Below are 57,671 nucleotides of genomic sequence, written 5' to 3'. Positions count from 1 at the left end.
TCGCCGTTGGCACAGGCCAGCGTGGTGGTGACGATGTCACCCAGCTTGAACTTGACCTGGGTGCTCGGGTGCGTGGTGCCGCCACTCTTGGCGACGGTGTACTCGTGCAGGCCGCGCGCCTTGCTGGCGAACGCATTGATGTGGGTGAAGCGATTGCCGCGGTTGATGCCGGTGTACATCGCGCACGGGCCGATGCCGTGACTGGGATACAGCTCGCCGTTGCGGTTGACCGAATGCTCGGTGCGCCAGCGCGCTTCCGACCAACCCTTGTCACCGAACTCGACGCCGCTGTCGTAGGGCTGGGTCGGATCACCGGAATTGAACTTCACCCCGCGCAGGTCGTGCTGGTAGCCACCTTGCAGGTGCACCAGTTCGCCGAACAAACCTTCGCGCACCATCTGCAGGGTCGCCATCACGTCGCGGCGATAGCACACGTTCTCCAGCAGCATGTACGGCGTGCCGGTGGCGAGCTGCGTGTTGAGCACGTCCCAGTGGTCCTGCAGGGTGATGCCGGCCACCACTTCGCAACCGACGGCGACCTTGGCCTGCATCGCGGCGATGGCCATCGGTGCGTGCCATTCCCACGGCGTGGCGATGATCACGCCATCCAGCCCGCGCTGTTCGAGCATGCGCTTCCACGCATTTTCATCACGGTCCTGGCCATACGCGCGCGGCGCCGGCTTGCCGGCCTTGGCCACCATGTCCATCGCGCGACCGAGCATGATCGGTTCGATATCGCACAGCGCGACCACTTCCACGTCGTCGCGGCGTACCAGTTCCTTCAGCAGCACCTGACCGCGCATGCCGGTGCCGATCACGCCCAACCGCATGGTGCGGCCGCGCGCCCAGGCCGGGGTTTCCGGCAACAAGCTGGTTGCGGCCAGGGCCGCACTGGCCATGATGAATTCCCTGCGTTTCATTGCATATCCTCTTTCATGAAATCGCGCCGTTGATGGCACGCGTATCGAAACCACACAAACGGTGCCACCGTCCCTCCCCTCATGCAATGCATGAAAGGAGGCGGCGGTGGCCCGACAGCATCAGAACTTGTAGGTTGCGGTCACGCTGTAGATGCGACCGAAGTTGTTGGCATAGCCGGCGAAGTTCATCCAGTCATTCGGGTCGTAGAACGGCAGGCGGTTGAACAGGTTCTTCACCGTCACGCCGACGCTCAACTTCTCGATCGGACGCCAGTTCACGCTGAGGTTGGCCGTCCACCACGCCGGTGCGCCACCGCAATGGCCGGGAGCCAGGTCGAGGTAGCTGCCGGTGCAGGTCTGCGCATTGTTGTCCTGCGCGTCGATGCGGTCGTAGGCCCACTTGGTGCCACCGACATAGTTGACGTAGAAGCCGGTATCCCAGTTGCCGTAGGTCCAATTGGTGTTGAACGTGGCCCGCACCTTCGGGTTGTTGTAGTAGCCCACCACGTTGCCGTAGTACCAACCGTCACCGTCGTCGGAGTTGTACATGCTGCGGTTGGCAATGGTCGCGGCCACGCCGATGTTCAGGCGGCCCCATTTACCGATATCGAAACGGCTGCGCAGATCCACGTCGAAGCCGTCGATCAGGGTGCGGCCACGGTTGCTGTACTGGCCGATCACACTGGCCACGTTGCCGGTGCTGTAGCCGGGCAAGGTGCCGGGACAGGCCACGCCGCTGGCCGGATCGCTGCACATCGCCGCCAACGCCGCCAGGTTGGACAGGTCGGTTTCGGTGATCGGGAAGCGGGTCATCGAGTCGATGTCTTCTTCCTTGCTGTAATCCGGCGCGACGATTTCATCGCGGCGGTACACGAACCAATAGTCAGCCGACAGCGACAGCCAGTCGGTCGGTTCCAGCACGACACCGAAGGTCGCGATCTTCGCCTTCTCCGGCTTCAGGTCCTGGTTGGGCTGGGTCATGCGCGCCACGTTGCGGCTGCAATCGCTGTTCCACAGGCTGTTGCCCAGATCCTGGTCGACGCCGCGATTGGACTGCTGCAGCAGGCCGGCAATCGCATTGGTTTCGGCACAGCGAATTTCATCGCGATAGCCACCAATCTGCGCATACACGCCGCCGCTGCCGGCTTCAGCCAGGCTCGGTGCGCGGAAGCCTTCCGAGTAGGTACCACGCACCATCAGCTGCGGCAGTGCCTGGTACTTCAGGCCGATCTTCGGTGCAGCGTTGGCGCTGAAGCCCGGATACTTGTCCAGGCGCAGCGCCAGGTCCATTTCCAGCTTCTCGGTGAGCGGTGCCACGGCTTCGGCAAAGACCGCGTAGGTGTTGCGCTTGCCGTCGAACCACGAGCCACCCTGCTGGGTGATCAGGCCGTTTGCCGCATCCGGATTGCCCGGCGTGTAGAAGGTCTCGCGGGTGGCGTTGAAGCCAAACGCCGCACGCACTTCACCGGCAGGCATATTGAACAGCGGGCCTTCGATCTTGCCGTCCAGGGTATGCAGGCGCGTCCACGACTCGATGTCGAAGGTCGGGAAGGCTTCGCGGATCAGTGCCGCATTGGCTTCGCTGATCTCGCCGAACTTGTAGGCCGGGTGATCGGAAATGATGACGCGGCCAGTGCCGGGATCGATGGTGTACGGACCGAAGGCTTTCTCGAAGCCCTTCAGGTTGACGTTGGTGGTCTGGTAGGTGACCGAGTGCGAGCCGGCGGTGGCGAACGCGGTCTCCCAGTTCCAGTCCCCGGCACTGCCGCGCAGGCCAGTCACCGCGCGATAGCTCTTGTCGGTATTGCGCTGGCCGAAGTGGCCGCCGCCCACATCCTGCAGCAGGTAACCCAAGCCGACCACGCCACCCATCAGCGCCTTCAATTCGGGGCTGGCGTGGTTGTACTCGTTGTTCGGGCCAAGCCACGGAGTCAGGAATTGATTGACCGTGTTGCCGGTGTTGCGCGAGAACCAGCTCTGCGGGTTGCCGGTAGTGGTGCCGTAGGCGCGCGGCGTACCGCCGTTGGCGTGCAGGTCGATGTCGGTATAGGTGACTTCGGCAAACGCCTCGATCGCATCATTCACCTGGAAGTGGCCATTGACGTAAGCCGTCACGCGCTTGGAATCAGCGCCGCCATTGATCTGGCTGGTCATCCAGTCCTGCCAGATGCAGCGCGTACCGGTCGCTACCTGCAGCACGTTGTTGCAGCCCGGTGCTGCTTCATCCACGCGCGCTCCGGTGGCCGGATCGATGGCGTAGTAATAGCCGGGATTGAACACGCCCGGTGCGCTGCCAGTGTCCAGCCGCAGATTCTTGATGTAGTCCGGATTGTTGACGTAGAACTGATTCGGATGCTTCAGGTACCACTCGCTGTTGGGGATACCGTTGCGCTCGTACAAGTTGACGCTGCCGTAGACGTTGTAGCCGTCCTCGGCCATGTCGCCGAAGCCGCCGGTCACGCTGGCCTGCTTCTCGCCAAAGGAATCAAAGCGCGAGGCGGTGTCCCAGGTGCCGCTGACTTCCAGCCCCTGGTAGCTGCTCTTGGTGATGACGTTGATGACGCCGGCCACCGCATCGGTGCCGTACACCGCCGACGCGCCATCGGTCAGCACTTCCATGCGTTCGATGACAGCGGCGGGGATGGCATCGATGTTGACGAACTGGGTCTGGAAGCCGGCTGGGGCGCCGTAATACGACAGGCGACGGCCGTTCAACAGCACCAGCGTGCCCTGTGCACCGAGGCCACGCAGGTTGGCCTGCGATGCGCCGTCGGAGCCGGTGAACAACGACTTGGAATCCACCTGACCTGGACGCGCAGCCGGCAGGTTGTCGAGCACCTGCAGCAGCGTGCGCGCGCCCATGTTCTCGATGTCCTGCTTGCTGATGATCTGCACCGGCGAGGCGGTCTCCACATCGCTGCGGCGGATGTTGGAACCGGTGACTTCGACACGGGCCAGCTCGGTGGCCTTGTCTTTGCTCTTCTCTGCATTGTCCTGCGCAAACGCAGGCGCGGCGATGGCGAACAGGGCGCTGGCAACAGCCAGCGACAGCGGGGCGAACGTGTAGCGATGGGGTGTGCGGCGGGCGGGCAACATGGGTTCTCTCCTGGCAAGGTCACGCAAAAGGAAGCAATTGGCGGGGCAAAGCGATCCCGGCCCGCGCTCCCTGAGAGCGCAGTCGGTGTGTTGTCACGGAGCAGCGGTGTTACGAGGTGGCGGTCATGGGGCGACGAGTTCGGCGCTGTCGCCCTCCTCGCCGATCAGCACGGCGTTGGCCCAGTTGCCACAAACCTGGGACGGTTGTTTGCCCTGTGCACCCAATGTGCGCAGGCTCAAATGGCTAAGGCCACGGATGTCCAGTTCCGGCTTGACCACGCCGGGCGCCTTCACCAAGCCGCTGTCGTACAGCAGACGATCGTCGCCCCACACCTGGAACTGCATGCCACCAGCGTCACGGCATTGGTCGTCGATACCGAGGTCGGCACGCAGCAGTTTCCATTGGCCCTTGATGCGCAGATCAATGCGGCTCTCTGCACCCACACCGAGTCCGCGCCGGAACTGCAGGCCGTTCATGCGCATTGGCACATCGGCACGGAACGCGCGATCGGCGTGAACCGATGCGGCCAGCGCGGCCGGCAGCGGCAGTTGGGAGAGGAACTGCTGCTGCGCCGGCCGCTCGGCCGCTTGCTGCTCAAGAATGTGGAAGGTGGACAGCGCAATCGGGCCGACATCACGCGGCTGCAATGCATCCACGGCACGTGCCGTGTTGCCCTGCGCGGCCGTCACCATCGGATCGTTCGCAGCTTCGCCATCGCCATCCGGGTTCTGCACGCTGAGCACGCGGAAGCGCAGCAGGCGGCCGGCGTGCGCGGCGAAGTCGATGCGCTGCAAGCCTTCCTTCAACTGCAGGCGACCGTGCGCGATGGGCTGGCCCCACTCGCCGTTGCTGTCGCCCATGTAGATTTCGTAGTCGCGTACCTGGCCGTGCTTCCAGTGCTTGTCATTGCGCGGCGCCAGTTCGATGCCATCGATCAACTTGCGCTCGCCGAAGCCGACCACCCATTCGTGCGCGCCGGTGCGGATGGCTTGATTGCGCACGCTGCGGAACCACGTCGCCGGATCATCGTCGAGTGCATTTTCCAGCGGATGGCCGGGCTCTTCTGCCGGGCGGCTGACCAGCAACAGGCTGTCCGCCGGCAATGCGCGGCCAAGCTCCGGTGCAGCCGGGAAAACGTCATCGGCCAGCGCGGCGGCCACCGGGAAATCCAGCTGCAGTTGCAGCGGCTGGCGGATGTCCTGCGTGGCGGTGCGTACGTGCAGCGTGCCCTGACGCTCCTTCGCATCGAAGTACCAGCCTTCCGCCGCGCCCTGCAAGGCAGCAGCGTCGGCCAGTTGCGTCAGGGCACGCCCACTTACCTGCACCGCGTGCGGCGCCTGCCGGCTCAACACCCGCAGGCCGTAACGGCGCTGCGACAGTTGCCCCTGGTACTGGCCCTGCACCGGATCAATCCGCACTTGCACCGGGCCACTGCCCTGCGCCGGCGCCTGCACGCGGATCTGCTGCGTGCTGGATTCACCCTTCTGATAACGGCGCGTGCTGCCGTCGTCTTCGTACAAGGTGTAGCTGGACTCGCCCTGCGGGTACAGATCAAAAGTCACTTCATCCAGCGGCTTTTCGCCGTCGAACAGCATCTCCGTATACATCGGCAGGATCGCACCGGCGCGCACGAACACCGGCAACGTCGCCAGTTCCACTTCGCGATCCAGTTGCTTGCCTGCGCTGCCCGCCTGCACATGGCGGCCATCCCAATAGTCGAACCAGCCGCCGGCCGGCAGGTGGATGTCACGGCGCCAGCCACGGCTCGCTGCCTGGCTGCGGTAGACCGGCGCGACCAGCAGGTCGCGGCCGAGCAGGAATTGGTACTTGTAGGTTTCGTCCTGTGCGTGCGGATCCTGCGGGTAGTCCCACATCAGCCCGCGCACCGGCGGCGCGCCGCTCTGCGCGGCGTCATGCACCAAGCCATACATGTACGGCGTCAGGCGCATTTTCAGCTTGAGGTAATCGCGGTTGATCGAGCGATACGGTTCGTCGAACGCCCACGGATGCTTGCGTGCATTCGACGACCAGCCGGACATGCCCATCAGCACCGGCGTAAAGGTTTTCCACTGCAGATCGCGGGTGAAGGTTTCCGCGCTGCCGCCGAAGATCGCGTCCACGTCGCCACTGGCATACGCCATGCCCGACAGCCCCGAACCCACCAGCGTCGGCACATGCCAACGGATGTAATCCCAACTGCTGCTCTGGTCGCCGGTCCACGCCACCGCGTAGCGCTGGATGCCGGCCCAGCCCATCACCGTCCACAGGAACGGGCGCGAGTCGGAGTTGTTCAAGATGCCGTTGAACGCCTGTTGATTCGCGTCCATGGCGAACTGATAGCCCTGCCCGGTCCAGGCCACGTCCAGCTTCTGCACGCGGCTGCCGGCCTTGCCCACTTCCCAGGCAATTTTGTCGACGCCGTTTTCGGTCCACAGGCCGGTCTTGAAGCCATATTTGGCCAGACCCTGCGCGGTTTCCGGCAGCTGCTTGTAGCCGCAGCCATAGCCATCGTTGGGCAGAATCCAACCGCCGGGCATATCGTTTTCGCGGTACTTGGCGGCCACGCTATTGACCACATCCGGCGTGGTGCCGGTCGGGCCGTCGCTCCAGCCTTCCGGCACAGTGCCGGGCTTCTTGCTGTTGTCGCCGTCGTTGTAGCAATCGGCATCGCCGTAGGACAGCGCCCAGCGCGCGACCATGTTCGGCCGGCCGGTCAGCTGCGTGTAGCGCTCCAGCAAATGCTGCAGATCGGCGCCCACAAAGTAATAGGCATCAAAGCGGTCTTCGCGATGCAGCAAGGTGGCTTGGTCGGACTGACGCAGGTCGTAGCTGCCGTCGCTCCAGGTGTTGCGCAACATGCCCCAGCCGCGCGAACTGAGCAGCATCGGCGCCGGGCTCGGTCGGTCGCCCTCTTCCCAGCCGCCGGAATAGGAAACTTCCAACTCACGGCCCTTGAACTGGAACTTGCCGTTCTGCTGTCCGCCGCCGTAGAACGCTTCATCGGCCTGCGAGGACAGCACCTGCACGCTTTGTTCGGCGGCCATATCCAGCGGCTGCAGTTCCTGCCACATCGGCACGCTGCGCTCGCCGTCCAAACGCTCCAGGCGCAGCTGCAGCGGCTGCCGCTGCACATGCAGCACCAGCGACGGCGTGCGTACGCGGATTTCGTTGGTGTCTTCTTCCAACTGCGCCTGCACCGGCTGCGTGGGCTGCGGCAGCACGATCGGCGCGGCCTTGTTGCCGGGGCCGGTGAGCTTGCCCTTGCGACCGGCCTGCACATGCACGATGTCGTTGGCCAGCACGTCGATGCGCAGCGTGGTGCCGGCATCGGTGAGCAGTTCCCAACCGCGTACTCCGTCACGACCCTCGCTGGCCGCCACCGAACGCAGATTGCCTACCGGTTCCGCATTCGCAGACAAGGCCGGCAGCAACAGCGCGGATAGCAGGGCCAGCAGCAGCGGCGAACGACGATTGTGGTTATGCACCTTGTCCCCTGGCCCGTTCATCGGACGTTGCGATTTCAGTTGTGGCCGACTCTGGGGAGTAAATCGAAAGATGTCAACAAAATGAAAGCAAAAAGTAAGTTGAATTTCTTGCAATCGAAAGATGCTGCAGAGCACCACTTTCCATTGGCCCGAAAAGTGGCTATTCACCTGTAACGAAAGGGGTTTTACGCGCAACCTTTCGTTCGTGATGACGCACTCACTGCGAAAGTGAGCTGCATTGGTTTCTTTTCTTTTACTTTCGGTATTTGACATTCCGAAAGAAAACGAACAAGGTTCCCCCGCACAACAGGAATCAAGAATGGATCTCACCCTGCTTTCCGACCTGACCACCTGGCAGCAGCTGGGCGGCACCGACACCGCTACCGAAATCGCCCAGCAGCCAACGCTGTGGGAAACCCTGGCCAGCACCCTCGCCGATGACTGCACGCGCTTGCAGGCCTTCCTTGGTGAGCGCCTGAACGACCCGCGCCAGCGCGTGTTGTTCACCGGTGCCGGCAGCTCGGGCTTCATCGCCGAAATGGTGGCTGACACCATCAATGCGCAGTGGCCGGCCGAGGTGCGCGTGGTGCACACCACCAGCCTGCTCACGCATCCGGCGCTGTACCTGCAGCGCGACCGCCCGACCCTGCTGGTGTCGTTTGGCCGCAGCGGTTCCAGCCCTGAAAGTGTGGCGGCGGTGGAGCGCGTGCGCGCCGATGTGGACGACGCCCGCTTCCTCGACATCACCTGCAATGCCGATGGTGAGCTTGCGCGACGTGGCGCCGGCCGCGACGACACCTGCACCCTGCTGATGCCGGCAGCCAGCTGTGACCGCGCCTTCGCCATGACCAGCAGCCTCACCTGCATGCTGCTGGCCGCGCTGAGTGTGTTCGACCGTGCACCGTGGAGCGAGCGCATCGCCCGCCTGCAACAGGTTGCCGCGCTGGCACGCAACGGCATCCAGCAATGGGATTCGGCCGTGGCGGCATTGGCACGCGAACCCTTCAGCCGCGTGATCTACCTGGGCAGTGGCCCGCACGAAGCGCTGGCGCGCGAAGCCGCGTTGAAGGTGCTGGAACTCACCGCCGGCCGCGTATTGGCCATTGCCAACACCCCGCTGGGGTTCCGTCACGGGCCCAAGTCCACACTCAACAGCCAGACCCTGGTCATCGTGTTCCGCAGCGCACAGCCGCTCGCGCGTCGCTACGAACAGGATCTGCTGGAAGAACTGCGCGGTGATGGTGTCGCCGGCAAGGTGTTGTCGATTGGTCCGCAATCGGACATCGGTGCCGATGACGACTACACGCTGCCGGTGCCGGCCATCGCCGACAGCTGGCTTGCGCCGGTGTGGCTGCCGTTCGCGCAGCTGTATGCGCTGCAGCGTTCGGCCTCGATGGGCCTGACCCCGGACAACCCGTTCCCCGACGGCACCGTCAACCGCGTTGTCAAAGGCGTGACCATCCACCATGACTGAGCCCACGCCACACGCCTGTTACGGCATCGACATCGGCGGCACCAAGATCGAACTGGTGGCCTGCGATGCCGCCATGCAGGTGACGTGGCGCAAGCGCATCGCAACGCCGCAGGACAGCTACGACGCGTTTCTGCAGGCGGTGATGACCTTGGTGGAAAGTGCCGATGCCGAACTGGGCAATGCCGCCGCGTCCATCGGCATCGCCCTGCCCGGCGTGCGCGACCGCCGCACTGGCCGCCAGCTCAGTGCCAATGTGCCCGCGCTCACCGGCCAATGTGTCGCGCAGGATCTGCAGGCGCGTCTGCAGCGCCCACTGCGCTTCGGCAACGACCTGCAATGCTTTGCCTTGTCTGAAGCACACGGCGGCGCGGCCGATGGTTACGCCAGCATGTTCGGCGCCATCCTCGGCACCGGCGCCGGTGGCGGTTACTGCGTGCAGGGCCGGCTGATCAGCGGCTTCAACGGCTTGGCCGGCGAATGGGGCCACTGGAGCGTGCCGGCCAATCTGCTGCAGCGTCACGGCTTGCCACTGCTGGATTGCGGCTGCGGCCTGCGCGGCTGCGTGGAGCGTTATGTGTCCGGCAGCGGCGTGGCCATGATCGAACGCCACCTCGGCGGCAGCGCCAACAATGCCAGCGATGTCATTGCCCTGGCCGAAGCCGGCGATGCGCGCGCGCAACAGGCGCTGGACATCCACCGCGACCTGCTCGGCCACAGCTTCGCCGAGTTGATCCTGGCATTGGACCCGCATGTGATCGTGCTCGGTGGTGGCCTGTCGCAATACGCGCCGCTGTACCAGCAACTGCCAGCAGCCATCGCCGCCCATCTTTTTGCAGGCGTGGAAGTACCGCCCATCGTGCCGCCGCGTTTCGGCGACGCCGGTGGCGCACGCGGTGCCGCCCTGCTCGCCTGCCAACCTGCTTTTTCCTGACCCCCGGGAGTTCGTCATGTCCTCGCTGCAATCCCTGCTCACCGCCCACCGCCAGGGCCAGAATGTCGGCCTGTACAGCGTCTGCTGCAGCAATGAGCAGGTGCTGCGCGCCGCCATGCAGGTGGCCACGCGCTACGGCACGGTGCTGCTGATTGAGGCCACGTCCAACCAGGTGGATCAGTTCGGCGGCTACACCGGCATGACCCCGCCGCAGTACCGCGACTATGTGCAGGCACTGGCCGACGAAGAAGGCTTCCCGCACGAACAGCTGTTCCTTGGCGGCGACCACCTCGGCCCCAATGCCTGGCAGAAACAGCCGGCCGCCGAGGCAATGGCCAACGCGCGCGTGCTGATCGAAGCCTACGTCGCGGCCGGCTTCAACAAGATTCACCTGGACTGCAGCATGTCCTGCGCCGACGACCCGACGCCGCTGCCCGACGCCATCGTCGCCGCACGCTCGGCCGAACTGGCGGTCATCGCCGAGCGCACTGCTGCGGCGAACAACCTGCCGCTGCCGCTGTATGTGATCGGCACCGAAGTCCCCATCCCCGGTGGCGAAGCCTCGCTCGAAGGCGGTCTGGCCGTCACCACGCCGGCCGCCGCCGCGCAGACGCTGGCCATCCATCAGCAGGCATTCGACACACCGGAACTGCGCGATGCGTGGCAACGCGTGATTGCGATGGTGGTGCAACCCGGCGTGGATTTCGACCACAGCAGCGTGCACGACTACGATGCCGCCGCCGCTGCCACGCTGGCCGATTTCCTGGAGCAGCAGCCGCGCATCGTGTTTGAAGCGCACTCCACCGATTACCAGCGCGAATCCGGCCTGCATGCATTGGTGCGCGATCACTTCGCCATTCTCAAGGTCGGCCCGGCGGCGACGTTTGCCTACCGCGAAGCGCTGTTTGCCTTGGCCGCCATCGAAGCCGAACTGTTGCCGGCCGCGCAGTGCTCGCAGCTGCCGCAGGTGCTGGAACAGGTGATGACCACGCAGCCGAAGTACTGGCAGGCGCATTACCACGGCGACGAAGCCAGCCTGCGCCTGTTGCGCGCCTATGCCTTCAGCGACCGCTGCCGCTACTACTGGGGCGAACCGGCGCTGCTGCAAGCCGTGCAGACCCTGTTCGCCAACCTTGAGCAACACGCACCGTCGCTGGTGCTGCTCAGCCAATACCTGCCCGAGCAATTCCGCGCGGTGCGTGCCGGACAGTTGGCCAACACACCGGCCGCCTTGGTCCAACATCACATCGGCCTCTGCCTGGGCGAGTACGCCCGCGCCTGCAGCGCCAACTTGGCTGGCGCTCGCAAGAAAACCGAAAGCTCCCACGCTTCGATTCTTGCGAACGGTTAATCTTCCGCTTTCACTCCACAAGGAAGAGATGCTCATGCGCAATACACGCTCCCGGCGCCAGCAGATTCTGCAGCTCCTGATCGAACAGGGCACGGTGCAGGTATCGGAGCTGGTTGACCGGTTCGACGTGTCGGCGGTGACCATCCGCACCGACCTGGGTCAGATCGAAATCCAAGGCCTGGCCACCCGCACCCACGGCGGCGCGACGCTGGTGCGGATGCCGCCGCTGGAGCAGGACATCCACGAAAAGGATGCGCTGAACCTGTCGCTGAAAGAATCCATTGGCAGGCGCGCCGCGCTGCAGGTGCATGCCGGTGACAACATCATCATCGACTCCGGCTCCACCACCATGACGCTGGCCCGGCATCTGCACGGGCACCGCGACGTCACGGTGATGACCAACGGCCTGAACATCGCCTGGGAGCTGGCCAACGCACCGGGCGTGAACGTGCTGCTCACCGGTGGCCTGCTGCGCAAGCAGTCGCTGTCGCTGCAAGGCAACCAGGCCGAATCCAGCCTCACCTCCTATAGCTTCGACACCTTGTTTCTGGGCGTGGATGGACTGGACCTGCAGTTCGGCCTCACCACCCACGACGAGAGCGAAGCCCGCCTCAACCACCGCATGGTCGAGCGCGCGCGGCGCATTGTGGTGCTGACCGATGCCTCCAAGTTTGGCCGGGTCAGCCTGCACCGCATCGCCCGTCTGGACCAGATCCAAGCCATCATCACCGACCCCGGCATCGACGATGCCACCCGCGAGGGCCTGCAGCAGCAGGGGATCGAGGTGATCATCGCCGAGCCACCACCGCCATGACCAATACCCGCTCCCTGCTCGGCCGCATCCTCACCCCGCTGGGGTGGCGTCGCGGCCACGTTCACTTCGACCAGCAGCAGATCCTGTCGCTTGAAGTCGAAGATCACGCCGGCGATGCCGCACAACTGCCGGTGATCCTGCCGGGCTTCATCGACCTGCATGTCCACGGCGGCGCCGGTGTCGATCTGATGCAGGGCGGCGATGTCGCCCGCACCATCGCCCGCACCCACGCCCGCCACGGCACCACCACCCTGCTCGGCACCACCATGACCGCCGCGTTCGAGGAAATCGAGAACGCATTGCGTGGTTTGGCTCAGGTGATCGCCACGCCGGATACGAACGCCGCGCAGATCATCGGCGTGCATCTGGAAGGCCCATTCATCAGCCCGCAGCGGCTCGGCGCGCAACCGCCGCGCACATTGGAGGCCACACTGGAGTCCGTGCAGCACCTGCACGCGCTGGCGCCGATCAAGGTGCTGACCATCGCCCCGGAAATCGGCCAGCACGCCGCGTTGATTCCCGCCCTCGCGGCGATGGGCATCCGCGTGCAGGTCGGCCATAGCGCTGGCACCTACGAAGACGGCGTGGCCGCCTTGCAGGCGGGCGCCACCGGCTTCACCCATCTGTTCAACGGCATGACCGGCGTTGATCACCGCACGCCCGGCATCGCTGCCGCCGCATTGGCACATGCGCAGTACGCCGAACTCATTCCCGACCTGCAGCACGTGCATCCGGGCGTGATCCGCATGGCCGTGCGCGCCATTCCGCGCCTGTATGCCGTCACCGACGCCACCGCCGCCACCGGCATGCCCGACGGCGAATACGCACTGGGCGAACAGCGCGTGCACAAATGCCTGGGCTGCGTGCGCCTTGCCAGCGGCTCGCTCGCCGGCAGCGCACTGACCATGGATCAAGCGCTGCGCAATCTGGTCGATGTCGGTCTGGAGCTGGCCGACGCATCGCAACGAGTTTCCACCATCCAAGCCGATTACCTGGGTCTGGAAGATCGCGGTCGCATCGCCCCGGGCCTGCGCGCGGACATGGTGGTATTGAACCCGGATCTGCAGCTGCAGCAGGTGTGGATCAACGGCCATTCGGTCGATCTGCACTGATTCCCTGTAGTGCCGAGCCCTGCTCGGCATACCGCGCAGATGCGCAGCGTGATCCGGCTACGCAGAGCCCGGAACGAAATGCCGCCGAGCATGGCTCGGCACTACAAAACCCTGCCCCAGGAACGCGCCGATGACCGACTCCGCCTTCGCCACGCCCGTCGCCGATACCACGCCCCGCTGGCCGGTCCGCTATCTGCTTTTCATCGCCGGCCTCGGCGGCCTGCTGTACGGCATCGACATCGGCATCATCGCCGGCGCCCTGCCCTATCTCGAAGCCACCGCCAGCCACGCCTGGCAGTTGAGCAGCCAGCAACTCGGCTTCGTGGTCGCAGCGGTGCTGTTGGGCAGCGTGCTGTCCTCGCTGTTTGCTGGCTTGATCGCCGACCTGATCGGCCGACGCGGCGCGATGCTGCTGGCCGGCGTGCTGTTCACCGCCAGCATCCCGGTGATGGCATTGGCGTCGGGCTACACGCCGCTGTTGCTCGGCCGGCTGCTGCAAGGTATCAGCGGCGGTTTGATCGGCGTGGTGGTGCCGTTGTATCTGGCCGAAGTGCTGGCGCCGGAACGCCGTGGTCGTGGCGCAGCGATGTTCCAGCTGCTGCTGACCATTGGTCTGGTGTTGGCCGCACTGATCGGCCTCTATCACGCGCATGTCGTCGATGCCGCCGCCGACACCCTGCGCAACCTGCCATTGGTGCAACAGGCGCAGGAATTGTTCGCCGTCAAAGACCACGCATGGCGCACCATTTTCTGGAGCTGTCTGCTGCCGGGCGTGGTGTTCTGCATCGGCGTATTGGGGCTGTCCGAGTCGCCGCGCTGGCTGGTGCAGCGCGGCCGCATCGACGCCGCACGACAGAGCCTGCAACGCACGCTGCCGGCCACACAGGTGGAAAGCACGCTGCAGCAGATCCAGGCACCGGACACCGCAACGGCCGACGGCAAACGCGACCGCTTGTTCAGCCGTCGCTACATGGTGCCGTTCCTGCTCGCCTGCGTGATCCTGGCCTGCACCCAGGCCACCGGCATCAATTCGATCCTGGCCTACGCGGTCAACATCCTCAATCAAGCCGGCCTGCCCGGCTCGGCCGCCAACAGTGCCGATGTCGCCATCAAACTGCTCAACGCATTGATGACCGTCGCCGCCTTGTTGCTGGTCGATCGCAAGGGCCGCAAATTCCTGTTGATGCTCGGCAGCGGCGGCATCTGCCTGGCCCTGCTCGCCTCGGCGATGCTGTTCTTCAAGGCCGAACAAGGCCGCGCAGACGTGCAGCCACTGCTGCAACACGCCGTGCTCGATGACCGCCTGCAGCTGGATCTGGACGCCGCGCAATGGCAGCAACTGGCCGGTGCACGCATGCACGACCAGCAACCGCTGCAGCTGACGTTGTCCTATTCATACGGCGGTTTCAGCGACGTGCGCTCCCTGCGCAGCGACAACGCCAGCGATCATCAGGTAAACATTCAACGCGACGCCACCGTGCGCGCCGACAGCGTCATCGGCAGCTTCTTCCGCCAACTGCATTTGAATCCCTTCCCCGACCCGAGCGTGGCCGCAAACGCGCCCCTGAAGATCGAGCAGGCCTGGATCGGCCCGGTTCCCACACCGACGCACGGCTGGATGGTGGCGGCCTGCATTCTGGTGTTCGTCGCCTTTTTTGCCGTCGGCCCGGGCGTCTGCGTTTGGCTGGCCCTGTCCGAGCTGATGCCCAACCGCATCCGCTCCAACGGCATGAGCATCGCGCTGCTGATCAACCAGTTCGTCTCCACCACCATCGCCGCGGTGTTCCTGCCGACGGTGGGGCATTACGGCTACGCCAGCATGTTCCTGTTCTGGGCCGGCTGCACCTTCGTGTTCTTCCTGGTCGCCGCCTTCTGGATGCCCGAAACCAAGGGCAAGACGCTGGAACAGATCGAAGCGCATTTCCGCTGAGTGCGGCGAAAGGGCGGGAATCAAAAACCCCCTCATCCGCCCTCCGGGCACCTTCTCCCGCAGGCGGGAGAAGGGACGGCTGGCATTGCTGTGTGCCGATGTTTTGCTTGTGCTCCGGCTTGCGCTCTTCGCAACCAAGGCTAAGCCAGCAGAAAACCTGGCTGTCCCTTCTCCCGCCTGCGGGAGAAGGTGCCCGGAGGGCGGATGAGGGGGCTTCTACGCTTCTACGCTTCTACGCTTCTGCGCTTCTGCGCTTCTAAAGCTCCCGCCTCCACCCTCGCCCACCCCAATCCCCCAAACGCAAAACGGCCGCCCGAAGGCGGCCGTTCTTTGCAAACAGGCGCAAGCGCCTGTCAGCGGGATTACTCGGCGGCAGCAGCAGCTGCAGCGGCCTTGGCGGCCAGACGAGCAACCTTGGCCTGCTGAGCAGCGGCCAGATCTTCCTTGATGCGAGCAGCCTTGCCTTCCAGGCCACGCAGGTAGTACAGCTTACCGGCGCGAACCTTACCGCGGCGCTTCACTTCAACCGAGTCGATCACGGCGCTGTGGGTCTGGAAAACGCGCTCGACGCCGTAGCCGTGCGAGATCTTGCGCACGGTGAAAGCGGAGTTCAGGCCGGCATTCTTGGTGCCGATCACGACGCCTTCATAGGCCTGCAGACGCTCACGTGCGCCTTCCTTCACCTTCACATTCACCACGACGATGTCGCCCTGGCTGAACTTCGGCAGTTCGCGGGTGACCTGGGCGGATTCAAACTCCGCGACGATGGACTTGTTCAGCTTGCTCATTGGATTACACCGATTGTTCGGGTGGGCGTGTCATTCGACAGCGGAATCTCATGCAGTCACCGAATTGCGCTGCACGTTTATTGTTTTGTTTCCAACGCCAGCCACAAAGGACCGACGGGAACTCGCAATTCTAGCCTATTGTTCGCCCTTGGCGCCAGTAGGAGCTGAATCGGCGGCCAGCGCCTCGCGGGCTTCAGCCAGCAGCTTGCGGTCGGCCTTGCCCAGCGCCGCCTCGTCCAGCAGGTCAGGCCGGCGCAGCGCGGTGCGCAGCAGCGATTGCTGCCGGCGCCAGCGCGCAATGGCAGCGTGATTGCCCGAGCGCAGCACGTCTGGCACATCGCCCAGCACATGACTGGAGGGCTGACTGTAATGGGGGCAATCCAGTAGGCCGTCGCCCTCAAAGCTGTCCTGAACCGCCGATTCAGCATCGTTCAGGGCACCCTCTTGCAAGCGGGTAACCGCATCGATGATCACCGCCGCACCCAGCTCACCGCCGGACAGCACGTAATCACCGAGGGAAATCTCTTCATCCACTTCAGACGCCAGGAAACGCTCGTCCACACCTTCATAGCGGCCGCACAGCAGGATCATCCGCGGCATTGCCGCCAGCTCGCGCACCTTGGCCTGGGTCAGCGGCCGGCCCTGCGGGCTGAGATAGATCAGCGGCGCCGGTTGCGGATCAGCAGCGCGCGCCGCCGCCAAGGCGGCACGCAGCGGCTCGATCAGCATCACCATGCCGGGGCCACCACCGAACGGACGGTCATCCACCCGCCGGTAATTACCCTCGGCGAAGTCGCGCGGGTTCCAGCCATGCAATTCCAGCAGGCCGCGCTCCTGCGCACGCCCAACCACGCCCAGTCCAGCGGACTGAGCGAGGAATTCCGGAAACAGGCTGATGACGTCGACGCGCACCGGGCTTAAAACTCCGGATCCCAGTCAACCACGATCAGGTTGGCGTCGAAATCGACCGACTTGACGAAGTCGCCCATCACGAACGGCACCATGCGCTCACGATCACCGCGCACCACCAACACATCGTTGGAGCCGGTGCTGAACAAATGCGAGGCAATCCCCAGCTTGACGCCTTCGACGGTCTGCACATCCAGGCCTTCCAGATCGACCCAGTAATATTCATCCGGGCTCGGCGGCGGCAAGGCGCTGCGGGCGATGTAGATCTCGGTGTCGCGCATCGACTCGACCACATCACGGTCGGTCACGTTCGGGAACGTGGCCACCAGATGCTTGCCCGAATCACGGCCACGCACACCGGAAAGCTCGGATTCCTGCCCTGCGGGAGTGCGCAGAATCCAAGGCTGATATTTGAAAATGGCAGAACGCGGCTCGGTCCAGGACTCGAGCTTGAGTTCGCCGCGCACACCAAAAGCGCCGGCAACCCTGCCAAGCAGGATCCGGCGCTCGGAATCTTTCTTCATGTCGGAAACCATCGGGCCGCGCTTTCGCGCGGCCCGTCAGGATCAGGCCGCGACGGCCTGGGCCTTGGTCGCTTCCTTGTACAGGTTGCGAACCTTGTCGGTCAGCTGGGCGCCATTGGCGACCCACTTGTCGACAGCGGCGATGTCCAGCACGATGCGCTGTTCTGCACCCTGGGCGACCGGGTTGTAGTAGCCGACGCGCTCGATGTTGCGGCCGTCACGGGCGCTACGGACGTCGGTCACGATGATGTGGTAGAACGGACGCTTCTTGGCGCCGCCGCGGGTCAGTCGAATCTTGACCATGGTGTTTTTTCCTTATTGCCCAGTCGCCAGGATGGCGCGGTAAGCCGACGATTATAGCGGCGCCTACCGCCCATTCCAACCCCGCCCTTATGGCCCAAGCTGAACAGGCTGATGGCTTGGCACGGCTGAATCTTCGGGTTTGAGGCTTGCTGGCGCTTTCGGCGTCGGCTGAGAGGCCCTCCCCCTAAAGCACCACCCAAGGCGCCTCATCCAGCGCCCGCTGCAACTGCTGCAACAGCTGTTCCGATTGCACAAACGGCACATCACCCACCCGCGACAACGGCCACATGCCGCTGGCATTACAGGCAACCGCCCCGGAAAAACCTGCCAGCGTCGCCAGTCCCAGTTCGCGCCGCACCTGCGCTTGCCCCAGCCGATCCAGTCCGGCAATCAGCAATTGCTCCGTGACACCGCGCAGGGCCGCTGCCTGCGGCCACACCACTTGCGCACCATCCCAGAACGCCAGATTCCAGGTACTGCCCTCACTCACGTTGCCCGCACCGTCGACGAACACCACATCATCAAATCCCTCGCGCATGGCCTGGCGACGGTGATGGAACAACGGGAACGTGCCTGCATGTTTGATATGCGCCAGTTCGCGCTGATAGCGCAGCGGCGCAACCGTGCGGGCGGTCGTCGAGATCGCGGCTGGCGCAGCAATGCCGATCAACACATCCACCGGCACGACGCGCAGTGGCTGGCGGAAATCGAACGCACGCGAAAACACGGTGATCCGCACCGAGGCATCGCACGCATCGCACTGCGCCAACGCATCCTTCAGCCACACAGTGAGCTGCGCGACATCCAGCCCGGCATCAAACAGCTCGTGCGTGGCCTGCTGCAGACGCTGCTGATGCAACACCCATCCCTGCACCGCGCCCTTGCGCACCTGCAACGAGGTGAAGTGGCCGTAATTGACCAACGCCGCACCCAATACATTGGCATCAGCGAATTGTCCGTTGCAGAACAGATGGCTCACAGCAGCACCTGTGCCTGGGCCCACATTGTCCGAATGATGTCGGCGGCAGGTGCGCGACGCGCCAACCATGCCGACTGCCCCGCCCATGCCTGCATCGCATCAAGTTGATCGGCGGCATTCGCTTCGCGACGCATCCCGGCGGTAAGCCCGCGCTGCACCGGATACGGCTGCGGCAACGGCGCTTCGGCGGCTTCGGCCGCACGCACATACGCCGTATTCAACGCGCGGCCCAAACGCCCACTGAAAGTGCGGGTAACGCGTGTACCTTCCGGCTCGGACTCGGCCAATGCCAAGCGCCACGCCTGCGGAATATCGGATTCATCAGCAGCGAGAAATGCGGTGCCAACCTGCACGGCGCTGGCACCCAGCAACAGCGCCGCGGCGACACCACGACCATCGGCAATGCCACCGGCTGCGATCACCGGCACCTGCAGGTGATCGGCCAGACGCGGCAACAGCGCGAACAATCCGCTCATCTGCAATTCGGCCTTGGCCGCATCAAACGCACCGCGATGACCGCCCGCCTCCATGCCCTGCGCGATCACCGCATCCGCACCGGCGGCTTGTGCCTGCAAGGCTTCGTCCAACGTAGTGACGCACGCAAACCAGGCGATATTCGCCGCTCTCAATCGCTGCACCTGCGCAGCAGAAAGCACGCCCATGATGGTCGATGCCACCGCAGGCCGCGCCTGAATCAGTGCTTCAAACTGGGCATCGAAATCGGCCGGGCCTGCATCACCGGCAGCGGCCGGCACCTGTGGGCCCCATTTACCAAGAAAATCGCGGGTCGCCGCTTCAGCAGCAACATCGCGCACGGGCGCCGGATCCGGCACCCACAGATTGACCTGTGCGGGGCCCTGCGACTGCGTTCTGAAAGCACCCATCCACTGGCCGATCTGCTCCGGGGTGGACAGCACTGCGCCCATCGCGCCCATACTGCCAACGTTGGCAAGCGCCGCCGACAGCGGCACCGGGCAGGCGCCGGCCATCGGCGCCAGCAGGATCGGGAGTTCAACGCCAAAGCGCTCGCAGAACGCGTTGGCCCGGGAGGAAATGACAGCGTTGTGCATGGCGGTGAAGTTGCCGCCGGGGCCTGCCCTGCTCAGCGAAGCGAGAGGGCGTAGGAGCGCACCAGCTGACTGTCCATCTCTTCGTTGAAAGTGAAGTTCACATACTGGGCGTCATCGGCAGTGAAATCCACATCCACCCGCGAGCGCCCGATTTCGGTACCCGCTTCATCCAGCGCGCGCGCCATGAAGACGCCCTTGTATGGCTTGGTGGTCACCACGTAAACCGACGCATCCTTGGAGCCCATGCCACGGCTCTTGCCGAGCGTCACGGTCATGCCGTTATTGGTGACCGACGCATCCACGTCCAGCTTCAGCGACATGCGCTTGTCCACGCCCTCGCCCAAGCCTGCAACAAAGTCGGTGGCCGTGCCGCTGATCGCGCTGCCTGCCTTCTGCGACAGCGAGCGATCTTCACCGCATGCGCTGAGTGCCAGCACGACCGCCGCCAAGAAAATTCCCTTCTTCATGCGCATTTCCCATCCCTTTGTTTGAGTTCAATGGCCTGGATCAACGGAACGGCAAGCCGCCCTTGCCACCCATGGCGCCGAGCATGCCCTTCATGTTGCGCATCATGCCCTTCATGCCACCGCCGGCGAGCTTGCTCATCATCTTTTCCATCTGCATGTACTGCTTCATCAGCTTGTTGACGTCTGCCGGCTGGGTGCCGGAGCCACGTGCAATGCGGGCACGACGCGAGCCGTTGAGCAGGCCCGGATTGCGGCGCTCCTTCTTGGTCATCGAGCCGATGATGGCGATCATGCGCGGCACTTCCTTGCTCTGCGATGCCTGCTGCTTGAGGTGCTCGGGGATCTGGCCCATGCCCGGCAGCTTGTCCATCAGGCCGCCGATGCCGCCCATGTTCTGCATCTGTTCCAGCTGGTCGCGCATGTCGTTCAAGTCGAACTTCTTGCCCTTGGCGACCTTCTCGGCCAGCTTCTGCGCCTTGTCCTTGTCGACCTGCTGCTCAACCTGCTCCACCAGCGACAGCACGTCGCCCATGTCGAGGATGCGGCTGGCCACGCGCTCGGGGTGGAAGATATCCAGCCCGTCGACCTTCTCGCCGGTACCGGTGAACTTGATCGGCTTGCCGGTGATGTAACGCACGCTCAGCGCGGCGCCGCCACGGGCGTCACCGTCGGTCTTGGTCAGTACCACGCCGGTCAGCGGCAGTGCTTCGCCGAACGCCTTGGCGGTGTTGGCTGCGTCCTGGCCGGTCATCGCATCGACCACGAACAACGTTTCGGCCGGATTGACCGCCGTGTGCAGGGCCTTGATCTCGGCCATCATCGCTTCGTCGATCGCCAAGCGGCCGGCGGTATCGACCAGCAGCACGTCGACGAAGGACTTGCGCGCGTCATCAATGGCGGCGCGGACGATGTCCACCGGCTTCTGCTCGGCGGTCGACGGGAAGAACAGCACGCCAACCTGATCGGCCAGCGTCTTCAGCTGCTCGATGGCGGCGGGGCGATAGACGTCGGCCGAGACCACCATCACTTTTTTCTTGCGCTTTTCCTTCAGGTGCTTGGCCAGCTTGCCGACCGTGGTCGTCTTACCAGCACCTTGCAGGCCTGCCATCAAAATGATGGCCGGGGCCGGCACATTGAGGTTCAGGTCGGTGGCCTGCGAGCCCATCACGGCGGTCAGCTCGTCGCGCACGATCTTGATCAGCGCCTGACCCGGGGTCAGCGACTTGAGCACTTCCTGGCCGACCGCGCGGACCTTGATCTTCTCCACCAGCGCCTGCACCACCGGCAAGGCCACATCGGCCTCAAGCAGGGCGATGCGGACTTCGCGGGTGGCCTCGCGGATGTTTTCCTCGGTCAGGCGGCCGCGCCCACGCAGGCGCTCGATGGTGCCGGAAAGGCGCTGGGTCAGTGACTCAAACATGCGATGGGACCTGCAGAAATCGTGGAAACAGAGACGGCAAGTATAACGGGCGGCCATGCTGCCCGCCGGTTCGCATCGCCAGCAGCGGGCCCGTGTGCGAAACTGACGCGATGACAATCGTTCTCATCGCCACGATCCTGTATCTATCGGCCGCGGCCCTGCTCGTTCGCGGCCTGGCCGCCGACCGCTCTGCGCCGTCGCGCAGCTGGCTGGCACCGGCCGTGACTGCTGCGGTGTTGCATGGCGGTTACCACCTGGTGGTGGCGGTGCGAACTACAGGCGGCCCGGACATGCACTTCTTCGCGGCCATGTCGCTGGTCGGGCTGGGCATGAGCGTGTTGACCGCGCTGGTAGGCGCGCGTGGCCGTATGGCGGCGCTGGGCGTGGTGGTGTTCCCGATGTCCGCCATCCTGCTGCTGGCCTATCACGGCTACGGCCACGAACCGAGCAAACTGCTGGGCTGGCGCCTGGCCGCGCATGCTTGGCTGGCATTGCTGGCCTACGCCACGCTGAGCATCGCCGCGCTGCTGGCGATCATGCTGTGGCTGCAGGAACGCGCCTTGCGCCGCCGCGATTTCCGCCCGTGGCTGCGTGCGCTGCCGCCGCTGGCCGATCTGGAAACCCTGCTGTTCCGAACCATCACCGTCGGCTTCAGCCTGCTGACACTGACGCTGGTGACCGGTGTGCTGTTCGTCGATGACCTGCTGGCACAGAAGCTGGTGCACAAGACGGTGCTCAGCGTGCTGTCGTGGATTGTGTTCGGCACCTTGCTGATCGGCCGCCGCCGCTACGGCTGGCGCGGCAGCAAGGCGGTGCATTGGACCTTGAGCGCGATGGCACTGTTGCTGTTTGCCTTCTTCGGCAGCCGCTTTGTGATTGAGCTGGTGCTGGGCCGCGGCTGAATCCGCAGTGCCGAGCCATGCTCGGCAACGGGCATTACCGGGAAAGCCGCTGCCGAGCATGGCTCGGCACTACGAGCCATGCCCCCTACTCCGCCGCAGCTTCCAGCGCCTCGGACAAGCGCTCCACCGCGATCACTTCCATGCCCTTCACCGAGCCGTTCTTGGGCGCATTGGCCTTGGGCACAATCGCGCGCTTGAAGCCGTGCGTCGCCGCTTCGCGCAGGCGGTCTTCGCCATTGGGCACCGGGCGGATTTCGCCGGACAAACCGACTTCACCGAAGGCGATGGTTTTCTCCGCCAATGGCCGGTCCTGCAGCGACGACAACACCGCCAGCAGCACCGGCAGATCGACCGCGGTTTCCTGCACGCGAATGCCGCCGACCACATTGACGAACACGTCCTGGTCGCCGACCACCACACCGCCATGACGGTGGAGCACGGCCAGCAGCATGGCCAGGCGATTCTGTTCCAACCCCACCGCGACACGGCGCGGATTGGACAGTGGCGATGAATCGACCAGCGCCTGCACTTCCACCAGCAGCGGGCGCGTGCCTTCTCGGGTGACCATCACACAGCTGCCGGGCTGACGTGTGCTGCCGCCGGACAGGAAGATCGCCGACGGGTTGGGCACTTCCTTCAACCCCTTGTCGCCCATCGCGAACACGCCCAGTTCATTCACCGCACCGAAGCGGTTCTTGAACGCGCGCAGCACGCGGAAGCGGCTGCCGCTCTCGCCCTCGAAATACAGCACCGCATCGACCATGTGCTCCAACACACGCGGGCCGGCAATGCCGCCTTCCTTGGTGACGTGGCCCACCAGAAACACGGCGGTGCCGGTCTCCTTGGCGAAACGCACCAAACGCGCGGCACTCTCGCGCACCTGGCTCACCGAACCTGGCGCAGCAGTGACGGATTCGGTCCACAGCGTCTGCACCGAATCGGCCACGATCAATTTCGGCTTCGCCGTGGCAGCGTGCTGCAGAATGTTTTCGACGCCGGTTTCGGCCAAACCATTGAGGCCTTCCAACGGCAGATCCAGACGCACCGCGCGACCGGCGACCTGTGCCAGCGACTCTTCGCCGGTCACGTACAACACCGGCAGCGTACTGGCCATTTTTGCCACGGCCTGCAGCAGCAAGGTCGACTTGCCGATGCCCGGATCGCCGCCGACCAGCACCACCGCACCTTCGACCAAGCCGCCACCCAACACACGGTCGAACTCACCGATGCCGGTCGACACGCGCAGGTGTTCGGTCTGCTGCACATCCTTCAGCGCGGTGATCTTGGGCGCATCCACCTTGCCGGCCCAGCCGCTGCGGCGCGACGCCGGCGACTTCGTGGCGGCAGCACTTTCCAGCACGATTTCGCTGAGCACGTTCCAGGCGCCGCACTCCGTGCATTGGCCCTGCCACTTGTTGTACTCGGCACCACATTCCGTGCAGACGTACGCGCTACTGCGAATCTTTGCCATGGAGGTTCCTGCCTGCGGGGAAGCGCAGGATAGCCGAGCCCGGTCGCAACGGTTGCGACAACCCGGCGCGAATCAGCCCTGCGCGGCTCTTGCGGCGATCATCGCCCGGTACTGGCGCGGCGCCATGCCGACTTCCGCCTTGAATTTGCGGGTGAACGCGCTCTGGTCACTGAAACCACAGGCCTGGCCGATGCTGGCCACGCTTTCGTCACCGTGCAGCAGGTGCAGCGCGATCTGGATGCGCAGACGCGTGAGCACCTGCTGCGGCGTCATCTGGAACACCTTGCGGAACGAGCGCTCCAGCTTGGACAGCGAGAACCCGGTGATATCCAGCAAGGTCTGCATGCGCACGTTTTCGGCGTAATGCGTGTTGAGATAATCCAACGCCAAGCGCAGCGGCTCGTACTGTGATTCCAGCCCACCGCGCTGGCCCAGGTCACGCGAAATACCGATCAAACCGACCACGACCCCGTTCTCGACAATCGGCCGCTTGCAGGTCAGGCACCAACCCGGCTGCTGATTGGCCAGCAACTGCAGCTCCATGACGTTCTCGACCACTTCGCCCGCCAACACCCGCGCGTCCTGCTCGACATACGCCTCGCTCATGCCGGCCGGATACACCTCGTCGGCACGCTTGCCGATGACCTCGCCACGCGACTTCACTCCCAGCCGGTGCATCATCGTCAGGTTGACGTGCGTATAGCGCCCCTGCGTGTCCTTGGCGAAGAACAGCACGCTGGGAATGGCATTGAACAGGGCTTCGATTTCGGCGGGGTCGATTCGCATCACAGACAACTGGGCAAGCGGACGGGGGACGGGAAGGACGTCCGGACAATGCCGGGGGCGCCACGATGCCACAGAAGTGGGTGCGGGACACAAGGGTCCCGCACCCGCCGCCCGGATCAGAAGCTGTAACGCAGATACAGATTGGTGCTGCGCGGCGCCTGCAGCGCCGTCACCGAGCGGAACGACGGCAGCGGCACCACCTTGCCGCTCGCGTCCAGGCCGGTCGCCGAGACCATGTCGCGCTGGGTCACCGCGTCGTTGTTGCTGACGTTGGTGACCGACAGATCCAGGCTCAACTGCTGGGCCCGGACGCGGCCGAAGTTGAAGTCGTAGCCCACGCTGACGTCCCAGCGCCAGGTGCTGTCGGTCTTGCCGCCGCTGCCCTGCGGCGACAGCACGCCGTTGCAGTAATGGGTCACCGCGCCGGCCTGCACCAGCAGATCGAACTCGGGGCTGTTGTCCGGATAGACGCCCATGCAGCTCTGCGGAATCCCCGCTGCCACGTTCAGCACCGAGCCAACGCGCAGCCCGCTGCCGAAGTAGTAAACCCCGTTGGCGACCAGGCTGTGTCGCTGGTCACCGCTGAGGTTGCCGTTGCTGCCAAACGTGTTCTGCAGGAACTGGTAATTGCCGCTGGTGCCCGGCTTTGGATCATTGGAGCGGGTCAGATTGGTGTAGCCATCGTGATTGCCGTAGCGGTGCGACCAGGTGTAGCTGAGGTTGAGGTAATACGGCTCCTCCGCGCTGCGCTGGTGCGACAGCTGCGCGCCCAGTTTCAGGTAACGGCGCTTGGCCTTTGGCATGCCGAGGTAGCTGTTGGGAATCACGATGTCCTGCAGCACGTCATCGCCATCCAGGTAATCCCGCAGCACGATGTTGCTGCCAGGATTGAACTCGATACAGCCACCACCGCCGGTCAACCCGCCATAACCGGCATGGCCGTTGTCGCGCACGTAATCACTGATGCGCCCGTCCAGGTCACAGGTCTGGTCAACGATGCGTTTGAGATCGTGGAACGCCGCCTGCCCGAGGAACGACCAGGTCGGTGACAACTGCTGCTGCAGATACACCTGGTATTCGTTCTGGTAGGTGTTCTTCATGTTGCGGCTGACCACCGCCGACATCTCCGGCAACGTGCCGTCGTAATACACATAGTCGGCAACGGTATTCAGACCGGTCGGGCTGCCGTCCGGGTTGCGGCCGGTGTAGGTGTGGTAGCTGAGTTTGTAGGTCTGCGCCGAGGCGATCAGGTAACTCAGTGTCGAAGGCATCGGCAGCGTGTAACGGCCGACATTGGCACCGATCTTCAACGAGCTGTCACCGCGCACGTCCCAGGAAACACCCAGACGCGGCGAGAACAAGTCCATATCCAGGAACTGCGTGCCGGTGGAGGTCAGGTTTTCCATCTGATCCCAGCGTCCGCCAAACATCACCCGCACGTTGGGCGACACCTGCCAGTTGTCGTACAGGTAAATGCCCTTCTGCTTGCTCTCGAACTCGCCACCGATGGCGTACTCGTACTTGTAGACCACATCGCCCGGCGGCGTGAAGCTGCCGATCTGGTACGGGTAGTTCAGGTAGTAGTAGTAATAACCGGCCGGGTTGGTCTCAGGCTGGTAGTAGTAATTGTTGCGATAGAACTCGCCACCCAGCACCACTTCGTGGTCGCCGATGTTCCAGGTGACATCACCCTTGAAGCCCTTCTTGTCGAAGTAGTAATTCAGCGGTGCCCAGGCCTCGCCCGGGCTGATCGTGCGCTCAACGCCGGTCGCATAGTCGTACTCGCCGATGTACGGCACACCGGACAATTCGGTCGACTGTTTGTAGTCGTAACGCATGGTGCCGCCCATCAGGCGCAGACGCAGGTTGTCGTTGATGCGCCAGTTGTAGTTGCCGATCACCAGCTTCTGCTTGGTCTGCAGGTCACTCCAGCTCGACTCGCCATAGCTCGACTGCGATGGGTCATAGGCGACGCTGTCACTCTGCGCGAGCGCGAGGTGATAATCGGTGGCGTACTCGTTGCGGTAAGCGGCGACGTTCAGCGACTGATCGTCGGTGATGTTCCAGGTCAGGTTGATCAACCCTTCCTTGCTGTTGCGACGCGTATCCGTACGCGTGTTGGCGGTGTAGCTGCGCGTTTCCGTACCGGGGTCGCGGCCGTACAACACATAGGCGAACAAACGGTCGCGCACGATCGGGCCCGAGCCCCACACATAGTGCTGGGCCGTATGACCATTACTGTTGTCCGATTGGTACAGGCTGGGCGAACCCATGACGTTGTAGCGGTCCTGGCCACGCGGACGCAGCGCGCTGGAGGTCGGTGGCGTGTAGTACAGGCTGTAACCGCCATGCACTTCGTTGCTGCCCTGTTTGAGCGTGGCCGAAGAAATACCGCCGGTGGTGCTGGTCCAGCCCAAACCACCGCTGCCGGTGATCAACTGGGTACTGGCCACGGCCACTTGCGGGAACACGATGGCGCCGGCGCCGGTGACGTCGTAGGACGTGTCGAATTCGTTGAAGTAGTAGCGGTTTTCGGTTTCGCTGGCGCCGCCGATCTGCGCGAAGCTTCTGCCCATCACCGTGGACGAATCCAGCCGTGCCAGCGCATAAATGCTGGTCTGGCTGACGGGCAGATCGGCCAACAGATCCGCGGTGTAGATGCTGGACAACTCCGGCGTGCTGACATCGATCGGATTGATCACTGTGTTCAAGTTGCTGGCAGTCACCGTCACCGTGCCCAACTCGGTGGCCTGCGCCGCTGTCGGCACCGCCGACGCCGCATTCGCCACGACGTTCACACTGCGGGTGCTCAGCACTTGGCCATCGCGCATCACCTTGACCTGGTAAACACCCGGCGCCAGTTGATCGAGGCTGTACTGGCCATTGCGATTGACGTTAATGACCTTGGCAAAACCGCTGGCGTCGCGACTGACTTCCACCACCACGCCGCTCTCACTGGTCGTGCCATACAAGCCACCGGTGATGGACTGCGCCTGCGCCTGCATGGCCAGCCCCAAGGCCATCGCCAATCCTGCCAACCGCACCGACCGCCGCCCACCCTGCTGTGCTGCCCACCGCGTCTTGCTGATGCCGTTCATAGCTACCCCGGAAGTTAAGAAATGCCAGCCCGCCCCTGATCGCTGCGATCTGCGCCCCCCTTGGCGAAATCACCGCGCCTGCCGTTGCTCGTTTCGGCACAAGACAACTGCGTGACAGATATTCCGGGTACAGCGGGAACGCCGTCTTGAACGTTTCGACTCAACCAATGGCCGAATTCGGCAAAGTCGGTTTCTGGCGGATTGCCGAAAACGTCTCACATGAAACATTTGAAACAGTTTCATCGGGATATTCCGCCGAATTCAGCACAGCGAACCTGCGCCGATGTTCAGTACCAATGGCAATGACATTTATCCGGGCCCACATCCTGCGGCAGCGACAATTGCTGACTACAAGGACTCTGGTCAGATGCTGACAAGTCAGCGGCCAGCATTGTCAGTACTTCGCTCAACCAGCCCGAATCATGCGCTGCTGCGTTTGGAAGAACGCTGCCCGGCTCCACGCACGCTACGAATCAGCACAAAAAAGCCCCGCCGAAGCGGGGCTTTTTCAATCATGCGATGTAGCGGTGGCTACGATCAGCCCCACGGATCCTGCAGGACCATGGTGTGATCGCGGTCTGGACCGGTCGACACGATCGAGATCGGGCAACCGGCCAGTTCTTCCAGCGCGCGCAGGTACGCACGTGCAGCCGGCGGCAGCTTGTCCCACTCGGTGACGCCGTGGGTGTTCTCGGTCCAGCCCGGGAACTCCAGGTACACGGGCGTGCATTCTTCCCAACCCTGCGCGTCCAGCGGCGCGTATTCGGTACGCTTGCCACGGTATTCGTAGGCGATGCAGATCTTCAGCTTTTCCATGCCATCCAGCACGTCCAGCTTGGTGATGCACAGGCCGGAGATGCCGTTGATGGCCACTGCGCGCTTGAGCGCGACAATGTCCATCCAGCCGCAGCGACGCGGGCGGCCGGTCGACGCGCCGTACTCGGCGCCACGGTCACGGATGCCCTGGCCGACTTCGTCGTCCAGTTCGGTCGGGAACGGGCCGCCGCCAACGCGGGTTGCGTAGGCCTTGGCAATGCCCAGCACGTAATCGATGGCATCGGCGCCCACACCGGCACCGGCCAGCGCACCGCCGACCGTGGTGTTGGAGCTGGTGACGTACGGATAGGTGCCGTGGTCGATGTCCAGCAGTGCACCCTGTGCGCCTTCAAACAGCACGCGCCTGCCCTGCTTGCGCAGGTCGTGGCAGATGCCCGCAACGTCGGACTTCATCGGCTCGACGTATTCGCCGAAAGCCAGCGCTTCCTTGTAGACGGTGTCGAAATCCACCGCTTCCACGCCCAGGTACTTGGTCAGCACGAAGTTGTGGTAATCCAGCGCGGCCTTGAGCTTCTCAGCCAGCTGCTCCGGGTAATGCAGGTCGGCCACGCGAATGCCGCGACGCGCCACCTTGTCTTCATACGCCGGGCCGATACCGCGGCCGGTGGTGCCGATGGCCTTGCCGCCAGCAGCCTTCTCACGGGCCTGATCCAGAGCAATGTGGTACGGCATGATCAGCGGCGCAGCCGGGGAGATCTTCAAGCGCGAACGCACTTCAACGCCGGCCGTTTCCAGCTCTTCGATTTCCTTGCACAGCGCGGCCGGAGAAATCACCACGCCATTGCCGATCAGGCACAGCGCGTCATCGCGCAGAATGCCGGACGGAATCAGGTGCAGGACGGTCTTCTTGCCGTTGATGACCAGCGTATGGCCCGCATTGTGGCCACCCTGGAAACGGACCACTGCACCAATTTCTTCGGTCAGCAGATCGACGATCTTGCCCTTGCCTTCATCGCCCCACTGGGCGCCGAGAACAACAACTGATTGACCCATGACGGGTAACTCCTGAATTTTTGCTGCGACCATCGGGGCCGCGGACGGGGCCGTGCGCTGCCCTTGGTTTGCCATCCAGGACGCTCCATCGGGGAGCATCCGGCAAACGCCAGGGCCATACACGGAAAAAGCCGAACGGGACGCTCTGTAAGGAGCTAGCCCGACCGGCTTTTGTGGATTATCCGGGTTTTGCCTGACGGCTACCACCCCTTGGGGTTCAGCTCACTGGCACCGGTCGTCCCGCGTTCAGTGGCGTGACCACCACAGCGCGACCAGCCCGGCCAGCAGTACCAGAGCGCCCATTTTTCGCAGCGAGGATGTTGGGAGTTCAAGCATCTGCGAGGCCATCCGCTTCCAGGCCAATGGCGTGGCGAACAGGAACAGGCCTTCGAGAACGGCCACGAGGCAGAGTGCGGAGAGGAGGTCTTTCATAGGATGGTGGGCTTGGAGCCGGGGGACTTAGGCCCAGGCTTTGAGCCTTGGCCTTGAGCCTTGGCTTTGGCTTTGAGCCTTGGCTTTGGCTTTGAGCCTTGGCTTTGGCTTTGAGCCTTGGCTTTGGCTTTGGCTTTTGACTATCCCTTCTCCCGCTTGCGGGGGAAGGTGCCCGTAGGGCGGATGGGGGATCTCTTAAAGGCTCTAGAAGCCTACCCTCACCCCAACCCCTCTCCCGCACGCGGGAGAGGGGCTAAAAGCGGCGATCAGCCGATCAGCGATCGCTCTTCATGTACTGCAGGAACGGGTCGTTCTTGTCGAGTACGATCACGCCGTTGCCGTCGGTCATCGAGCCGCGATAGGCCTCAAGACTGCGGTAGAACGAATAGAACGCCGGGTCGGCCGAACCGGCCTTGCCGTAGATCGCCGCTGCCTGCGCATCGCCTTCACCGCGCAGTTGCTGGGCGTCACGCTCAGCCTCGGCCACGATGACCGTGCTTTCGCGATCGGCCTGGGCACGGATGGTCAACGACTGCTCTTCGCCTTCGGCGCGCAACTTGGCGGCCTCCTGCTTACGCTGGGCGCGCATGCGCTCGTAAACGTCGGTGATCACCTGGCTGTCGGTCGGCAGGTCAATCTGCTTGATGCGCAGGTCGACGATCTGCATGCCCAACGTCTTGATGGCCTCGTTGATGCTCTTCAGCTGCCCGGCGATCAGCTCGCTGCGGTCACCGGATACCAGCGCCTGCAAGGTGCGCGAGTTGATCTGGTTACGCAGCGAGTCGGTGATGATCGGCGCAAGGCGGGCATTGGCCACCTTGCTGTCACCACCGGTCGCGCGGTAATACGCCCGCACATCGGAGATGTAACCGATGGCAAAGAAGTCAACGCTGACGTCCTTCTGCTCGGCAGTGAAGTAACGCGCCGGGGCGGTGTCGAGCACCTGCAGGCGACGGTCGAATACACGCACCGTTTCCACCAGCGGCACCTTGAAGTGCAGGCCCGGCTTGATGTCCGCGCGCACCACCTTGCCCAGGTTCAACACCATCGCCGTCTGGTCTTCACGCACCACGTAGACCGAACCCAACAGGCCCAGCAGCACCACGACCAGCAGGCCGATTCCAAGGGAATTTTTCATCGGCCTGCCTCCTCACGATTTGCCGAGCGTGAGACCGTACGGTCCGGGTTGCGAATGCTGTCGGTCGTTGCCGGCAAGGCCGGCACCACCATGTCCGGGGTCAGCTGCGGGGCATTGCCCGTGGACTTCGCGTCGGCCGGCATCGGCACATAGATCAACTGGCGACCATCGCCACCAATGACCTTGCGGTTTTCCGACAACACCTGCTGCACGGTTTCCAGCCACAGGCGCTTGCGGGTGACTTCCGGCGCGTTCTTGTACTCGGCCTGCAACAGGCTGAAGCGACGTGCATCACCCTCGGAGCGGGCAACAATGGCCTGCTTGTAACCTTCGGCGGTGGTACGGGCACGCGAGGCTTGACCACGCGCTTCCGGCACAACCTTGGCGGCATAGGCCTGGGCTTCGTTGATCAAACGTTCCTTGACCTGCTGGGCACCGTTGACCTCGTCGAAGGCCGGCTTCACTTCTTCCGGCGGACGCGCGTCAGGCAGGGTCAGCCCGGTGACGCTCAGGCCGGTGTTGTAGTCCTTCAAGGAGGCCTGCAGGCGCTGCTCTGCCACCACGGCCAGCGGGCCGCGATTGTTGAGCACGGTGTTCAGGTCGGCACGGCCCACCTGCTCACGCACCGCACTCTGCGCGGACTGCTCCAGCATCTGATCGCCATCGACCGTGCCGAACAGATACAGGCGCGGATCATCGACGCGGTACTGCACGTTCAGCGCGACGTTGACGATGTTCTCGTCGCGCGTCAGCACCGGCACGTTGCTGCTGAAGGTTTTGATCTGGGTGGCATTGACCTTGACCACCGATTCCAGCGGCCACGGCAGCTTGAAGTTCGGGCCCGGTTGCAGAATCCGCGAGTACTCGCCAAAACGCAGCACCACGCCGCGTTGCTGTTCGCCGATCAGCTGGAAGCTGGAGAACAACAGCAGCAGAGCCAGTGCAACCAGCACCCAGCGCCAAATGCCGCCATCAAACAGGTCGCGCAACGGCCCGGGCAAACCACCGCCCCAGCCACCGCCCCAACCGCCTCCATTGCCGCCACGTGGCTTGCGGGGCGCACGATTGTCGTCCCCACTATTGCCGCCGGGTGTATTCCAGGCCATGCATGCTCCATCTGTAAGGGCCGGTGTGCGGGTCGCTCCCCGTCCTGCCCGGCCATCAATCGAATCCCGATTCTAACAAGGGAGTCTGTGAACTGGTTCAGCGCTTCGGCAATCGGAGGCGTTTCCCGCCGATCGGTTAAGCCACCAGCTTATCCGCGAAAAGCCGGCCCGGTGCGCGCCGGGCCTGTCGTCAGCTGGCAAACCCCAAATGGAGCTGCCTTCACTAGGAATAAGGGCAGACCTGCCGTTTCCCAACCGCTATCGTTGGACATCCGTTCCAAAGCAGGCAGTCGCATGTCCCTTCCCCCCGATTTTTCCGCTTTCCGCATCCACAGTGACGACGCTGGCTACCGCAGCGGTCTGGAGCAGGCAACGCTGGATCAGCTCAGCCCCGGCGAGGTGGTGATCCGCGCCCATTGGTCCTCGGTGAACTACAAGGACGCGCTGGCCGGCACCGGCAAGGGCAAGATCCTGCGCCGTTTCCCGCTGATTGGCGGCATCGACGTGGCCGGCGAAGTGGTTGCCTCCACTGATCCGGCCTTCCGGGAGGGCGATGCGGTGCTGACCACCGGCTGCGGCCTGAGCGAAACCCGCGACGGCGGCTACAGCCAATACGTCCGGCTCGAATCCAAGTGGGTGATTCCCCTGCCCGCCGGCCTGTCTCTGCGCGAGGCCATGATTCTGGGCACGGCTGGCTTCACCGCTGCGCTGGCCTTGTTCCGCATGAAAGAGAACCGCCAGTCGCCCGCACATGGCCCGCTGGCAGTGACCGGCGCCACTGGCGGCGTCGGTTCCTTGGCGGTGGACATCTTCAGCCGCGCTGGCTTTGAAGTGCATGCCATCAGCGGCAAGGCCGAGGCGGCGGATTACCTGACCACCATCGGCGCCCGCCAGGTGCTGGGCCGCGATGCGCTGGGCACCACCCGGCCGATGGAATCGGCCCGCTTCGGCGGCGGCTTGGACAACGTTGGCGGCCCCATGCTGGTCAGCCTGCTGGCGCAGACCACGCCTTACGGCAACGTTGCCTCCGCCGGCCTGGCCGCCACCGCCGAGCTGGACATGACGGTCATGCCCTTCATCATCCGCGGCGTGTCGCTGCTGGGCGTGGCGTCGGCGGGCACCGCCCGCGACGTGCGCGATCAGGTCTGGCAGCTGCTCGGCAACGAGTGGAAGCCGCGCCACCTGGACACCATCTGCACCCGCGAAGTCGGTCTGGACGAACTGCCGGGGGTTTTTGACACCATGCTCAGCGGCAAATCCTTCGGCCGCACTGTCGTAAGAGTTGATTGACGCCCGTCACGCCGCGCCATGGACGTGACGCACAGCGCTTCACGTTCAGGGCGGGCCGGCACTACACTCGCCGGCATCTTGGGGAAAGCAGGATCTTGGGGAACCACATGGCACGCATCCTGATCGTCGACGACTCACCCTCACAGCTGATGGGTATCCTGCGCATCGTTGAGAAGTTGGGGCATGAAACCTTTACCGCTACCGATGGCGCCTCCGGGGTGGAGGCCGCCAAGTCGGTGTTGCCGGACCTGATTCTGATGGACGTGGTGATGCCGAACCTCAACGGTTTCCAAGCCACGCGCACGCTCCGGCGCGAGGCCACCACGCAGCACATTCCGGTGATTCTGGTGACCACCAAGGATCAGGACACCGACCGTTTGTGGGGCATGCGCCAAGGCGCCAAGGCCTACATCACCAAACCGTTCACCGAAGATGATCTGTCTGCAGTGATCGCGCAGGTGTTCAGCGCCGAAGCACCGCCCGTCACCTGAGTCATCTGTGGCGTTGATGCCGGGCAACACTGCCCGACGCAAACGTCAGCCACAAAAAAAGCGGCGCAAGCGCCGCTTTTTTCGTACCTCGCCTGGCTGGAATCAACCGGCCTTGGCAACTGCCTTCTTCGCCACAGCCTTCTTGGCCGGCGCCTTGGCGACAGTCTTCTTGGCGACCGGCGCAGCTGCGCCCACGGCCACCTTGCTCACCGTATGCGAACGCGAATTGCCGTAGCTGGCGTTGAAACGCTTGCCCTTGGCGGTCTTACGGTCACCCTTACCCATGTCGTCAACTCCTTAGTTTGAAATCAGATTGCCCCGTGCTGACACGGGTTTGGCGAGGCCGCGATGAGCGCCCCCGCGCATGAAGTGGTACAGCCTAGCATGCGCCCTCAATGTGCGCAGCTTGCGTCGTGCACGTGGCGATGATTCAAGCGCAGATTCAGTACATGCGCGAGCCCGACCAGCACGCCGCCCACGGTCATCACGATGGCGTGCGGCACCTGCGAATGGTGCAGCTCGGCATGCAGCAGCCCGGCCCACAACAACCCCAGACCCGGCACCAGCAATGCCAGCGCCAGCAGCGCGCGGTGCCGGTAATAGCCCCAGATCAGGCTGGCCAGACCCAACAGCGTCACGAAGATCACCACGGTCGCCTCAACGCTGTCGCTCAACCAGAACGACAAGCCTAGCGACGGGGCCACGGCGAGCAGCGCCGGAAGTACCGCGCAATGCACTGCACATAACAAGGAGCCCGTGGCTCCGAAGCGGTCGAGGAACTGGCGTAGCGAGGTCGACAGAGGCATGACTTCCAGCAGGGTCGGCGAATCGTTATGGAATAATATAACATAATCACCGACCCGAGCCGAACCAACCGCCACCTCCCCCACGTCGCTTCCGGTTCAGCACGCCCCCCAAGTGATACACAGTAACAACCAAGGACACACGTCAATGCATGCACTACCCCGCCGCTTCAACCGCCATCTCCTTTTCGTCGCGCTGAGCACCGCCCTGCCCGGCGTGGCACTGGCTGCCGACAACGACGACGCGACCGGCCAGAGCCATCACTTGACCGAGCTGTCGACGGTCAAGGTCACCGCATCGCCGCTGCAGGGCCCAGCCGAATCATTGGCGCGACCGGTGGACGTACTGGCCGGCGAGCGCCTGGATGAACAGAAGTCCGGCACGCTGGGTGACACCGTCGCCAAGCTGCCCGGTGTGCAGAGCACGTTCTTCGGCCCGGGCGTTGGCCGCCCGATCATCCGTGGCCAGGAAGGCCCGCGCGTGCAGGTGCTGTCCAATGGCGTCGGCAACATGGACGCTTCCACGGTCAGCGCCGACCACGCCACCAGCATCGAGCCGTTTCTGGCTGACCAGATTGAAGTGTTGAAAGGCCCGGCGACGTTGCTGTTCGGCAGCGGCGCGATTGGCGGCGCGGTGAATGTGGTGGATGGCCGCATCGCCAGCGAAATTCCGGACCGCCCACTCAGCGGCCGCGCCGAGCTGCGCGGCAACTCGGTCAACGACGAGCGCAGCGGCATGTTCCGACTGGACGGCGTCAACGGGAACTGGGTGCTGCATGTCGATGGTCTGGTGCGCAATGGCGACGACTACCGCATTTCCGGCTATGCAGTGATTGATGGCCTGGAAGATCACGATGCGCACGCCCATGACCCGAGCGACAGCGATGAGCCGCGCCGTGGACGCTTGGACAACAGCTCGGTGCGCACGCGTGCGGGCGGCCTGGGCGCGACCTGGTTGGGCGAAGGTGGTTACTTCGGCGTGTCTGCCGGCACCTACCGCACCAATTACGGCATTCCCAATGGCGCGCATGTGCACGCTGACGATGATCACGGCCATGACCATGACCATGACCATGACCACGATCACGGCGATGAGGAAGAAGGTGAGGAGCACGATGTCCGCATCGACATGGTGCAGAACCGCTTCGACATGAAGGCTGGCATCTACAACCCGGTGTCGTTCCTGAAGAACATCAACCTGCGTGCCGGCTATACCGATTACGAACACACCGAGCTGGAAGGCGGCACGCCGTCCACGCGCTTCACCAATCGCGGTATCGAAACGCGATTGGAAGCGGTGCAGCAGCAGATTGGCGGCTGGGATGGCGCGTTCGGCCTGCAGGTGAGCAACGGCGATTTCGGTGCCAAGGGCGAGGAAGCGTTCGTGCCGGACACCGGCACCCGCAGCGCTGGTTTGTTTGTGCTGCAGGAAAAGAAGTTCGGCCCGTTCAAGCTGGAACTTGGCGCACGTCACGAGCAGATCAAGCTGGACCCGACCGGCGATTATCAGCGCCGGAAATTTGATGCGACCAACCTGTCGGCAGCCGGCATCTGGACGCTCAACGATGCGGTGGACCTGCGCTTTGGCATCGACAGCTCCGAGCGCGCGCCGACCAACGAAGAGTTGTATGCCGCCGGTGCACATATCGCCACGCGCTCGCTGGAGATCGGCGATTCCAAGCTGAAGACCGAACGCGGCCAGCGCGCGGAGCTGGGTATCCATGCCCACAGCGACCGCCTGGATTTCTCCGCCGCCATCTACCAGACCAAGTTCAAGGACTTCATTTACCTGGCCGACACCGGCGTGACCGAGTCGCTGCCGGTACGTCTGTGGACGCAGCAGGACGCCACGTTCAAGGGTGCTGAAGCCGAAGCGACCGTGCACATGTTTGAAGGCAATGCCGGCGATTGGGATCTGCGCGTGTTTGGCGACTACGTGAAGGCTGAGCTCGATGGCAGCGGCAGCCGTTCGGCCAACATCGCCGTGCCGCATGGCGACCACAACCACAACTACACCGTGGATCTGGCCAACAGCGGCTACCTGCCGCGCATCTCGCCGGCACGCATCGGCGCGGATCTGCGTTGGTCGCGTGACGGCTGGCGCGCCTCGGTGGGTGCGGTGCGTTACAGCAGCCAGAAAGATGTCGCGCAGAACGAGGAGCCGAGCGGCGGTTACACGCTGGTGGACGCGCATATGGCCTACCGCTGGGACCGCAGTGGCAGCAACAGCTACGAAGTATTCCTGGACGGCGGCAACCTGACCAATCGCGAAGCCCGCCCGCACACCTCGCTGCTGCGTGACTACTCGCCGCTGCCGGGCCGTGGCGTGGCGTTTGGGATTCGCGCCTGGTTCTGATGCGCTGAGCGGAAGGGCCTCCCCCTCTCCCCAACCCCTCTCCCGCAAGGGGAGAGGGGCTTAGAATTTCGGCATGCATCCTGCCTGATCTGGCACTTCATGCATGCAACCCCCGCAAGGGGAGAGGGGCTTAGAACTTCGGCATGCATCCTGCCTGATCTGGCACTTCATGCATGCAAGCGCAGAAGCGCAGTTGGTCCCTTCTCCCGCGTGCGGGAGAAGGTGCCCGCAGGGCGGATGAGGCGAGCTTTCCGCTTCAGCGGGCCTCCTCCAATCAAGCTTAGCTACCTCGATCTGCCCTCACCCCAACCCCTCTCCCGCTTGCGGGAGAGGGGCTTTTGTTTTTCGGGGCTTTCATTCTTCTGCATTCCCATGGCGTGCCAGCGTTCCATCCACGGCATCCCACATAGGTGCATATGCACCTACACTGCGAGCCATCGAATCCGGATCCCACGATGGACGCTCCCAGCCCTTGCACCTGCTTCCAGTTGCGCCGTGCCGCCCGCCGGGTGTCGCAGGTTTACGACCATCATCTGGCTGCTGCCGATCTCAGCCTCAATGCGTATTCCATCCTGCGTCGAGCGCGTGAACCTCGGCCGTTGGGCGCGTTGGCCGATGCCTTGGGCATGGACCGCACGACGCTGACCCGCAATATCAAGCCACTGATCGAGAGCGGATTACTGCAATCACAAACCGGCGACGATCCGCGCCAGCGCGAAGTACGTATCACCGCCGCCGGCAAGCGACGCCTGCAGAAAGCGCTGCCGTTGTGGCAGCAGGCGCAGGATGAGATTGAAGCGGTCTTCGGCAGCAAGCCGGTTGCCGGTTTGAACCAGCAACTCGAAGCGCTGAACAACGCGCTGGAAGCGGAGGCGCGCACATGAGCCCGACACCGCTGACACGAACACCGTGGGGCCTGCTGCTGGCTGCGTCCGCCATCTTGATGGTGACGATGGGCGTGCGCCAGACCAGTGGTTTGTTGATTGACCCGATCAACACCGCCACCGGTTTGAGCATCGCCCAGATCAGTTTCTCGCTGGCGATCGGCCAGTTTGTCTGGGGCGCGGTGCAGCCGCTGTTCGGCGCGCTGGCGGACCAGCGTGGGCCGCTGCCGGTACTGTTCGGCGGCGGCGTGTTGCTGGCGGTTGGCTTGGTCGTCGCTACGCTGGTGCCCAGCACCTGGGGACTGAATTTGAGCTTTGGCTTGCTGATGGCAGCCGGTGCCGGTGCGGGCAGTTTTTCGGTATTGATTGGCGCCAGCAGTTGGCGGATTCCGGCGCACAAACGCTCGATGGCGGCCGGCATCATCAATGCCGGCGGTTCGTTGGGGCAGTTCCTGTTTGCGCCGCTGGTGCAGGTGTTGCTGACCGCGTTCGGCTGGGTCCGCACGCTGTATGCGTTGGCGGTCATCGTGCTGCTGTCGCTGCCGCTGGCTTGGCCGCTGCGCAAACGCGCGCCCCGCGCCGAAGCGGGTGCGGATGGCGAAAGCCTCGGCCTGCAACTGCGCAAAGCGCTGCGTGACCGCAGCTATTGGTGCCTGCACCTGGGTTTCTTCACTTGTGGCGTGCATATCGCATTCCTGGTGACGCACCTGCCCAGCGAGATCGCCATGTGCGGCCTGTCGCCAACGGTGTCGTCGATCTCCATCGCGCTGATCGGGCTGTTCAATATCGCCGGCAGTCTGATCATCGGCGCCTTGGGCGAACGTTTCCGCATGAAGTGGTTGCTGTTCTGGATGTACCTGAGCCGCGCAGTGTTGATTGCGCTGTATCTGGCGTCGCCGCCCACCCCGACCACCTTCTATCTGTTTGCCGCCGCGTTGGGCTTCACTTGGCTGGCGACGGTGCCGCCGACCGCCGGCCTGGTCGGCAAGCTGTTCGGCCCGCGGCATATGGGAACGCTGTTTGGCCTGACCTTGTTGTCGCACCAGATCGGCGGCTTCTTCGGCGCATGGCTGGGCGGCGTCGCGCTGGAATACGGCGGTGACTACAGCTGGATGTGGTACGGCGATATGGTGCTGGCGGCGATTGCGGCGCTGGTCAACCTGCCGATCCGCGAAGCGCCGGTGCAGCGTGTAGTCGCAGTCTCCAGCTGAACCGTACAGGGCGGTATCTGAGCGAAAACAAGGCAAACATTGAAACCGGACATTTTTGTCCGGACAATAACCGCCATGACTTCCATACGCCCTGATGCCGCCTTGCGCCGTGCTCAGCTACTGGACGCTGCCGATGCCGTGTTCGGCGAACACGGCATCACGGCGCCCTTGGATCTGGTGGTGGAACGCGCCGCGGTTGGCCGCGCCACGCTGTATCGCAACTTCCCGGATCGGGCGTCGCTGATCGGTGCCCTGCTGGAGCGCACCGTCGCGCAACTGCAATCGCATCTGCTTGAACTTGGCAATCGCGAGGATGCGTTTTTCGAGGTGATTGATGCGATGGCCGCACGCATCGTCCACTCTCCTGCCATGGCCGATTACTGGCGCGCAGTGGATCAGGACAGTCCACCGGTGCGCGACGCCCGCCAGCGCGTGTTGCAGTTGATCGAACCCGCCCTGCTGCGCGCAAAAGCAGCCGGCCTATGCCGCGCGGATCTGCAGCTCAGTGACGTGACGCTGATTTCCAGCATGCTCGGCGCAGCCCTGCGTGGGCGCACCCGCGAGGAACGTTCGGTGCTCGCCACGCGTGCATTGGAACTGCTGCGCCCGGGCTTGTCACCGCAACGCGCGCGGGCAGTGCCATGAAGCCGCTACGGCCCATTCCTCAGTGGGAAGACCACGAAAAGCCGACCCTGCCCGGTGGCGCGTCGATGCCGTGGCATCCGCCCGGGCGGCGCGCTGCCTATGCGGCGGTGGCGCTGCTGGTGGCGATCACCGGCGGCCTGGGCAATGCGCTGATCACTGCCAACCTGCCGTGGATCACCGGGCAGATGGGCTTGCAGGCCACCGAGGCCAGCTGGCTGGTGGCCGCGTACATGATGGTCAACGTCAGCGCCAACCTGTTGGTGTTCAAGTTCCGCCAGGAATACGGTTTGCTGTTGTTCGCTGAGATCGGCCTGGGCGTGTACGCGGTGTTGGCGGTGCTGCATCTGTTTGTCGGCAGCCTCGCCACCACTGTGCTGGTGCGTGCTGGCAGCGGTTTTGCGGGCGCGGCCTGCAGTACCTTGAGCGTGCTGTACATGCTGCAGGCAATGCCACGCAAATATGTGGGGCAGATGTTGATGATCGGCATGAGCCTGTCGATGCTGGCCACGCCACTGGCCTGGCTGCTTTCGCCCAGCCTGCTCAACTACGGCGAGTGGCAGAACCTGTACCTGTTCGAGGCTGGGCTGGCCTTGTGCTCGTTCGCCGCCGTGGTGGTGTTGAAGCTGCCGCCAGGCATCCAGATCAAAGTATTCGAGCGCACCGATTTCCTCACCTTCGCCCTGCTCGCCCCGGCCTTGGCGATGCTGGTGATCGTGCTCAATCAAGGCTTGCTGCGCTGGTGGTTCGACACACCGTGGCTGGGCTGGCTGCTGGCCGGTGCGCTGGTGCTGCTGACCACGGGTTTGTGTATTGAACAACAACGCCGCAATCCGCTGCTGCAGGTGCGTTGGTTGATGGGCTCGACGATGCTGCGCTTCATCATCGGTGCGTTCTTGATCCGCTTCCTGACCAGCGAACAGAACTACGGCATGGTCAACATGATGCGTACGCTGGGCATGGGCCCGGACCAGATGGCGCCGCTGTACGCCGTGATCCTGTGCGGTGTGGTGGCCGGCATCGCGATCAGCGCGCTGACGTTCGGCCCAAAAGCACTGCTGCCGCAATTGGCGGCATCGATCATTCTGCTCGGCAGTGCCGCGTTCCTCGACCAGCACCGCACCAGCCTGGACCGACCGATGGACTTCGCGTTGAGCCAGTTCCTGGCAGCCACCGGCAGCGGCATGTTCATGGGGCCGCTGATGCTGATGGGCATGCAGCGGGCGTTGGCGCGTGGCTTGGACCACATTGTGTCGTTCGTGGTGATCCTGTCGTTGACGCAGAATTTTGCCGGGCTGGCCGGCTCAGCCTTGCTGGGCAGCTACCAACTGCACCGCGAGCATGTGTATTCGAGCGAGTTGATCAGCCACACCAGCGCTGCCGATCCACTGGTCGCGCAACGCCTGCAACAACAGCAGCAGGCTTATGCCCGGCTGATTACCGATCCGGTGCAGCTCAAGGCGCAGGGCACCGCCGCGTTGGCCGCTGCGGCGAAACGCGAAGCCAATGTGCGCGCCTTCAACGATGTGTTCGCGCTCAGCGGTTGGATCGCCATCGGCTTCCTGAGTTGGCTGCTGCTGGTGGTCACGCTGCGTGACCCGCGCGTCCGAAAATTCCTGCGGCCCGAGCAGGCCGCCCCCTCTTCAAACCGGGGCTCCCGATGAGCGACAAGACCAACCCAGCCACACCTGCCGAGCCGGAATCGGTATCCAAGTACAACCGCCCCAGCCGCACCAGCGTGGTGGTGATGATCGTGATCGCGCTGATCGGTGTGGTGCTGATCCTGCGCGCGTGGCAGTTGTGGCCGTTCAACAGCAGCACCCTGCATACCGACAATGCGTACGTGCGCGGCCAGGTCACCGTGCTCGCGCCGCAGGTCAACGGCTATGTCACGCAGGTGCTGGTCAAGGATTTCGACTTCGTCAAACAAGGCCAGCCACTGCTGCACATTGACGAGCGCATCTACCTGCAACACGTACAGCAGGCCGAAGCATCGCTGGCAGACGCGCAGGCGCAGCTGGCCAATTCCGACCAGAGCCAGGCGCAGAACCGCGCGCAGATTGCCTCGGCACAGGCCAATCTTTCCGCCGGCCGCGCACAGCAACAGCAGAGTCAAACCGAACTGCGCCGCTATGAACAATTGGCCGCGCAGCAGCTGGTGTCCAACAGCGACCGCGACAAACTGCGCGCCAGCGTGCAGTCCTCCAACGCCAGCGTGGCGCAGTCGCAGGCGTCCATCCGCATCGCCGAAGAAAACCTCACCGCCACGCAAGTGTCGCGGCGCGGTCTGGAAGCCAAGGTCGCCAGTGCCGAAGCCGCATTGAAGCTGGCGCAGATCGACCTGGACAATACCGTCATCAAGGCACCGCGCGACGGCCAGGTATCCGAAGCCAGCGTGCGCCAGGGTCAGTACGTGACCGCCGGCAGTCAGTTACTGTTTCTGGTGCCGGACACCTTGTGGGTGGTGGCCAACTTCAAGGAAGGCCAGACCTGGAACATGGCCATCGGCCAGCCCGCGACTTTCAGCGTCGATGCGTTCCAGGGCAAGACGCTGCACGGCCATATCGAGCAGATCGCCCCGGCAACCGGTTCGGAGTTTTCGGTATTGAAGCCGGACAACGCCAGCGGCAACTTCACCAAGGTGGTGCAGCGTCTGCCGATCCGCATCAGCATCGACGCCGACCAGCCGCTGGCCGCACGCTTGCGCCCGGGCATGTCGGTGGTGGTCAACGTGGATACGGCGGCGGAGCCGCTGCCCGCAAAGCCGTAGGCGCGGCCCTGGCCGCGAAACTCGCGGGCGTTTCCGCCGTCGTAACCCCCGTCATCTGACCGGATGTGATCGCTGTTTTCACGCGACGAATGCAGGGCCGGCTTCGCGGCCGAGGCCGCTCCTACGCGAATTTTCCTGTCAGTGCGCTAGGCTGTGCACAGTCTTTGAGGCGGAAAAACCGTGATGCGATTGAATCTTGTCTTTTCAGCATTCGCAATGCTGGCTGCCCCCGGCCTCCATGCCGCCGCGCGCTCCGACACGCTTTACAGCGGCGGCCCCATCATCACCATGGACGACAACCAGCTACACGCAGAAGCGGTAGTGGTGCGTGACGGCACCATCGCGTTTGTCGGCAGCCGCAAGGCCGCGCGTGCGTTCAGCCCCGCTGCGCAGCAGATCAATCTGCAGGGTCACACGCTGACGCCGGGCTTCATCGATGCGCACGGCCATGTCTCCGGTGTTGGCCTGCAAGCCTTGTCGGCCAACCTGTTGCCGGCGCCCGATGGCGAAGGCAACTCGATTCCGGCGTTGCAGCGGATCATGCGCGAGTTCCGCGCACACCCTTCCACGCCCGAGGGTTACCAGGTACTGATCGGCTTCGGCTACGACGACTCGCAGCTGGCGGAGAAACGGCACCCCACCCGCACCGAACTGGACGCCATCGCCACCGATATTCCGATCATCTTGATGCATCAATCCGGGCACCTCGGCAGCTATAACAGCAAGGCGCTGGAGATGGCCGGCATCACCGCCGACACGCCCAATCCCGACGGTGGCGTGATCCGCCGCGAACCCGGCACTCACATTCCCGATGGTGTGCTGGAAGAAAGCGCGCACAACCTCGCGCTGGCCAAGTTGATGCCGGTGATGACACTTGAACAGGCGATGGCGATGCTCGAAGCCGGGCAAGCGCTGTACATGAAGTTCGGCTACACCACCGCACAGGACGGCAAGACCGATGCAGGGACGCTGGCGATGCTCCCAATGGCGGGCAAGGCCGGCAAATTGAAGATTGATGTGGTCGCCTACCCGGACATCGAGGTGGCATTGAAAGACCCGGCGATGCAGGGCCCGTATTACGGCCTGAACTACGTCGACCACTTCCGCATCGGCGGGGTGAAGATCAGTTTGGACGGCTCACCGCAAGGCAAAACCGCGTGGTTGAGCAAGCCCTATTACAAAGTTCCGGAGGGAGAGAAACCCGACTACGCCGGCTACCCGGCGTTCCCCGACGCGCAGGTCAATACGTTGATCGACCGCGCATGGGCCAACGGTTGGCAAGTGCTGGCGCATGCAAATGGTGACGCGGCCATCGATCAGCTCATCCATGCGGTCGCCGCAGCCGAAGCCGCGCATCCGGACAAGCATTTGATGCCGGTGTTGATCCACGGTCAGACGCTACGCAAAGACCAAGTGGGCGAGATCAAACGGCTCGGCATCTTCCCGTCGCTGTTCCCGATGCACACCTATTACTGGGGCGACTGGCACCGTGAATCGGTACTGGGCCCGGAGCGCGCCGAGAACATTTCACCGACACGCTGGGTGCTGGATGCGGGCATGAAGTTCACCTCGCACCACGATGCACCCGTTGTTTTCCCCGACGCGATGCGCGTGCTCGACGCCACCGTCAACCGCACCACGCGCAGCGGTCATGTGCTCGGCCCGGATCAGCGGGTAACGCCGGAGCAGGCATTGAAGTCGATCACCTTGTGGGCGGCGGAACAATATTCGGAACAAGCCAGCAAGGGCTCGATTGAAGTGGGCAAGCGCGCCGATCTGGTGGTGCTGTCGGACAACCCGCTGACCATTGCCCATCCGCAGCTGCACACCATCAAAGTGCTGCAGACGATCAAGGATGGTGACGTGGTTTACCGCACGGAGCCGACGACCCAAAAGTAAGTGATGCGGAAACGTGGCCCGGGCAAGCACCGCACACCCGGGACGCTCGCAATCTGCCAGTTTCCGGCACATGCGTCGATGCACCGTTGTTCGCTGACAGCCCCGGGTGCGTTGCTTACCCGGGCTACGGGTTTCGTTTCGGTCTGCTGTGAGGCACTGCCCAATTCGGTGCCGTTTCGCCCACAAAAAAGCCGCGCAATGCGCGGCTTTTTTGGATTCAATCGTGACATCTCAACCGGCGCAGTTCGCACACAAACCATGCACTTCCAGTGTCTGCGCCTGCGGCTTGAAGCCGAGTTCCTTGGCGCGGGCTTCCAGCTGGCGGACGATGTCGCGGTCTTCCAACTCCACCGCACTGTGGCAGCGATCGCAGATCAGGAACGGCACCGAGTGCTGATTGCTGCTGGGGTGATGGCAGGCAACAAACGAATTGACCGACGCCAACTTGTGCACGAAACCATTGGCCATCAAAAAATCCAGCGCGCGATACACGGTGGGCGGGGCGTCGGCACCGACGCCCTTGCCTTCACGCACCCATTCCAGCAGTTCGTAGGCTTTGACCGGCTTGCCCGCCTCGGCGATGAGGCGCAGCACGTTGGCGCGGATCGGCGTCAGCCGCAGCCCGCGCTCGCGGCACACCCGTTCGACCACCGCGACAAAGCCGGCCGCGTCTTCGACGTGGTGGTGCGGGGCGGTACAGGAGTGTGCATCGGTCATGTCTACCTCGGGGTCAGGCGGTTGGGATCTTGATGAGTGCGGCGTCGATGCGTTTCAAGGCCTCGTCGCGCCCCGCCAGATACACGGTATGGGAAATGTCAGGGCTGACCTGGGTGCCGGTGATGGCCACACGCAGCGGCTGCGCAACCTTGCCCATGCCCATTTCCAGCTGTGCGGCAGTGTCATGCAACGCGGCCGACACGCTCTCCGCACTCCATTCCGGCAAGGCAGCCAGCAGCTCGCGGGCCTTGGCCAGCGGCGCGTCTGCGCCCGGCTTGAAGTGCTTGGTCACGGCGGCTTCGTCGTAATCGTTCAGCGGCGTGTACCAGACCACCGCCTTCTCGGCCATTTCCTTCAGGGTCTGCACGCGCTCACGCAGCGCGATGACCACGTCGGCCGGCGCCGGGCCAGCGGCCACGTCCAGGCCCAGCTTTTCCAGCTGGTAAACCAGCTGCGGGGCGATGGATTCCGGCGTTTCGGTCTTCAGGAAGTGCTGGTTGACCCAGCCCAGCTTGGCCATGTCCAACCGCGCCGCCTTGGAGTTGCAGTTGGTCACGTCGAACAGACTGATCAACTCCTCGCGGGTGAAGATTTCCTGGTCACCGTGCGACCAGCCCAGACGGGCCAGATAGCTCAGCAGCGCTTCGGGCAGGTAGCCGGCGTCCTTGTACTGCATGACGTCAGCCGCGCCGGTGCGCTTGGACAACTTGGCGCCCTGCTCGTCCAGGATCATCGGCATGTGGCCGAACTTCGGCACCGGGGCGCCGATGGCTTCGTACAGATTGATCTGGCGCGGGGTGTTGTTGATGTGGTCATCACCGCGGATGACCTCATTGATCTTCATGTCCCAATCGTCGACCACCACCGCGAAGTTGTAGGTGGGGAAGCCGTCCGGGCGGAAGATGACCATGTCATCCAGCTCGCTGTTGGCGATCTCGATGTTGCCCTTGATCAGGTCGTCGAACAGCACCGTGCCGTCGAGCGGGTTCTTGAAGCGGATGACGCGGTTCGGGTCGTCCTTGTACGGCAGGTTCAGCTCACGTGCGGCGCCGTTGTAGCGCGGCTTTTCCTGCTTGGCCATGGCGGCTTCGCGCATGGCGTCGAGCTCTTCCTTGGTTTCGTAGGCGTAGTACGCCTTGCCGTCGGCGATCAGCTGCTCGGCCACTTCCTGGTAACGGGCGACGCGGGCGGTCTGGTAGATCGGGCCTTCGTCATAGCTCAGGCCGAGCCAGTCCATCGCCTCCAGAATCGCGTCGATGGCGGCCTGGGTGCTGCGTTCACGGTCGGTATCTTCGATGCGCAGCACGAACTCGCCGCCACGGTGACGGGCCTCCAGCCAGCAATACAGCGCGGTGCGGGCGCCACCAATGTGCAGGTAGCCGGTGGGACTGGGGGCAAAACGAGTGCGAACGGTCATGACAGGCGCAGAAGTGGGAATCGCGGCATTTTACCCCTTCCCCTCCTTCGGCGCCCTGCAGCCGCTTCAGCCCCTCTCCGCGGGCTGATAAACCAACAAGAGCCTGCGAACTGCAGCTGTCAGCCCCTCTCCGCGGACTGAAAAACCAACAAGAGCCTGCGAACTGCAGCTGTCAGCCCCTCTCCCGTCTGTACGGGAGAGGGGTTGGGGTGAGGGCAGCTTCGGCTTCGGCTTCGGCCTTGGCCTTCCATCAAGAAGCAAAGCAACAACCAAAGCCAAAGCGCCCTCGTCCGCCCTTCGGGCACCTTCTCCCGCACGTGGGAGAAGGGAGGCGTCGCGCGTTGCTTTCTCTCCCCCAAAAAGCAGAAGGGCCGCGATGCGGCCCTTCCAAATCAACACTACGAGCCAACTGCCGGACTCACTTCTCCAGCAACGGCTTGCGTGGGAAATTCCCCTCGCGCATCGACGCGTTGTAAACGAACGAAGCAACAATCGCCGCGGCCTGCTTCAAATCCTCCGCCTCGGCGTGATCCCACGTATCCAGATGGCTGTGGTGCACGTTGCTGAAGTAATCCAGACGGTCCTGGATGAACTGGAAGCCCGGCAGGCCCACGCGGTCGTAGCTGATGTGGTCGGTGCTGCCAGTGTTGCGCGTGGCCACCGTCGTCGCGCCCACATCGTTGAACGGCTTCAACCACGCCTCGAAGATCGGCATCGCCGCCATGTTTTCCTGCGCGTAGATGCCACGGAAGCGGCCCGAGCCGTTGTCCATGTTGAAGTACACCTGGAACTTGTCGTAGTCACGCAGCTTCTGCAGCGCGCCGGTCGGGTCACGCAGCGATGCCGGCAGTGCCTTCTGTGCAGCGTCGGTCGGCTCCGGGTAACGCGCGAAGTGCTTGGCAACATAGTCCTGCGAACCGATCAGACCCTGCTCTTCGCCGCTCCACAACGCCACGCGGATGGTGCGCTTGGGCTTGGCACCCACGGCCTTGAGGATGCGCATGGCTTCCATCATCACCGCCACGCCGGCGGCGTTGTCTGCCGCGCCGGTGCCGGTGTGCCAGGAGTCCATATGCGCGCCCAGCATCACGATTTCATCGGCCTTGCTGCTGCCGCGGATCTCGGCCAGCGTGTTGTGGCCGGGCTGGTTGGTGTCGTCGGTGAAACGTGCCTCCACGTTCACGCGCAGACGCACGGTCTGCTTGTCCTTCAGCGCGCGCACCAGCGGATTGAAGTGTTCGGCAATCATCGCCAGCTCGGGAATGCCGACCGACTCACCGGCCTTGCGCGAGCCACCACCGGCCACGCGGATGATGCCGTTGTCCCAGCCACTGATGCTGATCGCAGCCAGGGCGCCCTCGGCGATGAAGAACTCGTTGGTCGCGCGTACCAGCTCCTGGCGCTCGTTGTATTCCTTGACCCGCTTTGCGCGATCTTCAGCGGCTGTCTTGGGAATGGTGAATTCCTGCAAGCCTTCCAACGAGGTGGCGTCGTGACGATGCGAGTCGGCTTCGGTGCCGCGCTTGTAGTCGCGCGCGTCGCCCAGCAGCAGGATCTTGCCGCGCAGTTTGCCCTTGTACTGCTCCATGTCGGCCAGCTTCTTGATCTCAACCTGGATCAGCTCGCCTTCGACCGGGCCATTGGTGCCCGGCGTCCACGCCTTGGGCAACGCATGCAGCGGCTGCACGCGTTCGGACAGCATTTCAACGCTGGACGAAGAGAACTCCCAGCCACGGCCGAAATCGGCGAATGCCTCGTCGTGCACATTGGTCAGGCCCCACGCGTTGAAGCGCTCACGGCTCCAGCGGTTGGCCTCGGTCATTGCCGGGGAATTGGTCAGGCGCGGGCCGATGTTTTCGGTGAGATGGCTGAAGGTGTCCATCACCTGCGAACGGTGGAAAGCTTCCTGGCGGATCTTGCCCACCATGTCCAGGTCCACCTGCTCGGCGGCATACGCCGGAGCCCCCACTGCCAATCCCATGCACAACGCCAGCAAACCACGCTTGATCACTTGACTTCCCCAGGCCCCAGGCCGAATCACGACAAAGTGTCGAGTCTAGCCAGCGGCTGGCTGCGTTGGAGCCGGCCAATGGTCATGGTTGGCGGGAATTGGTTTGTGTTTTGGGGTGCATTGCGTCCCCCTTTCCCCCTCTCCCCAACCCCTCTCCCGCGAGGGGAGAGGGGCTTCGCCCACTGCGAGTTCAAGCCTCGCTGGCAACTGCAGCTTTTTAGAGCCCCTCTCCCCAACCCCTCTCCCGCAAGGGGAGAGGGGCTCGGTGCATTGCGACTTGAAGCAATGCTTGCAGCTGCAGCTGCCCCTCTCCCCCTGCGGGGTGAAGCGAGACGCTTGCGAACCACAGGTTCGCGGCTCGCTGAACGCCCTCGCGCTGGCGCAAGGGCCGGGGCGCGGAGCGGGGGTTGGGGAGAGGGGGATATCCGCCCATTCAATTCAACCACCCATACACCACCAACCGCTCCACCGGCAGCACCGCCAACCACGCGCGCTTGTCCACCGAGGCAGCAATAAATCCCGATCCTCGCCACGCCGTCATCGCATCGCTCGAAACAACTACTTCGGCAAAGTCCTCTCCATCCAACGCAAGCCGCCGCCACACGCCGTAATGCGCAGGCACCTGTTGCTGCAATCCCGCACGCGCCACATGCGCCTGCTCAAAAAACGCCAATCCCTGCCGCTGGATCGCAACGGCCGTCTGCCCTGCCAGCCGCAACACCATCAGCCCCTGCGCTGTGCAGTCGAACATGCTGCCCAGCAGTACTTCTTCCAACTGTCCCGGCGAGGTGCCGAAATGCAGCAGGCCGTTGGTTTCGATGGCGGCCGGCAGCAGCCGCTGCGCGCGGCGGTGGATCGATACTCGGTTCATATCCTGAGTGCTCCCGAAAACGGGGTGACCGAAGCCACCCCGCGTCGATTACGGCAATACCGGGGGCGTGGTCGGCTTGGCAGCGGAGCGGTTGCTCAACTCGTACCAGTCCACCTTGCGGGTGATCCACATGATCACGGTCAACACGCCGAACAGCAGCAGCGAACCCATCAACAATGCGTTGTTTTCCGAGTCCAACAGCATGTACAGCACGCCATACAACAGGGTCAGCATGGTCGAGAAGCCGAGCCCGTATTTCCAACTGCGCAGCACGCCGCTCAAGTAGAAGCCCTGCAAACCGATACACGCCGCTGCGGATATCAGGTACGCCTGCCAGAACGGAATCTGCTCGGACAGACTCACCAGCAGCAGGAAGAAGATCGCCAACGCCAAGCCCACCAGCAGGTACTGCAGCGGGTGAATCCGCAGCTGCTTGATCAGCTCGAACAATGCGAAGCCGACAAAGGTGAGCAGCACGAACAGGATGCCGTACTTGGTGGCGCGGTCGGCCTGGGTGTAGACGTCGACCGGGTCCACCAGCGCGACGTTCAACGACTCCACACTGCCGCCTGCACCACGAATGCTCTTCAGCAACTGCGCCTGCGCTGCAGATGCCAGCGAGGAAACGGCCCACTGCGCCTTGAAGCCGCTGTCATCGATGCTGCGTTCGTTGGGCAGGAAGCTGCCGCCGAACAAGGGATGCGGCCACGGCGAATCCAGCGCCACGCGGGTGTCATCGCCAACCGGCACCACCGACAGCGAGCGGGTGCCATCCAGCACGAACTCCAGTTCGACCTTGTTGCCTTCGCGCAGTACGCCCTGGCTGATATCCAGCAGTTCCGACAGCGGCGCATGCAAACCCTTTGAGGTTTCTTCCAACACGCCGGAGCCGGACTCCAACGGTATCGCGCGGCCATCCACCCGCAGGTTCGGCGTGCCGACCAGGCCGCGCACGTCGGCGATGCCCAGCGCCAGATACGGGCGACCATAGGTGCGACCCGCCACCGCGGCGTAATTGGTCGGAGCGAACTCCGCCTGCAACTTGGCCTGCCAGCTGTAAACCGGCACTTTGAACAGGCCGATGCGGCGTTCGTCGGGACGCATCTTGCCCTGTACGTTCAACCGCGCCGGCATCTGCAGGTCGTAACCGTGTTCGGTACGCAGCTCCGTCTTGCGCTGACTGCTGCCTTCAACGTCTACCTCCACCTCGCGCGTCTGTTTCCACGGCAGCACACGCACCGGGCCGATCAGCGTCTGCTCGCCGGCCCGGCTCTGCGCCACGCGCTCGATCGCCTGGTCGCGATAGCGCTCACGCTCATTGATGGTGCTGCGGATCAGCAGCAAGGGAATCAACAACAACAGCGCCAATCCGCCGACGATGGCGAAGCGCAACAGCAATTTCAGGGAAGTCATGTCCCGTCCTCGTGTGGTAACCGAGGCACAGCTTCTTCCCGCCGGGTGAGCAGGGTTTGTGGCGAATTTGAAGCGAATGTGAAGTCAGGCCAGCGGCAGTACCAGACTGGCTTCGGCGCCGCCGTCGGGATGATTGCGCAGTTGCGCGCGGCCGCCGTGCAGGCGCGCGACTTCGGCTACAAATGGCAAACCCAGGCCACTGCTGCGCTGGCCGCCGCGCGGCCGCGCCAGCGAATAGAAACGCTCGAACACACGTTCCTGCGCGTAATCCGGCACGCCGGGACCTGCGTCGCGCAGGCTCACCGTCCAGCCGTCATCGCCCTGCTGCACGCTCAACACGATGCGGCCACCTTCCGGCGAAAACGCGATGGCGTTGTCCAATAGGTTGGACAGCGCCTGTCGCAACAGGAAGGCATCACCTTGCAGCAGCGCGCGTTCGGGCATCGCGCATTCCAGTTGCAGGCGTGCGGCCTGCAGGCTCGGGCTGGCGTCGTCAACCAACGCGCGGCACAGCGCGACCAGGTCCACCTCGCCACGTTTCTGCAGCCAACCGTGCTGTTCCACTTCGGCCAGCCGCAACAGCTGGTCGATGGTTTCGGTCAGGCGCCGCTCCTGCTGCGCGATATTGCCGGCAAAGCGTTGCCGCTCGGCCTCGGGCAGCGGCTCCTGCAGCAGCTCGGCGGCACCGCGAATGGCCGCCAGCGGGCTTTTCATTTCGTGCGTCAGCGACTGCACGTATTGCTCGACGTAGGCCTTGCCTTCCAGCTTGCGGCGCATGATTTCCAGCGCTTGGCCGAGATCGCCGATTTCATCGCGACGGCGACGTGGCGGCGGCACTGGCTCACCGGCGCTCACCGCCTTGGCATAGCGGCTCAGGCTGCCGATGCCGCGCGACAGCCACCACGTCATCAGCAAGCCAATCAACGCCGACAAGCCGATCAACCATGCTCCGCGCGCCATGATGGCGCGCTGGCTGGCGGCGATGAACGGATCGATGGTGTCGTTGGGCTGCGACAAGGTCAGCACGCCGATCAGGGTGCGGCCGTCGGCCGGGTCGTAGATCGGTGCGGCGACGTGCATCACCGTGGAGGTTTCATCGCCGGGCGTTTCCGGGCTGGAACGCGCGCCGTATTCGCCACGCAGCGTCTTGTACACATCGTTCCAGCGCGAGTTGTCGCGGCCCACGTCCTGCCCGCGCGAGTCGTAGATCACGATGCCCTTGGCGTCGGTGACCGTTACCCGGTACTCCACGCTGCGCTTGGGAAAGCGCCAGACCATCGCCTTGGGATCACGCCGCTGCGCGGTAGCCATCTGCGCAGCGAAGCTGCCGTCAGCGATGTGCCCGGCCTTCAAGTCCGGTGCGGCGATCACCGCCAGCACGTTGGCTGCATCCACCAAGGTGGATTCCATCGCCTGGCGCACACCAGGCTTCACCTCGTTGACGAACACGCGCATCACGAAGAACGCAGCGATGCCGACGATCAGGAAGAACCCCAGAAAAATTTTGAGCCCCAGCCGCATTACAGCTCCAGCGCGTAACCCACGCCGCGATGGGTACGGATGGGATCGTCCTGCGCGCCGGCCGCGCGCAGCTTGGCCCGCAGGGTTTTGACGTGGGTGTCGATGGTGCGGTCGGTGCTGTCGCTGGTGTGGTCCCAGCCGCGCTCCATCAGCTGCGCCCGGCTCAGGATCGCCCCCGGCCGCTGCAGCAGCGCCGCCAGCAGTGCGTATTCGTAGCGGGTGATATCCAGCAGCGCGTCCTGGTAACGGATGCGCCGACCTTCCTCGTCGATGGCGAAGCGGCCGCATTGGCGCCAACCCGCTGCCGTGCCCGGCGAAGCTGCCGAAGACGCCGTGGCGGCCCCGCGACGCAGCCGGGCGCGCACCCGGGCCACCATTTCGCGTGGCGAGAACGGCTTGGTCACATAGTCGTCGGCGCCCAGCTCCAGCCCCAGCACCCGGTCGAACTCGTCGTTGCGGGCGGTCAGGAAGATCACCGGCACCTGGCTGAACGTGCGCAGCTGCCGGCACACCTCAAACCCGCCCAGATCGGGCAGGCCGACATCCAGCACGACCACGTCGGCGCCCTCGCCACGCAGGCGTTCCAGGGCTTCGCGGCCCAGCGCACAGTGGCTGGCGGCATAGCCTTCGCTGCGCAGGGCATAGAGAAGGGTATCGGCAATGGCGGCCTCGTCTTCGACGACGAGTACCCGGGCTGGCTGGTCTGACATGCCGCCAGCATAGCCGCCGCCCGGGCACCCCCGTACACTTCGCCGATGAACTATCGCCACGCCTTCCACGCCGGTAACCACGCCGACGTGCTCAAGCACGTTGTCATGCTGGCCATGATCGACGCGCTCAAGCGCAAAGAATCCCCCTTCTTCGTCCTGGATACCCATGCCGGGCGCGGACGCTACCTGCTTGCGGCCGAAGAAAGCCGCAAGACCGCCGAGGCCGACCTGGGCATCCTGCAGCTGATGACCACCCCGGCGCTGCCTGAAGTGGTCGAGAGCTACCTGCGCGCCGTGCAGGCCGACAACCCGGTTGGCGCGCTGGTGTCCTACCCCGGCTCGCCGCTGCTGGCCGCCCGTGCCCTGCGCGAGCAGGACCGCATGGCCGCCTGCGAGCTGCAGAAAGACGAAGCCGCCGCACTCAAGGAACTGTTCGCGCACGACCGCCGCGTGCAGGTGTTTGCCGGCAACGGCTACGACAGCATCCGCGCCCTGCTCCCGCCCAAATCCGGCGCCGACAAGATCGGCCGCGCCCTGGTGCTGATCGACCCGCCCTACGAGGTGCAGGACGCCGAATACCCGCAGATCATCGCCACCCTGCGTGAAATCCTCACCCGCATGCCGCAGGCCCAGTGCGCGGTGTGGTACCCGATCAAGCAGCGCCGCAGCCTGCAGCAGTTCTTCCGCAAGGCCACTCACCTGCCGGCCAAATCCGTGCTGGTAGCTGAACTGCTGGTCCGCCCGGACGACTCGCCCCTGCGCCTGAACGGCAGCGGCATGTTATTGGTCAACACCCCCTGGCAATTCGACAAAATTCTGTCGCCGGCGCTCCCCGTCCTTAAGAAACATCTGGGCGAGGCAGGCGCTTCCACCCGCCTTGAATGGCTGAAAATGCCTGAGTGATGTCCGCCGCAAGCGGCCATGACACTGCGTTGAAGAACGTTCACAGTATTTGGGCGTGCGGATGACAGAATCCGGGGACTTTGGAGGAACCGTAGTCATGGCTACCCGTAATCGCATGCCGCCCTGGCATGAACATTTCAAAGCACCCAGCGGTAGGGAGCTGCTTATCCGCCCCATCCGGCCAGAAGACGGCCCCCCGCTGCAAGGCGCGTTTGCGCTGTTCGGGCCGGAAGAAGTGCGTGACAAGTTCCTGCAGTCGGTGGAAGCACTGTCGGATGAGACCGCACAGCGGCTCACCCACCCCAATCCCAAGACCGAGATCGCCCTGGTGGCCGCCGAGCCGCTGCCACCGGGTGAAGCCGTGGTCGGCGCGGTCGCACGCGCCTCCATCATCCCCGGCACCCGCGACGCCGAGTACGCCATTCTGGTCAGCCGTTTTCTGGCCGGCCAGGGCCTGGGCCGGCAGTTGATGCGCAAGCTGGTGAAGTGGGCACGCGGCAAATATCTAGACCGTCTGTACGGCGACATCGCCGAGCAGAACGAGCCGATGCTGCAACTGGCCGCTTCGCTGGGCTTCAAGCAGGTTCCACATCCCAGCGGCACCCCGGGCCTGGTGCGAATGGTGCTGGAACTGGCCACCTGAGAACGCGCTGATCCAAGGCAGGAGTGTGTGGCGGGCGAAGCTGGAGCACGGTTTCGCCGCTTTCCCCTCTCCTGCCTTCGGCATCCCGCTCCGCGCCCCGGCTTCGCGCAGCGCGCGAAGCGTTCACGCAGGTGCGATCCAATGGATCGCAAGCCACCTGCGCTCACCCCGCGAGGCGAGAGGAGCACTGCAAGGGCAACAGCAAAATCGGACTGCTGAGCAGCCAGTGAGGTTCTGAGTAAGGGGCAAAGCTGGAGCACGACTACGCCGTTCTCCCCTCTCCTGCCTTCGGCATCCTCTCCCGCAAGGGGAGAGGAGCACTGCAACGGCAAAGGCAACGGCAACGGCAACGGCAAAATCAGTTTTTGCACATGGCCGGGCCAGCAGCCAAGCCCAGAGCGAAAGTTGAGCCTTGGGCGCTGAAGCTTGGGCACGGCCGCCCCGCGCGCTCCTGCCGCTGACCGGCCGCTCAAGCCGCATCTGTTAAAATCGGCGGCTCATGTCTGCCATCTCATCCTCCTCTCCGCCGCTGCCCCGTTCGGGCCAGCTTCGCGCCTGGTGGCGCGCCCCGGCTTCCACGACGGCCCTTGCGTGGCATGTGGCGCAGGCCGCGCAAGCGCACGGTAGGCCGTTGTTGCTGGTCACGCGCGACAACCAGAGCGCGCACCAGACCGTTGCCGATCTGCAGACGCTGCTGGGCACCGACGCCAACGCGCTGCCGGTGGTGCCGTTCCCCGATTGGGAAACGCTGCCCTACGACCAGTTCAGCCCGCACCCGGACATCATTTCGCAGCGTCTGGCCGCCCTGCACCGCCTGCCCACGCTGACGCGCGGGATCGTGGTGGTGCCGGTGCAGACGTTGCTGCAGCGGTTGGCGCCACTGAGTTACATCGTCGGTGGCAGCTTTGATTTGAAGGTCGGCCAGCGGCTGGACATGGATGCCGAGAAGCGGCGTCTGGAAAGCGCCGGTTACCGCAATGTGGCGCAGGTGCTGGATCCGGGTGATTTCGCCGTGCGCGGCGGCCTGCTCGATGTCTACCCGATGGGCGCGGCCGCACCGCTGCGCATCGAGCTGCTGGACGAGGACATCGATACCATCCGCGCGTTCGACCCCGAGTCGCAACGCTCGTTGGACAAAGTGGCCGCAGTGAAAATGCTGCCCGGCCGCGAAGTGCCGATGGACGAGGCCAGCCTGGCCAAGGTACTGACCACGCTGCGCGAACGCTTTGATGTGGATACGCGCCGCAGTCCGCTTTATCAGGACCTGAAAGCCGGCGTGCTGCCGTCGGGCATCGAGTATCTGCTGCCGCTGTTCTTTGACCGCACCGCCACGCTGTTCGACTACCTGCCCGAGGGCTTCCTGACCGTCGTCGGCACCGGTGTCGCCGAAGCGTCCGATGCGTTCTGGCAGCAGACCGGCAGCCGCTACGAACAACGCCGTCACGACATCGAACGGCCGTTGCTGCCGCCCGATGAGATCTACCAATCGCCGGACACGCTGCGTGAGCAGTTCAACAAACAGCCGCGCGTGGAAGTGTGGCCGGCCGATCATCCGCGCATCGACGAGGCACAGCCGCTGGGCGACCAGCCACTGCCGCCGCTCCCCGTCGCCGCCAAGGATGCCCCTGCCGGTCAGGCGCTGAAGTCGTTCCTTGAGCATTACCCGGGTCGGGTGCTGATTGCCGCCGATTCGCCGGGCCGTCGCGAGGCGCTGCTGGAAGTGCTGCAGGCTGCCGACCTGCGGCCGCCGGTGGTGGCTAGCTTCAATGCTTTTCTCCCTTCCCCTCTCGGGGGAAGGTGGCCCGAAGGGTCGGATGGGGGTGCGGGCTCAGGCAAGAGCGCAGGCAAGAGCGCCCTCTCCCCAACCCCTCTCCCGCGCGCGGGAGAGGGGCTTTCAAAAAGCGAGAAGCTGTCCAAGGACGCTGAGCTTCCCCGGTTCGCCATCACCGTTGCGCCGCTCGACGATGGCTTTGCCATCATCGACCCGCCGATGGCGGTGCTTACCGAGCGTCAATTGTTCCCCGAGCGTGCCGGCCATGCGCGGCGCACGCGGCGGGCCGGGCGTGAGCCGGAAGCCATCATCCGTGACCTGGGCGAGCTGACCGAAGGCGCGCCCATCGTCCATGAAGATCACGGTGTCGGTCGTTACCGTGGCCTGATCGCGATGGACGTCGGCGGCATGCCGGGCGAATTCCTCGATATCGAATACGCCAAGGGCGACCGCCTGTATGTGCCGGTCGCGCAGCTGCACCTGATCAGCCGCTATTCCGGTGCCTCGCCGGAAACCGCGCCGCTGCATTCGCTCGGTGGCGAGCAGTGGACCAAAGCCAAGCGCAAGGCCGCCGAAAAGGTCCGCGACGTAGCGGCCGAGCTGCTGGAAATCCAGGCGCGCCGCCGCGCTCGCGCCGGGCTGGCGCTGGATATCGACCGTGCCATGTACGAGCCGTTTGCGGCCGGCTTCCCATTCGAGGAAACCGCCGACCAGCAGGCCGCCATCGATGCAACCCTGCGCGACCTGCAGTCCAGCCAACCGATGGACCGCGTGGTCTGCGGCGACGTGGGCTTCGGCAAGACTGAAGTCGCTCTGCGCGCGGCGTTTGCCGCTGCCAGCGGTGGTAAGCAGGTGGCGGTGCTGGTGCCGACCACGCTGCTGGCCGAACAGCATTACCGCAACTTCCGCGACCGCTTTGCCGATTACCCGCTGCGCGTGGAAGTGCTGTCGCGCTTCAAGAGCACCAAGGAAATCAAGGCCGAGTTGGAGAAGGTGGCCGAAGGCACGATC

The 57,671-nt window shown here is 64.1% G+C and carries 46 protein-coding genes (2 of these 46 cut by a window edge); 19 read left to right on the top strand and 27 right to left on the bottom strand.

Annotated features, from left to right (window positions below; all coding sequences use genetic code 11):
- The 3 genes from ACREP4_RS06335 to ACREP4_RS06325 all read right to left on the bottom strand — a co-directional run.
- A protein-coding gene (locus tag ACREP4_RS06335) for a Gfo/Idh/MocA family protein (protein WP_431595302.1) crosses the window boundary here: on the bottom strand, positions 1 to 920 show its 5' portion. The gene continues 436 nt to the left of window position 1, outside the view; 920 of the gene's 1,356 nt are visible here — the first part of the coding sequence; the start codon lies at positions 918 to 920; the stop codon falls past the left edge of the window.
- A gap of 120 nt (positions 921 to 1,040) precedes the next feature.
- Complete coding sequence (locus ACREP4_RS06330) at positions 1,041 to 4,016, bottom strand: TonB-dependent receptor plug domain-containing protein (RefSeq protein WP_431595301.1); 2,976 nt, start codon at positions 4,014 to 4,016, stop codon at positions 1,041 to 1,043.
- Positions 4,017 to 4,139: 123 nt separating this feature from the next.
- Positions 4,140 to 7,502 (bottom strand): TIM-barrel domain-containing protein, encoded by a 3,363-nt coding sequence (locus ACREP4_RS06325; RefSeq protein WP_431595335.1) that lies wholly within the window; start codon positions 7,500 to 7,502, stop codon positions 4,140 to 4,142.
- Between the two features lie 319 nt (positions 7,503 to 7,821).
- On the opposite strand from ACREP4_RS06325, the gene ACREP4_RS06320 reads away from it, so the two are divergent.
- The 6 genes from ACREP4_RS06320 (at position 7,822) to ACREP4_RS06295 (ending at position 15,114) form a co-directional block, all read left to right on the top strand.
- Positions 7,822 to 8,976 (top strand): SIS domain-containing protein, encoded by a 1,155-nt coding sequence (locus ACREP4_RS06320; RefSeq protein WP_431595300.1) that lies wholly within the window; start codon positions 7,822 to 7,824, stop codon positions 8,974 to 8,976.
- Positions 8,969 to 9,907 (top strand): ROK family protein, encoded by a 939-nt coding sequence (locus ACREP4_RS06315; RefSeq protein WP_431595299.1) that lies wholly within the window; start codon positions 8,969 to 8,971, stop codon positions 9,905 to 9,907. Before ACREP4_RS06320 ends, ACREP4_RS06315 begins: the two co-directional genes overlap by 8 nt.
- Positions 9,908 to 9,923: 16 nt before the next feature.
- Positions 9,924 to 11,258 carry a D-tagatose-bisphosphate aldolase, class II, non-catalytic subunit gene (locus tag ACREP4_RS06310; RefSeq protein ID WP_431595298.1) on the top strand — a complete coding sequence of 445 codons (1,335 nt, stop codon included), beginning with the start codon at positions 9,924 to 9,926 and terminating at the stop codon, positions 11,256 to 11,258.
- A gap of 34 nt (positions 11,259 to 11,292) precedes the next feature.
- Positions 11,293 to 12,072 (top strand): DeoR family transcriptional regulator, encoded by a 780-nt coding sequence (locus tag ACREP4_RS06305; protein WP_431595297.1) that lies wholly within the window; start codon positions 11,293 to 11,295, stop codon positions 12,070 to 12,072.
- Positions 12,069 to 13,184 (top strand): N-acetylglucosamine-6-phosphate deacetylase, encoded by a 1,116-nt coding sequence (nagA, locus tag ACREP4_RS06300; RefSeq protein WP_431595296.1) that lies wholly within the window; start codon positions 12,069 to 12,071, stop codon positions 13,182 to 13,184. Before ACREP4_RS06305 ends, nagA begins: the two co-directional genes overlap by 4 nt.
- Before the next feature lie 130 nt (positions 13,185 to 13,314).
- Positions 13,315 to 15,114: an MFS transporter gene (locus ACREP4_RS06295; RefSeq protein WP_431595295.1), complete on the top strand. Its 1,800-nt coding sequence runs from the start codon at positions 13,315 to 13,317 to the stop codon at positions 15,112 to 15,114.
- A gap of 362 nt (positions 15,115 to 15,476) precedes the next feature.
- On the opposite strand, the gene rplS is transcribed toward ACREP4_RS06295, so the two are convergent.
- From rplS to ffh, 8 genes are all read right to left on the bottom strand, one after another.
- Entirely contained in the window at positions 15,477 to 15,902 is a 426-nt protein-coding gene (gene rplS / locus ACREP4_RS06290; protein WP_431595294.1) for a 50S ribosomal protein L19, read from the bottom strand.
- Positions 15,903 to 16,037: 135 nt separating this feature from the next.
- A complete protein-coding gene (gene trmD / locus ACREP4_RS06285) occupies positions 16,038 to 16,814 on the bottom strand; it encodes a tRNA (guanosine(37)-N1)-methyltransferase TrmD (RefSeq protein ID WP_431595293.1) in 777 nt (258 codons plus the stop codon).
- 5 nt (positions 16,815 to 16,819) lie between these two features.
- Positions 16,820 to 17,335 (bottom strand): ribosome maturation factor RimM, encoded by a 516-nt coding sequence (gene rimM, locus ACREP4_RS06280; protein ID WP_431595292.1) that lies wholly within the window; start codon positions 17,333 to 17,335, stop codon positions 16,820 to 16,822.
- A gap of 42 nt (positions 17,336 to 17,377) precedes the next feature.
- The gene (rpsP, locus tag ACREP4_RS06275) at positions 17,378 to 17,638 is read right to left on the bottom strand and encodes a 30S ribosomal protein S16 (RefSeq protein WP_057635769.1); all 261 of its coding nucleotides are present in this window, start codon (positions 17,636 to 17,638) and stop codon (positions 17,378 to 17,380) included.
- A gap of 184 nt (positions 17,639 to 17,822) precedes the next feature.
- On the bottom strand, positions 17,823 to 18,617 hold the full coding sequence (locus ACREP4_RS06270; protein ID WP_431595291.1) for an aminotransferase class IV: 795 nt from the start codon (positions 18,615 to 18,617) through the stop codon (positions 17,823 to 17,825).
- Positions 18,614 to 19,687, bottom strand: coding sequence for an NAD(P)H-dependent flavin oxidoreductase (locus ACREP4_RS06265; protein ID WP_431595290.1), 1,074 nt, complete (start codon positions 19,685 to 19,687; stop codon positions 18,614 to 18,616). Before ACREP4_RS06265 ends, ACREP4_RS06270 begins: the two co-directional genes overlap by 4 nt.
- Before the next feature lie 32 nt (positions 19,688 to 19,719).
- The gene (locus ACREP4_RS06260) at positions 19,720 to 20,154 is read right to left on the bottom strand and encodes a hypothetical protein (protein ID WP_431595289.1); all 435 of its coding nucleotides are present in this window, start codon (positions 20,152 to 20,154) and stop codon (positions 19,720 to 19,722) included.
- Between the two features lie 40 nt (positions 20,155 to 20,194).
- Positions 20,195 to 21,574: a signal recognition particle protein gene (ffh, locus tag ACREP4_RS06255; protein WP_431595288.1), complete on the bottom strand. Its 1,380-nt coding sequence runs from the start codon at positions 21,572 to 21,574 to the stop codon at positions 20,195 to 20,197.
- A 110-nt stretch (positions 21,575 to 21,684) separates the two neighbouring features.
- Between ffh and ACREP4_RS06250 the strand changes: the two genes are divergently transcribed.
- Entirely contained in the window at positions 21,685 to 22,476 is a 792-nt protein-coding gene (locus tag ACREP4_RS06250; RefSeq protein WP_431595287.1) for a cytochrome C assembly family protein, read from the top strand.
- An 85-nt stretch (positions 22,477 to 22,561) separates the two neighbouring features.
- Here the strand turns inward: ACREP4_RS06250 and radA are convergent, their stop codons facing one another.
- The 7 genes from radA to hflK form a co-directional block, all read right to left on the bottom strand.
- Entirely contained in the window at positions 22,562 to 23,947 is a 1,386-nt protein-coding gene (radA, locus tag ACREP4_RS06245) for a DNA repair protein RadA (RefSeq protein ID WP_431595286.1), read from the bottom strand.
- 72 nt (positions 23,948 to 24,019) lie between these two features.
- A complete protein-coding gene (locus tag ACREP4_RS06240; protein ID WP_431595334.1) occupies positions 24,020 to 24,736 on the bottom strand; it encodes a helix-turn-helix domain-containing protein in 717 nt (238 codons plus the stop codon).
- Between the two features lie 113 nt (positions 24,737 to 24,849).
- Positions 24,850 to 27,831 (bottom strand): TonB-dependent receptor domain-containing protein, encoded by a 2,982-nt coding sequence (locus ACREP4_RS06235; protein ID WP_431595285.1) that lies wholly within the window; start codon positions 27,829 to 27,831, stop codon positions 24,850 to 24,852.
- Positions 27,832 to 28,368: 537 nt separating this feature from the next.
- Positions 28,369 to 29,661 carry an adenylosuccinate synthase gene (locus ACREP4_RS06230; protein WP_431595284.1) on the bottom strand — a complete coding sequence of 431 codons (1,293 nt, stop codon included), beginning with the start codon at positions 29,659 to 29,661 and terminating at the stop codon, positions 28,369 to 28,371.
- A 246-nt stretch (positions 29,662 to 29,907) separates the two neighbouring features.
- A complete protein-coding gene (locus ACREP4_RS06225) occupies positions 29,908 to 30,093 on the bottom strand; it encodes a DUF2065 domain-containing protein (protein WP_431595283.1) in 186 nt (61 codons plus the stop codon).
- Positions 30,094 to 30,367: 274 nt separating this feature from the next.
- Positions 30,368 to 31,231 (bottom strand): protease modulator HflC, encoded by an 864-nt coding sequence (hflC, locus tag ACREP4_RS06220; protein ID WP_431595282.1) that lies wholly within the window; start codon positions 31,229 to 31,231, stop codon positions 30,368 to 30,370.
- Positions 31,228 to 32,337, bottom strand: a complete 1,110-nt coding sequence (gene hflK / locus ACREP4_RS06215) for an FtsH protease activity modulator HflK (protein ID WP_431595281.1) — start codon at positions 32,335 to 32,337, stop codon at positions 31,228 to 31,230. The genes hflC and hflK overlap by 4 nt, the downstream gene beginning before the upstream one ends.
- A gap of 294 nt (positions 32,338 to 32,631) precedes the next feature.
- On the opposite strand from hflK, the gene ACREP4_RS06210 reads away from it, so the two are divergent.
- Positions 32,632 to 33,627 carry a YhdH/YhfP family quinone oxidoreductase gene (locus ACREP4_RS06210; protein ID WP_431595280.1) on the top strand — a complete coding sequence of 332 codons (996 nt, stop codon included), beginning with the start codon at positions 32,632 to 32,634 and terminating at the stop codon, positions 33,625 to 33,627.
- Positions 33,628 to 33,734: 107 nt separating this feature from the next.
- Positions 33,735 to 34,118 carry a twitching motility response regulator PilH gene (gene pilH, locus ACREP4_RS06205; protein ID WP_431595279.1) on the top strand — a complete coding sequence of 128 codons (384 nt, stop codon included), beginning with the start codon at positions 33,735 to 33,737 and terminating at the stop codon, positions 34,116 to 34,118.
- 102 nt (positions 34,119 to 34,220) lie between these two features.
- On the opposite strand, the gene ACREP4_RS06200 is transcribed toward pilH, so the two are convergent.
- Together ACREP4_RS06200 and ACREP4_RS06195 are read right to left on the bottom strand one after the other, a co-directional pair.
- Positions 34,221 to 34,403 (bottom strand): 30S ribosomal protein THX, encoded by a 183-nt coding sequence (locus ACREP4_RS06200; protein ID WP_431595278.1) that lies wholly within the window; start codon positions 34,401 to 34,403, stop codon positions 34,221 to 34,223.
- 107 nt (positions 34,404 to 34,510) lie between these two features.
- Positions 34,511 to 34,924 (bottom strand): MerC domain-containing protein, encoded by a 414-nt coding sequence (locus ACREP4_RS06195; protein ID WP_431595277.1) that lies wholly within the window; start codon positions 34,922 to 34,924, stop codon positions 34,511 to 34,513.
- Between the two features lie 145 nt (positions 34,925 to 35,069).
- On the opposite strand from ACREP4_RS06195, the gene ACREP4_RS06190 reads away from it, so the two are divergent.
- From ACREP4_RS06190 to ACREP4_RS06160, 7 genes are all read left to right on the top strand, one after another.
- Positions 35,070 to 37,277, top strand: a complete 2,208-nt coding sequence (locus ACREP4_RS06190) for a TonB-dependent receptor (protein WP_431595276.1) — start codon at positions 35,070 to 35,072, stop codon at positions 37,275 to 37,277.
- Between the two features lie 455 nt (positions 37,278 to 37,732).
- Complete coding sequence (locus ACREP4_RS06185) at positions 37,733 to 38,161, top strand: MarR family winged helix-turn-helix transcriptional regulator (RefSeq protein WP_431595275.1); 429 nt, start codon at positions 37,733 to 37,735, stop codon at positions 38,159 to 38,161.
- On the top strand, positions 38,158 to 39,372 hold the full coding sequence (locus ACREP4_RS06180) for an MFS transporter (protein ID WP_431595274.1): 1,215 nt from the start codon (positions 38,158 to 38,160) through the stop codon (positions 39,370 to 39,372). Before ACREP4_RS06185 ends, ACREP4_RS06180 begins: the two co-directional genes overlap by 4 nt.
- 75 nt (positions 39,373 to 39,447) lie before the next feature.
- Entirely contained in the window at positions 39,448 to 40,017 is a 570-nt protein-coding gene (locus ACREP4_RS06175; protein WP_431595273.1) for a TetR/AcrR family transcriptional regulator, read from the top strand.
- Positions 40,014 to 41,678 carry an MFS transporter gene (locus tag ACREP4_RS06170; RefSeq protein WP_431595272.1) on the top strand — a complete coding sequence of 555 codons (1,665 nt, stop codon included), beginning with the start codon at positions 40,014 to 40,016 and terminating at the stop codon, positions 41,676 to 41,678. Before ACREP4_RS06175 ends, ACREP4_RS06170 begins: the two co-directional genes overlap by 4 nt.
- Positions 41,675 to 42,784 carry an HlyD family secretion protein gene (locus ACREP4_RS06165; protein WP_431595271.1) on the top strand — a complete coding sequence of 370 codons (1,110 nt, stop codon included), beginning with the start codon at positions 41,675 to 41,677 and terminating at the stop codon, positions 42,782 to 42,784. The genes ACREP4_RS06170 and ACREP4_RS06165 overlap by 4 nt, the downstream gene beginning before the upstream one ends.
- A 216-nt stretch (positions 42,785 to 43,000) precedes the next feature.
- Complete coding sequence (locus ACREP4_RS06160; protein ID WP_431595270.1) at positions 43,001 to 44,683, top strand: amidohydrolase; 1,683 nt, start codon at positions 43,001 to 43,003, stop codon at positions 44,681 to 44,683.
- Between the two features lie 231 nt (positions 44,684 to 44,914).
- On the opposite strand, the gene ACREP4_RS06155 is transcribed toward ACREP4_RS06160, so the two are convergent.
- The 7 genes from ACREP4_RS06155 to creB all read right to left on the bottom strand — a co-directional run bounded on the left by ACREP4_RS06155 (position 44,915) and on the right by creB (position 53,343).
- Positions 44,915 to 45,400, bottom strand: coding sequence for a transcriptional repressor (locus ACREP4_RS06155; protein ID WP_431595269.1), 486 nt, complete (start codon positions 45,398 to 45,400; stop codon positions 44,915 to 44,917).
- A gap of 13 nt (positions 45,401 to 45,413) precedes the next feature.
- Positions 45,414 to 46,817, bottom strand: a complete 1,404-nt coding sequence (gene gltX / locus ACREP4_RS06150; RefSeq protein WP_431595268.1) for a glutamate--tRNA ligase — start codon at positions 46,815 to 46,817, stop codon at positions 45,414 to 45,416.
- 418 nt (positions 46,818 to 47,235) lie between these two features.
- Complete coding sequence (locus tag ACREP4_RS06145) at positions 47,236 to 48,828, bottom strand: M20/M25/M40 family metallo-hydrolase (RefSeq protein ID WP_431595267.1); 1,593 nt, start codon at positions 48,826 to 48,828, stop codon at positions 47,236 to 47,238.
- 433 nt (positions 48,829 to 49,261) lie between these two features.
- Entirely contained in the window at positions 49,262 to 49,699 is a 438-nt protein-coding gene (locus tag ACREP4_RS06140; protein ID WP_431595266.1) for a hypothetical protein, read from the bottom strand.
- Positions 49,700 to 49,747: 48 nt separating this feature from the next.
- A complete protein-coding gene (gene creD, locus ACREP4_RS06135; protein ID WP_431595265.1) occupies positions 49,748 to 51,112 on the bottom strand; it encodes a cell envelope integrity protein CreD in 1,365 nt (454 codons plus the stop codon).
- An 84-nt stretch (positions 51,113 to 51,196) separates the two neighbouring features.
- Positions 51,197 to 52,633, bottom strand: a complete 1,437-nt coding sequence (creC, locus tag ACREP4_RS06130; RefSeq protein ID WP_431595264.1) for a two-component system sensor histidine kinase CreC — start codon at positions 52,631 to 52,633, stop codon at positions 51,197 to 51,199.
- Complete coding sequence (gene creB, locus ACREP4_RS06125; protein WP_431595263.1) at positions 52,633 to 53,343, bottom strand: two-component system response regulator CreB; 711 nt, start codon at positions 53,341 to 53,343, stop codon at positions 52,633 to 52,635. Before creB ends, creC begins: the two co-directional genes overlap by 1 nt.
- A 45-nt stretch (positions 53,344 to 53,388) precedes the next feature.
- Between creB and ACREP4_RS06120 the strand changes: the two genes are divergently transcribed.
- From ACREP4_RS06120 to mfd, 3 genes are all read left to right on the top strand, one after another.
- A complete protein-coding gene (locus ACREP4_RS06120; RefSeq protein ID WP_431595262.1) occupies positions 53,389 to 54,246 on the top strand; it encodes a 23S rRNA (adenine(2030)-N(6))-methyltransferase RlmJ in 858 nt (285 codons plus the stop codon).
- Between the two features lie 97 nt (positions 54,247 to 54,343).
- The gene (locus ACREP4_RS06115) at positions 54,344 to 54,889 is read left to right on the top strand and encodes an N-acetyltransferase family protein (RefSeq protein WP_431595261.1); all 546 of its coding nucleotides are present in this window, start codon (positions 54,344 to 54,346) and stop codon (positions 54,887 to 54,889) included.
- A gap of 499 nt (positions 54,890 to 55,388) precedes the next feature.
- Positions 55,389 to 57,671, top strand: partial view of a transcription-repair coupling factor gene (mfd, locus tag ACREP4_RS06110; protein WP_431595260.1) — the 5' portion only. The gene runs 1,326 nt beyond the window's last position; only the first 2,283 of its 3,609 coding nucleotides appear in the window; its start codon is at positions 55,389 to 55,391; the stop codon falls past the right edge of the window.

It is taken from the genome of Stenotrophomonas sp. (assembly GCF_050737575.1).
Classification (GTDB): domain Bacteria; phylum Pseudomonadota; class Gammaproteobacteria; order Xanthomonadales; family Xanthomonadaceae; genus Stenotrophomonas.
The sequence above is the reverse complement of the archived record's forward strand: the minus strand, read 5'-3'. Positions and strand labels throughout refer to the sequence as shown.

What these genes read in the sequence shown, in the direction of transcription:
- ACREP4_RS06180 (WP_431595274.1), top strand. Translation starts at nt 38,158, where the DNA reads ATGAGCCCGACACCGCTGACACGAACACCGTGGGGCCTGCTGCTGGCT.
- gltX (WP_431595268.1), bottom strand. Translation starts at nt 46,817, where the DNA reads ATGACCGTTCGCACTCGTTTTGCCCCCAGTCCCACCGGCTACCTGCAC.
- creB (WP_431595263.1), bottom strand. Translation starts at nt 53,343, where the DNA reads ATGTCAGACCAGCCAGCCCGGGTACTCGTCGTCGAAGACGAGGCCGCC.
- ffh (WP_431595288.1), bottom strand. Translation starts at nt 21,574, where the DNA reads ATGTTTGAGTCACTGACCCAGCGCCTTTCCGGCACCATCGAGCGCCTG.
- ACREP4_RS06200 (WP_431595278.1), bottom strand. Translation starts at nt 34,403, where the DNA reads ATGGGTAAGGGTGACCGTAAGACCGCCAAGGGCAAGCGTTTCAACGCC.
- ACREP4_RS06115 (WP_431595261.1), top strand. Translation starts at nt 54,344, where the DNA reads ATGGCTACCCGTAATCGCATGCCGCCCTGGCATGAACATTTCAAAGCA.
- hflK (WP_431595281.1), bottom strand. Translation starts at nt 32,337, where the DNA reads ATGGCCTGGAATACACCCGGCGGCAATAGTGGGGACGACAATCGTGCG.
- ACREP4_RS06230 (WP_431595284.1), bottom strand. Translation starts at nt 29,661, where the DNA reads ATGGGTCAATCAGTTGTTGTTCTCGGCGCCCAGTGGGGCGATGAAGGC.
- ACREP4_RS06305 (WP_431595297.1), top strand. Translation starts at nt 11,293, where the DNA reads ATGCGCAATACACGCTCCCGGCGCCAGCAGATTCTGCAGCTCCTGATC.
- creD (WP_431595265.1), bottom strand. Translation starts at nt 51,112, where the DNA reads ATGACTTCCCTGAAATTGCTGTTGCGCTTCGCCATCGTCGGCGGATTG.
- rplS (WP_431595294.1), bottom strand. Translation starts at nt 15,902, where the DNA reads ATGAGCAAGCTGAACAAGTCCATCGTCGCGGAGTTTGAATCCGCCCAG.
- ACREP4_RS06195 (WP_431595277.1), bottom strand. Translation starts at nt 34,924, where the DNA reads ATGCCTCTGTCGACCTCGCTACGCCAGTTCCTCGACCGCTTCGGAGCC.
- rpsP (WP_057635769.1), bottom strand. Translation starts at nt 17,638, where the DNA reads ATGGTCAAGATTCGACTGACCCGCGGCGGCGCCAAGAAGCGTCCGTTC.
- ACREP4_RS06160 (WP_431595270.1), top strand. Translation starts at nt 43,001, where the DNA reads ATGCTGGCTGCCCCCGGCCTCCATGCCGCCGCGCGCTCCGACACGCTT.
- ACREP4_RS06190 (WP_431595276.1), top strand. Translation starts at nt 35,070, where the DNA reads ATGCATGCACTACCCCGCCGCTTCAACCGCCATCTCCTTTTCGTCGCG.
- creC (WP_431595264.1), bottom strand. Translation starts at nt 52,633, where the DNA reads ATGCGGCTGGGGCTCAAAATTTTTCTGGGGTTCTTCCTGATCGTCGGC.
- pilH (WP_431595279.1), top strand. Translation starts at nt 33,735, where the DNA reads ATGGCACGCATCCTGATCGTCGACGACTCACCCTCACAGCTGATGGGT.
- ACREP4_RS06260 (WP_431595289.1), bottom strand. Translation starts at nt 20,154, where the DNA reads ATGAAGAAGGGAATTTTCTTGGCGGCGGTCGTGCTGGCACTCAGCGCA.
- ACREP4_RS06170 (WP_431595272.1), top strand. Translation starts at nt 40,014, where the DNA reads ATGAAGCCGCTACGGCCCATTCCTCAGTGGGAAGACCACGAAAAGCCG.
- radA (WP_431595286.1), bottom strand. Translation starts at nt 23,947, where the DNA reads ATGGCAAAGATTCGCAGTAGCGCGTACGTCTGCACGGAATGTGGTGCC.
- ACREP4_RS06120 (WP_431595262.1), top strand. Translation starts at nt 53,389, where the DNA reads ATGAACTATCGCCACGCCTTCCACGCCGGTAACCACGCCGACGTGCTC.
- ACREP4_RS06155 (WP_431595269.1), bottom strand. Translation starts at nt 45,400, where the DNA reads ATGACCGATGCACACTCCTGTACCGCCCCGCACCACCACGTCGAAGAC.
- hflC (WP_431595282.1), bottom strand. Translation starts at nt 31,231, where the DNA reads ATGAAAAATTCCCTTGGAATCGGCCTGCTGGTCGTGGTGCTGCTGGGC.
- ACREP4_RS06175 (WP_431595273.1), top strand. Translation starts at nt 39,448, where the DNA reads ATGACTTCCATACGCCCTGATGCCGCCTTGCGCCGTGCTCAGCTACTG.
- ACREP4_RS06140 (WP_431595266.1), bottom strand. Translation starts at nt 49,699, where the DNA reads ATGAACCGAGTATCGATCCACCGCCGCGCGCAGCGGCTGCTGCCGGCC.
- ACREP4_RS06225 (WP_431595283.1), bottom strand. Translation starts at nt 30,093, where the DNA reads ATGAAAGACCTCCTCTCCGCACTCTGCCTCGTGGCCGTTCTCGAAGGC.
- rimM (WP_431595292.1), bottom strand. Translation starts at nt 17,335, where the DNA reads ATGAAGAAAGATTCCGAGCGCCGGATCCTGCTTGGCAGGGTTGCCGGC.
- ACREP4_RS06235 (WP_431595285.1), bottom strand. Translation starts at nt 27,831, where the DNA reads ATGAACGGCATCAGCAAGACGCGGTGGGCAGCACAGCAGGGTGGGCGG.
- ACREP4_RS06310 (WP_431595298.1), top strand. Translation starts at nt 9,924, where the DNA reads ATGTCCTCGCTGCAATCCCTGCTCACCGCCCACCGCCAGGGCCAGAAT.
- ACREP4_RS06250 (WP_431595287.1), top strand. Translation starts at nt 21,685, where the DNA reads ATGACAATCGTTCTCATCGCCACGATCCTGTATCTATCGGCCGCGGCC.
- ACREP4_RS06185 (WP_431595275.1), top strand. Translation starts at nt 37,733, where the DNA reads ATGGACGCTCCCAGCCCTTGCACCTGCTTCCAGTTGCGCCGTGCCGCC.
- ACREP4_RS06165 (WP_431595271.1), top strand. Translation starts at nt 41,675, where the DNA reads ATGAGCGACAAGACCAACCCAGCCACACCTGCCGAGCCGGAATCGGTA.
- ACREP4_RS06320 (WP_431595300.1), top strand. Translation starts at nt 7,822, where the DNA reads ATGGATCTCACCCTGCTTTCCGACCTGACCACCTGGCAGCAGCTGGGC.
- ACREP4_RS06210 (WP_431595280.1), top strand. Translation starts at nt 32,632, where the DNA reads ATGTCCCTTCCCCCCGATTTTTCCGCTTTCCGCATCCACAGTGACGAC.
- ACREP4_RS06330 (WP_431595301.1), bottom strand. Translation starts at nt 4,016, where the DNA reads ATGTTGCCCGCCCGCCGCACACCCCATCGCTACACGTTCGCCCCGCTG.
- ACREP4_RS06265 (WP_431595290.1), bottom strand. Translation starts at nt 19,687, where the DNA reads ATGCACAACGCTGTCATTTCCTCCCGGGCCAACGCGTTCTGCGAGCGC.
- ACREP4_RS06295 (WP_431595295.1), top strand. Translation starts at nt 13,315, where the DNA reads ATGACCGACTCCGCCTTCGCCACGCCCGTCGCCGATACCACGCCCCGC.
- ACREP4_RS06315 (WP_431595299.1), top strand. Translation starts at nt 8,969, where the DNA reads ATGACTGAGCCCACGCCACACGCCTGTTACGGCATCGACATCGGCGGC.
- nagA (WP_431595296.1), top strand. Translation starts at nt 12,069, where the DNA reads ATGACCAATACCCGCTCCCTGCTCGGCCGCATCCTCACCCCGCTGGGG.